This window comes from Terrabacter sp. NPDC000476, assembly GCF_040300125.1.
In the GTDB taxonomy this organism is placed as follows: Bacteria; Actinomycetota; Actinomycetes; order Actinomycetales; family Dermatophilaceae; genus Terrabacter.
Genome location: NZ_JBEPDF010000001.1, coordinates 1,851,270 through 1,906,988 on the forward strand (window position 1 = coordinate 1,851,270; position 55,719 = coordinate 1,906,988).

The 55,719-nt window shown below is 74.5% G+C and carries 57 protein-coding genes (2 of these 57 running past the window's edge); 29 read left to right on the forward strand and 28 right to left on the reverse strand.

Annotated elements, in window-relative coordinates; translation table 11 throughout:
• On the forward strand, positions 1–528 hold the final stretch of the coding sequence (locus ABT295_RS08610; protein WP_352393946.1) for a cation:proton antiporter domain-containing protein. Its footprint begins 885 nt before the window's first position; 528 of the gene's 1,413 nt are visible here — the last part of the coding sequence; the start codon falls outside the window, past its left edge; it ends in the stop codon at positions 526–528.
• Between the two features lie 10 nt (positions 529–538).
• On the opposite strand, the gene ABT295_RS08615 is transcribed toward ABT295_RS08610, so the two are convergent.
• Positions 539–1,036, reverse strand: coding sequence for a universal stress protein (locus ABT295_RS08615; RefSeq protein ID WP_352393947.1), 498 nt, complete (start codon positions 1,034–1,036; stop codon positions 539–541).
• Positions 1,037–1,216: 180 nt separating this feature from the next.
• On the opposite strand from ABT295_RS08615, the gene ABT295_RS08620 reads away from it, so the two are divergent.
• From ABT295_RS08620 to ABT295_RS08640, 5 genes are all read left to right on the forward strand, one after another.
• Positions 1,217–1,915: a hypothetical protein gene (locus tag ABT295_RS08620; protein ID WP_352393948.1), complete on the forward strand. Its 699-nt coding sequence runs from the start codon at positions 1,217–1,219 to the stop codon at positions 1,913–1,915.
• On the forward strand, positions 1,912–2,415 hold the full coding sequence (locus ABT295_RS08625) for a pyridoxamine 5'-phosphate oxidase family protein (protein ID WP_352393949.1): 504 nt from the start codon (positions 1,912–1,914) through the stop codon (positions 2,413–2,415). The genes ABT295_RS08620 and ABT295_RS08625 overlap by 4 nt, the downstream gene beginning before the upstream one ends.
• Positions 2,416–2,572: 157 nt before the next feature.
• Positions 2,573–4,462, forward strand: coding sequence for a sensor histidine kinase (locus tag ABT295_RS08630; RefSeq protein WP_352393950.1), 1,890 nt, complete (start codon positions 2,573–2,575; stop codon positions 4,460–4,462).
• Positions 4,438–5,181, forward strand: coding sequence for a response regulator (locus tag ABT295_RS08635; protein WP_352393951.1), 744 nt, complete (start codon positions 4,438–4,440; stop codon positions 5,179–5,181). Before ABT295_RS08630 ends, ABT295_RS08635 begins: the two co-directional genes overlap by 25 nt.
• Positions 5,182–5,347: 166 nt before the next feature.
• Positions 5,348–5,887, forward strand: a complete 540-nt coding sequence (locus ABT295_RS08640; RefSeq protein ID WP_352393952.1) for a copper chaperone PCu(A)C — start codon at positions 5,348–5,350, stop codon at positions 5,885–5,887.
• Positions 5,888–6,049: 162 nt separating this feature from the next.
• On the opposite strand, the gene ABT295_RS08645 is transcribed toward ABT295_RS08640, so the two are convergent.
• Entirely contained in the window at positions 6,050–7,567 is a 1,518-nt protein-coding gene (locus tag ABT295_RS08645; RefSeq protein WP_352393953.1) for a leucyl aminopeptidase family protein, read from the reverse strand.
• A 244-nt stretch (positions 7,568–7,811) separates the two neighbouring features.
• Here ABT295_RS08645 and ABT295_RS08650 point away from each other — a divergent pair, with 244 nt between their 5' ends.
• The gene (locus tag ABT295_RS08650; RefSeq protein ID WP_352393954.1) at positions 7,812–9,617 is read left to right on the forward strand and encodes an SLC13 family permease; all 1,806 of its coding nucleotides are present in this window, start codon (positions 7,812–7,814) and stop codon (positions 9,615–9,617) included.
• Here the strand turns inward: ABT295_RS08650 and ABT295_RS08655 are convergent.
• The 3 genes from ABT295_RS08655 to ABT295_RS08665 form a co-directional block, all read right to left on the reverse strand.
• The gene (locus ABT295_RS08655; protein ID WP_352393955.1) at positions 9,592–10,704 is read right to left on the reverse strand and encodes a hypothetical protein; all 1,113 of its coding nucleotides are present in this window, start codon (positions 10,702–10,704) and stop codon (positions 9,592–9,594) included. The genes ABT295_RS08650 and ABT295_RS08655 overlap by 26 nt on opposite strands.
• A 4-nt stretch (positions 10,705–10,708) precedes the next feature.
• Entirely contained in the window at positions 10,709–10,915 is a 207-nt protein-coding gene (locus ABT295_RS08660) for a DUF8691 family protein (protein WP_352393956.1), read from the reverse strand.
• Positions 10,916–11,020: 105 nt separating this feature from the next.
• The gene (locus ABT295_RS08665; RefSeq protein ID WP_352393957.1) at positions 11,021–13,888 is read right to left on the reverse strand and encodes a winged helix-turn-helix domain-containing protein; all 2,868 of its coding nucleotides are present in this window, start codon (positions 13,886–13,888) and stop codon (positions 11,021–11,023) included.
• Positions 13,889–14,470: 582 nt separating this feature from the next.
• Between ABT295_RS08665 and ABT295_RS08670 the strand changes: the two genes are divergently transcribed.
• The 4 genes from ABT295_RS08670 (at position 14,471) to ABT295_RS08685 (ending at position 16,486) form a co-directional block, all read left to right on the forward strand.
• The gene (locus ABT295_RS08670; protein WP_352393958.1) at positions 14,471–14,836 is read left to right on the forward strand and encodes a YidH family protein; all 366 of its coding nucleotides are present in this window, start codon (positions 14,471–14,473) and stop codon (positions 14,834–14,836) included.
• Positions 14,833–15,165 carry a DUF202 domain-containing protein gene (locus ABT295_RS08675; protein ID WP_352393959.1) on the forward strand — a complete coding sequence of 111 codons (333 nt, stop codon included), beginning with the start codon at positions 14,833–14,835 and terminating at the stop codon, positions 15,163–15,165. Before ABT295_RS08670 ends, ABT295_RS08675 begins: the two co-directional genes overlap by 4 nt.
• 138 nt (positions 15,166–15,303) lie before the next feature.
• A complete protein-coding gene (locus ABT295_RS08680) occupies positions 15,304–15,735 on the forward strand; it encodes a DUF6325 family protein (protein ID WP_352393960.1) in 432 nt (143 codons plus the stop codon).
• A 67-nt stretch (positions 15,736–15,802) separates the two neighbouring features.
• Positions 15,803–16,486: a GAP family protein gene (locus ABT295_RS08685; RefSeq protein ID WP_352393961.1), complete on the forward strand. Its 684-nt coding sequence runs from the start codon at positions 15,803–15,805 to the stop codon at positions 16,484–16,486.
• Positions 16,487–16,821: 335 nt separating this feature from the next.
• On the opposite strand, the gene ABT295_RS08690 is transcribed toward ABT295_RS08685, so the two are convergent.
• Positions 16,822–17,265 carry an Hsp20/alpha crystallin family protein gene (locus tag ABT295_RS08690; RefSeq protein WP_352393962.1) on the reverse strand — a complete coding sequence of 148 codons (444 nt, stop codon included), beginning with the start codon at positions 17,263–17,265 and terminating at the stop codon, positions 16,822–16,824.
• Positions 17,266–17,407: 142 nt separating this feature from the next.
• On the opposite strand from ABT295_RS08690, the gene ABT295_RS08695 reads away from it, so the two are divergent.
• Positions 17,408–17,722: a MerR family transcriptional regulator gene (locus ABT295_RS08695; protein WP_352393963.1), complete on the forward strand. Its 315-nt coding sequence runs from the start codon at positions 17,408–17,410 to the stop codon at positions 17,720–17,722.
• Positions 17,723–17,817: 95 nt separating this feature from the next.
• On the opposite strand, the gene ABT295_RS08700 is transcribed toward ABT295_RS08695, so the two are convergent.
• From ABT295_RS08700 to ABT295_RS08735, 8 genes are all read right to left on the reverse strand, one after another.
• Positions 17,818–18,600 carry a GAF and ANTAR domain-containing protein gene (locus ABT295_RS08700; protein ID WP_352393964.1) on the reverse strand — a complete coding sequence of 261 codons (783 nt, stop codon included), beginning with the start codon at positions 18,598–18,600 and terminating at the stop codon, positions 17,818–17,820.
• Positions 18,601–18,873: 273 nt separating this feature from the next.
• Entirely contained in the window at positions 18,874–19,761 is an 888-nt protein-coding gene (locus tag ABT295_RS08705) for an NAD(P)H-hydrate dehydratase (RefSeq protein WP_352393965.1), read from the reverse strand.
• Entirely contained in the window at positions 19,758–20,504 is a 747-nt protein-coding gene (locus ABT295_RS08710; protein WP_352393966.1) for a histidine phosphatase family protein, read from the reverse strand. Before ABT295_RS08710 ends, ABT295_RS08705 begins: the two co-directional genes overlap by 4 nt.
• A gap of 74 nt (positions 20,505–20,578) precedes the next feature.
• Complete coding sequence (locus ABT295_RS08715) at positions 20,579–21,076, reverse strand: DUF4383 domain-containing protein (protein ID WP_352393967.1); 498 nt, start codon at positions 21,074–21,076, stop codon at positions 20,579–20,581.
• A 41-nt stretch (positions 21,077–21,117) separates the two neighbouring features.
• Positions 21,118–21,762 carry a DUF3618 domain-containing protein gene (locus tag ABT295_RS08720; protein WP_352393968.1) on the reverse strand — a complete coding sequence of 215 codons (645 nt, stop codon included), beginning with the start codon at positions 21,760–21,762 and terminating at the stop codon, positions 21,118–21,120.
• A complete protein-coding gene (locus ABT295_RS08725) occupies positions 21,759–22,307 on the reverse strand; it encodes a phage holin family protein (RefSeq protein ID WP_352393969.1) in 549 nt (182 codons plus the stop codon). The genes ABT295_RS08720 and ABT295_RS08725 overlap by 4 nt, the downstream gene beginning before the upstream one ends.
• Positions 22,307–22,966: a hypothetical protein gene (locus ABT295_RS08730; RefSeq protein WP_345507259.1), complete on the reverse strand. Its 660-nt coding sequence runs from the start codon at positions 22,964–22,966 to the stop codon at positions 22,307–22,309. The genes ABT295_RS08725 and ABT295_RS08730 overlap by 1 nt, the downstream gene beginning before the upstream one ends.
• A 23-nt stretch (positions 22,967–22,989) precedes the next feature.
• On the reverse strand, positions 22,990–24,213 hold the full coding sequence (locus ABT295_RS08735; protein WP_352393970.1) for a glycosyltransferase family 2 protein: 1,224 nt from the start codon (positions 24,211–24,213) through the stop codon (positions 22,990–22,992).
• A gap of 73 nt (positions 24,214–24,286) precedes the next feature.
• On the opposite strand from ABT295_RS08735, the gene ABT295_RS08740 reads away from it, so the two are divergent.
• Together ABT295_RS08740 and ABT295_RS08745 are read left to right on the forward strand one after the other, a co-directional pair.
• Positions 24,287–24,844 (forward strand): DUF2231 domain-containing protein, encoded by a 558-nt coding sequence (locus tag ABT295_RS08740; RefSeq protein WP_352393971.1) that lies wholly within the window; start codon positions 24,287–24,289, stop codon positions 24,842–24,844.
• A gap of 49 nt (positions 24,845–24,893) precedes the next feature.
• Positions 24,894–27,110: a catalase gene (locus tag ABT295_RS08745; RefSeq protein ID WP_352393972.1), complete on the forward strand. Its 2,217-nt coding sequence runs from the start codon at positions 24,894–24,896 to the stop codon at positions 27,108–27,110.
• Between the two features lie 29 nt (positions 27,111–27,139).
• Here the strand turns inward: ABT295_RS08745 and ABT295_RS08750 are convergent, their stop codons facing one another.
• Entirely contained in the window at positions 27,140–27,802 is a 663-nt protein-coding gene (locus ABT295_RS08750) for an HAD family hydrolase (RefSeq protein ID WP_352393973.1), read from the reverse strand.
• Positions 27,803–27,987: 185 nt separating this feature from the next.
• Here ABT295_RS08750 and ABT295_RS08755 point away from each other — a divergent pair, with 185 nt between their 5' ends.
• Positions 27,988–28,728 (forward strand): GAF and ANTAR domain-containing protein, encoded by a 741-nt coding sequence (locus tag ABT295_RS08755; protein WP_352393974.1) that lies wholly within the window; start codon positions 27,988–27,990, stop codon positions 28,726–28,728.
• A 2-nt stretch (positions 28,729–28,730) separates the two neighbouring features.
• On the opposite strand, the gene ABT295_RS08760 is transcribed toward ABT295_RS08755, so the two are convergent.
• The 8 genes from ABT295_RS08760 to ABT295_RS08795 form a co-directional block, all read right to left on the reverse strand.
• The gene (locus ABT295_RS08760) at positions 28,731–29,438 is read right to left on the reverse strand and encodes a DUF6766 family protein (protein ID WP_352393975.1); all 708 of its coding nucleotides are present in this window, start codon (positions 29,436–29,438) and stop codon (positions 28,731–28,733) included.
• An 82-nt stretch (positions 29,439–29,520) separates the two neighbouring features.
• The gene (locus tag ABT295_RS08765) at positions 29,521–29,991 is read right to left on the reverse strand and encodes a hypothetical protein (protein ID WP_352393976.1); all 471 of its coding nucleotides are present in this window, start codon (positions 29,989–29,991) and stop codon (positions 29,521–29,523) included.
• A gap of 121 nt (positions 29,992–30,112) precedes the next feature.
• On the reverse strand, positions 30,113–32,521 hold the full coding sequence (gene ppsA / locus ABT295_RS08770; protein WP_352393977.1) for a phosphoenolpyruvate synthase: 2,409 nt from the start codon (positions 32,519–32,521) through the stop codon (positions 30,113–30,115).
• Between the two features lie 25 nt (positions 32,522–32,546).
• Positions 32,547–33,347: a pyruvate, water dikinase regulatory protein gene (locus tag ABT295_RS08775; RefSeq protein WP_352394706.1), complete on the reverse strand. Its 801-nt coding sequence runs from the start codon at positions 33,345–33,347 to the stop codon at positions 32,547–32,549.
• Positions 33,348–33,451: 104 nt separating this feature from the next.
• Positions 33,452–34,171, reverse strand: coding sequence for a LutC/YkgG family protein (locus ABT295_RS08780; protein WP_352393978.1), 720 nt, complete (start codon positions 34,169–34,171; stop codon positions 33,452–33,454).
• Positions 34,168–35,658 (reverse strand): LutB/LldF family L-lactate oxidation iron-sulfur protein, encoded by a 1,491-nt coding sequence (locus tag ABT295_RS08785; RefSeq protein ID WP_352393979.1) that lies wholly within the window; start codon positions 35,656–35,658, stop codon positions 34,168–34,170. The genes ABT295_RS08780 and ABT295_RS08785 overlap by 4 nt, the downstream gene beginning before the upstream one ends.
• Positions 35,655–36,425, reverse strand: a complete 771-nt coding sequence (locus ABT295_RS08790; RefSeq protein WP_352393980.1) for a (Fe-S)-binding protein — start codon at positions 36,423–36,425, stop codon at positions 35,655–35,657. The genes ABT295_RS08785 and ABT295_RS08790 overlap by 4 nt, the downstream gene beginning before the upstream one ends.
• Positions 36,422–38,239 (reverse strand): L-lactate permease, encoded by a 1,818-nt coding sequence (locus ABT295_RS08795; RefSeq protein WP_352393981.1) that lies wholly within the window; start codon positions 38,237–38,239, stop codon positions 36,422–36,424. The genes ABT295_RS08790 and ABT295_RS08795 overlap by 4 nt, the downstream gene beginning before the upstream one ends.
• 361 nt (positions 38,240–38,600) lie before the next feature.
• On the opposite strand from ABT295_RS08795, the gene ABT295_RS08800 reads away from it, so the two are divergent.
• Together ABT295_RS08800 and ABT295_RS08805 are read left to right on the forward strand one after the other, a co-directional pair.
• A complete protein-coding gene (locus ABT295_RS08800) occupies positions 38,601–39,323 on the forward strand; it encodes a FadR/GntR family transcriptional regulator (protein ID WP_352393982.1) in 723 nt (240 codons plus the stop codon).
• Positions 39,324–39,463: 140 nt separating this feature from the next.
• Entirely contained in the window at positions 39,464–39,748 is a 285-nt protein-coding gene (locus ABT295_RS08805) for a hypothetical protein (protein WP_352393983.1), read from the forward strand.
• A 24-nt stretch (positions 39,749–39,772) separates the two neighbouring features.
• On the opposite strand, the gene ABT295_RS08810 is transcribed toward ABT295_RS08805, so the two are convergent.
• A complete protein-coding gene (locus ABT295_RS08810; protein ID WP_502991134.1) occupies positions 39,773–42,592 on the reverse strand; it encodes an FAD-binding and (Fe-S)-binding domain-containing protein in 2,820 nt (939 codons plus the stop codon).
• A gap of 16 nt (positions 42,593–42,608) precedes the next feature.
• On the opposite strand from ABT295_RS08810, the gene ABT295_RS08815 reads away from it, so the two are divergent.
• A complete protein-coding gene (locus ABT295_RS08815) occupies positions 42,609–43,340 on the forward strand; it encodes a GntR family transcriptional regulator (protein ID WP_352393985.1) in 732 nt (243 codons plus the stop codon).
• Positions 43,341–43,386: 46 nt separating this feature from the next.
• A complete protein-coding gene (gene serA / locus ABT295_RS08820; protein WP_502991081.1) occupies positions 43,387–44,595 on the forward strand; it encodes a phosphoglycerate dehydrogenase in 1,209 nt (402 codons plus the stop codon).
• 9 nt (positions 44,596–44,604) lie between these two features.
• On the opposite strand, the gene ABT295_RS08825 is transcribed toward serA, so the two are convergent.
• Complete coding sequence (locus tag ABT295_RS08825; RefSeq protein WP_352393987.1) at positions 44,605–45,681, reverse strand: NAD-dependent epimerase/dehydratase family protein; 1,077 nt, start codon at positions 45,679–45,681, stop codon at positions 44,605–44,607.
• Between the two features lie 11 nt (positions 45,682–45,692).
• On the reverse strand, positions 45,693–47,114 hold the full coding sequence (locus tag ABT295_RS08830) for a glycosyltransferase 87 family protein (RefSeq protein WP_352393988.1): 1,422 nt from the start codon (positions 47,112–47,114) through the stop codon (positions 45,693–45,695).
• 113 nt (positions 47,115–47,227) lie between these two features.
• On the opposite strand from ABT295_RS08830, the gene ABT295_RS08835 reads away from it, so the two are divergent.
• Genes ABT295_RS08835 through ABT295_RS08875 form a run of 9 tightly spaced genes read left to right on the forward strand, consistent with a single transcriptional unit; the run spans position 47,228 to position 53,906 of the window.
• Entirely contained in the window at positions 47,228–47,785 is a 558-nt protein-coding gene (locus ABT295_RS08835) for a cytochrome b/b6 domain-containing protein (RefSeq protein ID WP_352393989.1), read from the forward strand.
• Complete coding sequence (locus ABT295_RS08840) at positions 47,785–48,447, forward strand: molybdopterin-dependent oxidoreductase (RefSeq protein ID WP_352393990.1); 663 nt, start codon at positions 47,785–47,787, stop codon at positions 48,445–48,447. Before ABT295_RS08835 ends, ABT295_RS08840 begins: the two co-directional genes overlap by 1 nt.
• Positions 48,448–48,876 carry a hypothetical protein gene (locus tag ABT295_RS08845; protein ID WP_352393991.1) on the forward strand — a complete coding sequence of 143 codons (429 nt, stop codon included), beginning with the start codon at positions 48,448–48,450 and terminating at the stop codon, positions 48,874–48,876.
• Entirely contained in the window at positions 48,860–49,603 is a 744-nt protein-coding gene (locus ABT295_RS08850) for a glycosyltransferase family 2 protein (protein WP_352393992.1), read from the forward strand. Before ABT295_RS08845 ends, ABT295_RS08850 begins: the two co-directional genes overlap by 17 nt.
• The gene (locus ABT295_RS08855; protein WP_352393993.1) at positions 49,600–50,229 is read left to right on the forward strand and encodes a TIGR04282 family arsenosugar biosynthesis glycosyltransferase; all 630 of its coding nucleotides are present in this window, start codon (positions 49,600–49,602) and stop codon (positions 50,227–50,229) included. Before ABT295_RS08850 ends, ABT295_RS08855 begins: the two co-directional genes overlap by 4 nt.
• Entirely contained in the window at positions 50,226–50,978 is a 753-nt protein-coding gene (locus ABT295_RS08860; RefSeq protein WP_352393994.1) for a methyltransferase domain-containing protein, read from the forward strand. The genes ABT295_RS08855 and ABT295_RS08860 overlap by 4 nt, the downstream gene beginning before the upstream one ends.
• Entirely contained in the window at positions 50,975–52,111 is a 1,137-nt protein-coding gene (locus ABT295_RS08865; RefSeq protein WP_352393995.1) for a glycosyltransferase 87 family protein, read from the forward strand. The genes ABT295_RS08860 and ABT295_RS08865 overlap by 4 nt, the downstream gene beginning before the upstream one ends.
• Positions 52,112–52,146: 35 nt before the next feature.
• A complete protein-coding gene (locus ABT295_RS08870; RefSeq protein ID WP_352393996.1) occupies positions 52,147–52,890 on the forward strand; it encodes a response regulator transcription factor in 744 nt (247 codons plus the stop codon).
• The gene (locus tag ABT295_RS08875) at positions 52,887–53,906 is read left to right on the forward strand and encodes a sensor histidine kinase (protein WP_352393997.1); all 1,020 of its coding nucleotides are present in this window, start codon (positions 52,887–52,889) and stop codon (positions 53,904–53,906) included. The genes ABT295_RS08870 and ABT295_RS08875 overlap by 4 nt, the downstream gene beginning before the upstream one ends.
• Before the next feature lie 99 nt (positions 53,907–54,005).
• Here ABT295_RS08875 and ABT295_RS08880 read toward each other — a convergent pair whose 3' ends face one another.
• Positions 54,006–54,686: a TetR/AcrR family transcriptional regulator gene (locus tag ABT295_RS08880; protein ID WP_352393998.1), complete on the reverse strand. Its 681-nt coding sequence runs from the start codon at positions 54,684–54,686 to the stop codon at positions 54,006–54,008.
• 109 nt (positions 54,687–54,795) lie between these two features.
• Between ABT295_RS08880 and ABT295_RS08885 the strand changes: the two genes are divergently transcribed.
• Positions 54,796–55,272: an ester cyclase gene (locus tag ABT295_RS08885; RefSeq protein WP_352393999.1), complete on the forward strand. Its 477-nt coding sequence runs from the start codon at positions 54,796–54,798 to the stop codon at positions 55,270–55,272.
• 23 nt (positions 55,273–55,295) lie between these two features.
• Here ABT295_RS08885 and ABT295_RS08890 read toward each other — a convergent pair whose 3' ends face one another.
• Positions 55,296–55,719, reverse strand: the 3' portion of a protein-coding gene (locus ABT295_RS08890; RefSeq protein ID WP_352394000.1) for an acetamidase/formamidase family protein. The gene runs 509 nt beyond the window's last position; only the last 424 of its 933 coding nucleotides appear in the window; the start codon falls outside the window, past its right edge — the gene reads right to left on this strand; the stop codon is at positions 55,296–55,298.

The following is a 55,719-nucleotide window of genomic DNA, read 5'->3' on the forward strand; positions in this document are numbered from 1 at the left end:
CAGCTCCTCGGGGGCTACGGCTTCCTCTCCGTCTTCGCCTGCGGCATGACCCTGCGGGCGGCCGAGCGCAACCACGACTACCACCGCTCGATGCACGAGGTGGTGCAGCGTCTGGAGCGGCTGCTGACCCTCGTCATCCTCCTGCTGCTCGGCATGGCCATGACGAAGGGCGTGCTCGGCGAGCTCGACTGGCGCGGCGTGCTCATCGCCCTCGCGCTCGTGCTCGTCGTGCGGCCGCTCTCGGGCTGGTTCAGCCTGCGCGTGGCCGCGCGCCGCGCCGACCTGCCGGGCGGCCTCGGACGCAAGGAGACGCTGGCCGCCGCCTTCTTCGGGGTGCGCGGCATCGGGTCGCTCTACTACCTGGCCTACGCGGCCGGTGAGCACGAGTTCGACGACGAGCGCTGGCTGTGGTCGACGGTCGCCTTCACGATCCTGCTCTCGGTCATGGTGCACGGCACCTTCGCCACCCCGGTGATGCGCTACCTCGAGGGTCGGCGCGAACGGGCCGCGGGCGTCGGCACGACCTGACCCGCCGGCCTCAGCGGGCGAGCACCACGGTGCAGTGCGCGTGCTCGACGACCGCGCCTCCGGTCGACCCGAGCAGCATGCCGGCGAAACCGCCGGTGCCGGTCGCCCCGACGACGAGCGTGTCGGCGGTCTCCGAGCGCCTGACCAGCTCCTCGGCCGCGTGCCCCGAGACGACCTCGCGCTCGATGGTGACGTCGGGGAAGTCGGGTGCGATCTCGCCGACCACCTCGTCGAGGAGGGCGCGCGTCGCCTCCTCCGGGTCGGTCGTGAACCACCACGGCGAGGCACCCACGCGGTCCGGCGGCGCGAGCGGGTAGAGGTGCCAGACCGAGAGCGCGACGACGTGCCCGCCGCGCGCGCGGGCCTCGGCGCACGCCCACCGCAGGGCGATCCGGCTCGCCTTGGAGCCGTCGACCCCGACGACGACCGTGCCGCCGCGCTCCCCCACCGGCCCCGGTCGCCCGCTGCCGGTGCTGCTGGTGCTGCTGGTGCTGCTCGTCTCGTCCATCTCGCTCACCTCTGGCTCCAGCCTCGCGCGCGGACCGCCGCGGCGGCAGGTGCCGAGGGCCCCTGGCACAAGGACCAAGGTCCCGAACCGGACCGACCTTCGGCCGTGTCGGCGCGCGCCCGGCGCCCGGAGCATCGGAGGAGAGCGCCGCACCCGCGGCGGAACGGCTGGGAGAAGACCATGGGCAGCGTCCTTGTCACCTACTCCACCCCTCCCGCGCCACCGGACGAGGTGCCGCACGAGGCGCCGTTCGACCGGACGGCCTCGAACGGGGCGACCTCGCCCCGGACGCACGGGTCGGGGCGGCCGGGCGACCGTCCGGACGCGCACGGGGGCGCGGCACCCGACGTCGCGGCGACCACGGCCGGCATCGACGAGGCCGTCGCCGCCGGCATCACGCGTGAGCTCGCGGTCGCCGGCCACCGGGTGACCTGCCGCCCCTTCGTCGCGGCGCCCCCGACCGACGTCTTCGACCTCGTGGTCGTCGTCGACGGCCTGCGGGTCAGCCACCGCGAGGCCGGCGCGCGACCGCTCGCAGCCCCTGCCCCGCCGCCCGCCTCCCCCGTCCCGCCGCCCGCCACCCCTCCCGGCCCGCCGTCGCCGTATGCCGTGCCGACCGGTCGCGCGGACGCGAGCATCCCGCTGACCTGGTGTGCCGACTGGCGCGCCGTCGAGGCCTGGTCGCGGACCGTGGGCGGGCAGCTCGCCGCCCTGCTCGAGGTGCGCGCCGAGCTGGCCCGCGTGCGGGCCGAGCTCGACCGCTGCCGCGAGCAGGCCCGGTCGGCGGCCCGCGACCGTCACTCGCCGACGGGGCTCGCGCCCGGGCACCACGGCCGCCGCCGCCGGCTCGGCGTCGGCGCGGCGGGAGGCCGGTCATGAGGGCCTCCGAGCACCCGGGCCCAGCCGCGGCGGCCCACGAGACGCACCCGACCCGACGCGCCGGTCGCCGCCTCGGCTACGCCGACCTCACGACGGCGCAGAGCCAGGCGCTGCTCGAGTCGCACGACATCGGTCGCGTCAGCTGGAACGCCGGGCACGGCCCGCAGATCTTCCCCGTCAGCTACGCCCTGGCGGCCGACCTCATCGTCTTCCGCACCTCCCCCTTCGGGGTGCTGTCCGAGCTCGTGCACCCGGCACACGTGGCCTTCGAGGTCGACGACCTCGACCGCACGCGTCACACCGGGTGGAGCGTCATCGCCCGCGGCCGCGCCCAGGCCGTCGCCTCCCCCGCCCTGCTGACGCACCTGTGGACCGTCGACGGCGCCGAGCCCTGGGCGGGCGGGGTGCGCAACGTCTTCATCGGCATCACCGTCGAGCGGCTCACCGGGCGAGTCTTCGGCTCCCAGGAGCTGCCCCTCCCGACCCGCGACGTCTCCTGAGGCCCGGGGTGCCTGCGAGTCCCGCGACACCGCTTCGGTCCGGCGATCCGCTCCCGTTCGGGCGACATGTCGCCGGACCCGAGCCCGGTGCGGGCGCCGAAGACGTATGCCGGCCGCTTCGGCCCCCGCGCCGCCCGGGCCGCCCTACGCTGGACGCATGAGGTCGTCGCGCGCGACCCGCCGGCCGGAACGGCCGCCCGAGCCGGCACCCGGGGCCGACCCGGCCGCCGGGGCGGACGACCGCCTGCGCACCGTGCTCGCGGCCAACCGGTCGGTCGTCTCCGAGCTCGCCCTCCCCGCGGTGCTCCGCCGCATCGTCGAGGCCGCCCGGGAGGTGGCCAGGGCCCGCTACGCGGCGCTCGGGGTGATCGGCGTCGACGGGCGGCTCGAGCAGTTCGTCCACTCGGGCCTCGACGCACGGGACGTCGAGCGCATCGGCCACCTGCCCACGGGTCGCGGCGTGCTCGGCGCCGTCGTCGAGGAGGCGGCCCCGATCCGCCTGCGCCGCATCGGCGACGACCCGCGCTCCGCCGGCTTCCCGGACGGTCACCCCCCGATGCAGAGCTTCCTCGGGGTGCCCGTGCGCTCCCGCGGCGAGGTCTTCGGCAACCTCTACCTGGCCGACCGGATCGACGGGACGGACTTCACCGAGGCCGACGAGGAGCTGGTCGTCGCACTCGCCGCCAGCGCCGGCGTCGCCGTCGAGAACGCCCGGCTCTACGAGGAGTCGAGGCTGCGCCAGGAGTGGCTGCGCGCGTCGGCCGAGATCACGAGCGACCTGCTGCGGCCCGGCCTCGGGTCCGACGTGCTCGTCCGCATCGCCGACGCCGTGCTGCGCCTCGCCGACGCGGACGTCGTGGCGATCGCCCTGCCCCGCACCACGCCGCCCCTGCCGGACGGTGACGGCCCGGACGGGGGTCCGGCCGACACCTCCACCGCGGACGACGACGAGCTGCTCGTCGAGGTGGCCCGCGGGCTCGGTGCCGACGAGCTCGTCGGCACCTCCTACCCGACCCCCGCGGTCGGCCAGCTGGCCGCGGCCGCGCTGCGCGAGCGCAGCGCCGTGCTGGCGGCCACCCCCGGGCCGACGGACCCCCGGCTGAGGCACCGGCTGCGCGGGAGCGCCGACGCGCCCGTCATGGCCTGCCCGCTGGTCGGCGAGGCCGGCGTGCGCGGCGCCGTCGTCGTGGCCCGGGGCCCGGGCAGCCGGCCGTTCGGGGTCGCCGAGGTCGAGATGGCCGAGCAGTTCGCCGCGCACGCGGCGGTCGCGCTCGAGCTGGCCGACGGTCGTGCCGACGAGGAGCGCCTCGTCGTGCTCGAGGACCGGCACCGCATCGCGCGCGACCTGCACGACCACGTGATCCAGCGCGTCTTCGCCACCGGCCTGCTCCTCGACACCGCCCGCACCCGCCGCGACCCGGATGCCGTGTCGGCCGCGGTCGGAAGGGCCGTGGAGGACCTCGACGAGACGATCCGCCAGATCCGCGCCACCATCTTCGAGCTCCAGGACGCCACCACCGCCGACGTCCGCTCGACGCTCTCCGCCGTCGTCGGCGCCGCGAGCTGCGGCCTGGGCCTCGAGCCGACCCTGCACCTCGAGGGCCCGGTCGCGACGGTCGTCGACCCCGACCTGCTGCACGACGTCACCGCCGTGCTGCGCGAGGCCCTCACCAACGTCGTCAAGCACGCCCGCGCCACCGCGGTCACCGTCACGGTCACGGCCTCGGCCGACGCCGTCACGGTCGAGGTCACCGACACCACCGACCTCCCCGACGCCGACCCGGACGACGACCCGGACGACGACCCGGACGACGACCCGGACGACGACCCGAGCGACGACCCGAGCGACGACCCGAGCGACGACGCGACCGACGACCGACCCGAGGGTGCGCGCGACGGGCGGTCGCCGGCATACGACCCCCGCGACCGGGGCGGTCACGGCCTGCGCAACCTGCGCGTGCGGGCCCGGGCCCGCGGCGGCGAGTGCACGCTGCGCGCGCACGCACGAGGAAGGACGCTGAGGTGGACCGTGCCCCTGACGAGCTGACCGGCCCCGTCAGCGTCTTCCTGCTCGACGACCACGAGATCGTGCGGCGCGGGCTCGTCGACCTGCTCGAGTCGCACGGCGGCTTCACCGTGGTGGGCGAGGCCGCCACGGTGGCCGAGGCCCGGCGGCGCATCCCCGTCCTCGCGCCCCGCGTGGCGCTGCTCGACGCGCGGCTGCCCGACGGGAACGGCATCGACGTGTGCCGTGATATCGCGGTCACGAGCCCGGGCACGCGCTCGCTCGTGCTCACCTCCTACGACGACGACGACGCGCTCTTCGCCGCCGTCATGGCGGGCGCCTCCGGCTACCTGCTCAAGCAGATCCGCGGCCCGTCGCTCACCGAGGCCGTGGCCCACGTGGCGCGCGGCCACTCCCTCATCGACCCCGCGCTCGTCGAGCGGCTGCTCGCGCGCCTGCGCTCCCCCGACGCCACCGCGGGTGGCGGGGGCGACGGTCACGGCACGCCGCCGCACGGCGGGCGACGGCACGGCGTCGTGGTCGACGGCCGCCCCACCCCGCCCCTCACCGACCGCGAGGACCAGATCCTGGCCCTCATCGCCGACGGCCTGACGAACCGTCAGATCGGCGAGCGGCTGCACCTCGCCGAGAAGACGGTCAAGAACTACGTGTCGGGGCTGCTCGCCAAGCTCGGCTTCGAGCGCCGTACGCAGGCGGCCGTGTGGGGCGCCCAGCACCCGCACCACGACGGCGGGTGCTGAGTCGGCGAGCGGTGTAACGCCGCGCGGGCCCGCGGCGATGAGGGGGTGAGGCGGCACCCGATCCCCCGAGCGGGTGCCGCCTCACCTGTGCCCGAGCCCGGTCCGGCGCCCCGATCACCCGCCGCGGGGGAGTCGCCGGCGCCCGTCCCCGCCCTAGCGTGACGGGATGAGGACCCGCCGGATCGCGTCGGCCGCACTCGTGCTCGGGTGCGTCGTCAGCCTCACCGCGTGCACGTCGCAGCCCGACCCCACCCAGGCCCGGATCACCAACCCGGCCCGCGGCACGAGCGTCAACGCCGAGGCCGGCGCGATCCGGCTCCTCGCCACCCGCATCGACGCCCCCACCGACCGCACGCTGCTCGGCGGCACCAACACAGGGCTGTTCACGACGCTGTCGAACGACGGCGACGCCGCCGACCGCCTGCTCGCCGTGAGCACGGTCTACGCCACCCGCGTCGTGATGCGACAGGGCACCGACGGGCCGGAGACCCCGGTCGGCATCGACCTGCCCGGCAACGGGGTCGTCTCCCTGCAGTACCCCGGCGGCCTGCACCTCGAGATGGTCGAGCTGAAGCTCGACGTTCGAGCGGGGCGCCTGCTGCCCGTCACCTTCCGCTTCGAGAAGGCCGGCAGCGTCACCGTCAACGTCTTCGTCGACGGCTTCGGCCTGCCGACGGTCTCGCCGGTGACGACCGCCACGGGCTGACCCCGGGTCGCACGCCGCCCGGGCGCGGCCGTGGCTGTCCGGGCGCTGGGCGATGCAGCGCGTGCGCAGGTTCGTCGCCGACCCGCGCGTGCACGTCGCCCGCGGCATCCGGGCGAGCGACGCGTCGTCGGGCAGGCGGGCGTCACGGTGCTCGTGGCGACCTCATGGCGACGGACGGGCCGGCTTCTCGAAGGCGCAGGCGAGCTCGACGAGCAGACGGCTGCCGAAGCCGGTCGCGCCCTTGTTGCGCCAGTGCCGCGCCTCGGGCAGCTGGGCCGTGCCGGCGATGTCGATGTGCGCCCACGGCACGTCCCCGACGAACTCCGCGAGGAAGAGCGCCGCGGTGATCTGGCCAGCGTTCGGGCCGCCCATGTTCGTCAGGTCCGCGATCGGCGAGTCCAGCTGCGACCGGTAGCGCCGGTGGAGCGGCAACGGCCACACGGGCTCGTCGACGAGCTCGCCGGCGGCCCGCACCTGGTCGACGAGGCCCTCGGAGGTGCCCATGACCCCGGCGAGGTCGACCCCGAGCGCCCGGAGGCAGGCCCCGGTCAGGGTCGCGATGTCGACGATCGCGTCGACGCCGAGCTCGACGGCCAGCGCTAGGGCGTCGGCCATGACGAGCCGGCCCTCCGCGTCGGTGTTGAGCACCTCGACGGTCTTGCCGTTCCGCATCTGCAGGATGTCGCCGAGCTTGAGCGCCGAGCCGGACGGCATGTTGTCGGTGCACATGAGGTAGCCCGTGACCTCCGCGCGGCACCCGGCGTCGCGCAGCGCCGTCATCGCGGCGAGCACCGTCGCCGCACCGGTCATGTCGTTCTTCATCTGCGCGTGGGACTCGTCGCTCGGCTTGAGGCTGATGCCGCCGGAGTCGTACATGATGCCCTTGCCGACGAGGGCGAGGTGGCCGCTCGGCGGGCCGTCGGGGACGTAGTGCAGGCGCACCATGCGCGGCTCCTCGACGCTGCCGAGGTTGACGCCGAGCAGCCCGCCGCAGCCCATCTCGACGAGCTGCTCACGCCCCACGACGTCGACCTCGAGGCCCGCCGCCGGGCCGAGCTCCTGGGCGACCTCGCCGATGCGGGTCGCGGTGAGCACGGCAGCCGGACAGTTCGCGAGGTCGCGACCGAGGGCCGCCGCGCGTGCGCGCACCAGGCCCCGGCGCACCCCTTCGCGGGCGGCGTCGGCGTCGGCCTCCGGCGTGACGAGGACCAGCCGCTCGAGGGCCGTCGTGTCCGAGACGCCGACGTGGAAGGACCATCGGGCGAGGACGACCCCCTCGGTCACGGCGAGCGCGAAGTCGTGGGGGCTCACCCCCGTGCCGCCGACCGGGAGGGTGATGGCCAGTCCGCGGTGGCCCGGGACGGCGCGGGCGAAGGCGCCCGCGAGGTCGCGCACCGTGGCGCTGTCGACCTCGGACGCGACCCCGGTGCCGACGGCGACGTGCACCCGTCCGCCGGAGGCCGGCAGCACGAGGGTCTCGCCCGCCCTGCCGGTGAACCCGGCCGCCGCCAGGGCGGCGGCGTCGTGCCCGAGCTCCGCAGGCGGATCCGCCTGGTGCGCAACGGGAATCGCGATCGCCGTGATGACCCCGTCTGCAGGGACCGCGCTCACCACGTCGACGGTCGCGGTCGTCCGCGTCGACGGGATGGGGTCGAGGGAACGCATGGCGGGAGTGCTCACGGTGGCTCCTTGCGGCTCGGGCGGTCTTACCGAGCATGGCTGTCGCGCCGCGGCGGCGACTCACCCCTCCGGGGTGACCCGACGGTCACCTGCCACGGGTGAGGTGGGAGGGGCCCGCGCTGGCTAGGTTCGGCCCGACGGCCGGGTCCGGGCAGCGGGCGTCGACCCCGACACGAGGAGGCGTCATGAGAGCTCGGCAACGCGTGCGGTCGGCCGACGGCGGCGCCTCCCGCGCGGGACGCCGATGAGTCCCGCCGCGACGAGCCTCGTCGTGCTCGGGTGCACCGTGGCGCTCTTCGTCTGGAACCGCCTGCCCGTGGGGGCGGTCGCCGTGCTCACCTGCCTCTCCCTCTTCGCGACCGGGCTCGTCGACGCCGACACGGCCCTCTCCGGCTTCGGCGACCCCGTCGTCGTCTTCATCGCCTCCCTCTTCGTCGTGAGCGAGGCCATCGACTCCGCGGGCGTCACGACGTGGGCCGGGTCGCGGCTCGTCGACGTCGTGGGCGACGGGGCGACGCGGCTGCTCGTGGCCGTGCTCGGGCTCTGCGCCCTGCTCACCGCCGTCATCACGCTGAACGGCTCGGTCGCCGCGCTCCTGCCGATGGTCGTCGTGCTCGCCACGCGGATCGGCCGCTCCCCCTCGCTCATGCTGATGCCGATGGCCTTCGCCGGCAGCGCCGGCTCGCTCCTCGCCCTCACCGGCAGCCCCGTCAACGTCATCGTCTCGGACGCCGCCGTCGACGCCGGCAGCCCGGCCTTCCGCTTCTTCGACTTCGCCGTCGTCGGAGTGCCGCTCGTGGTCGGCACCGTCGTGCTCGGCATCGCGCTCGGGCCGCGCGTGCTGCCCGACCGGCCGTCGTCGCACCCGGTGCGCGACCTGGGCCGCCACGCGAGCCGGCTCGCCGCCTACTACGAGCTGCACGACGGCTTCTACCGCCTGCGGGTGCGACCGGGGTCCCCCGTCACAGGGGTGCCGGCCGCCCGGCTCGACCTCGGTGCCTACCCGGGCGTGACGCTGGTCGGCGTGCAGGGCGCCGGGGGCCACGCGGTGACCGGCACCGAGCCGGTCGGCGACGACGACGTCCTCGTCGTCAGCGGTGACAGCGACGCCGTGAGCCGCCTCGTGCCCGAGCTGCGCCTCGCCGTCGCCATGCGGCCCATCACGACGGCGACCGAGGGGATCATGACGCGGGAGGTGGGGGTCGCGGAGGCCGTCGTGCCGCCCCGCTCGCCGCTCGTGGGTGAGACCGCCTTCCCCGGCCAGCTGCGCGAGACCGACCTCGTCGTCCTCGGCATCCGGCGCATGGGCAAGGACGTGGGCGCCGATCGCGTCGAGCTCGCGCCGGGCGACAGCCTGCTGCTACACGGCACGTGGACGGCCATCGAGGAGCTCGCGCACGACCGGGACGTCCTCCTCGTCGACTCGCCCGACCTCGTCCGACGGCAGGCGGTGCCGCTCGGCCCCCGGTCGGGCCGGGCCGTCGCCGTGCTGCTCGCGATGGTCGTGGCGCTCGCCCTCGGGATCGTGCCGCCGGCGATCGCGGGCCTCGCCGCCGCCACCGCGATGGTGCTGACGCGCGTCGTCACCACCAACCAGGCCTACCGCGCGGTGTCGTGGCAGACGGTCGTGCTCATCGGCGGCCTCATCCCGCTCTCGACCGCGATCCGGACGAGCGGCGCCGCGGACCTCGTGGCGGGCGGCCTCATCGACGTCGTCGGCGCCGGACGGCCCTACCTGCTGCTCGCGGCGGTGTTCCTGCTCACCGCCGTGGTCGGCCAGGTCGTCAGCAACACCGCGACCGTGCTCATCGTCGTGCCGATCGCCGTCGCGGCCGCGCACGAGACGGGGGTGTCGGCGGCGCCCGTGCTGATGCTCGTCGCGGTGGCCGGTGCCGCCTCGCTGCTCACCCCCATCGCGACCCCGGGCAACATGATGATCATGGGCCCGGGTGGCTACCGGTTCGGCGACTACTGGCGCCTCGGCCTGCCGGTGATGCTGCTCTGGATGGCGGTGTCGATCGTGCTCATCCCTGCGGTGTGGCACCTCTGAGGTGGTCGGCCGGCTGCGCCCGACGCCACAGCGCCACGGTGGCACCCCCGGCCACGAGCGGCACGATCTGCCAGCAGACCCGGAACACGACGAGGCCGGCCACGGCCGACACGGCGAGCGGCCCCGTGTCGAGGCCGAGCACCGTGAGCACCGCGGCGTCGAGGACGCCGAGACCGGCGAGCGGGAGCGCCGTGAGGGGGTAGCTGACGAGCAGGGCGACGACGACGAGCGACCCCGGGGCGGCCTCGGGCGGCACCCCGGCGAAGCGCAGGGCGAGGAGCAGCATCGCGGCCTCGCTCAGCACGAGTCCGACCTGACAGGCCATGGCGGCCGGCGCGCCGCGCCGGAGGGCCTCCCCCGCGCCCCGGACGAAGGTCGCCGCCCGCGTCGCCCAGGCCTCCGGGTCGACGCGCGTCACGACGGCACGCAGGCGCGCCCCGACCCAACCGGCCACCCGCGCAGCCGGTCGCTCGCCCCGCGCGGCCACGGCCAGCCCGGCCACGACGGCGAGGCTGATCGCCCCGCTCGTGAGTGCCGTCCACGCGAACGCCGGCTCGGACCGGCCCGTGACGACCGCGATCACGAGGCCGAGCACGGGCGCACCGAACCGGGCCACGTAGTAGGTCAACGTGTTGAGGGTGATGCCGGCGATGCCCGCGGCCGCGTCGACCTGCCACGAGCGGAGCATGGCGAGGCGCAGCACGACGTCGCTCGGTGGTGGTGCGACGGTCGCCACGAGGTTGGCGGAGAGGTCGTTGGCCACCGCCCGGCGCAGGCCCAGTCCCGGCGCGAAGACGGCGAGCGGCCCCGCGTTGAGGCACTGACGGACGACGACGACGAGCAGGAGCGCCACCACCTGCGCGAACGTCAGCCCCGAGACCGCGGCCCAGACGGCCGCCCAGTCGACCTGGCGGACCACCCGCAGGAACCACCAGCCGCCGACGACCACCACGACCACCTTGACGAGCAGGCCGAGCAGGGCCCGGCTCCGGGAGACCGGCCGCGGCGCGCGCGGCGTCCCCTCCGGCCCCGGTGGTCGCGGCGCTCGCGGGGGTGTCGGCTCGTCGGTCGGGGGGCCGTCGCTCATGCGCTCAGTCCGGCAGGCGGCGCAGCTCGAGGAGCGTGAAGCCGAGGTCCTGGAACCGGGCCAGGATGCCGTGCAGGTGGGGGGCGTCGACGACGTCGCCGAACATGATCGAGCCCGTCGCCCCGAGCTCCACCGTCGACTCCTCCAGCTCGGGGAAGGCCGCGTGGGCGACGTCGGGCACGTGCTCGGCCAGGATGAACTCGTAGCGCACACCGCCCCCTTCGTGGGTCGACCGAGGCCGCCGGCGAACCGGCTGCACCCGATGCTGCCGCGCCGACCACCCGCTCGGCGTCACCCCGGCCGGGTGACCCTTCGGTCAGAGCAGGCCGAGCCGTCGGGCCGCCGCCACCGCGTCGCGCCGCGAGCCCACGCCGAGCTTCTGGAAGAGCGAGCGCAGCTGGGTCTTGACGGTGTTCGGGCTGACGGCCCGGGCCGCGGCGATCTCGGCGATGGTGAGCAGCGACGGCAGCTCACGCAGCAGGGTGAGCTCCCGGGCGCTCAGCGTGACGTCGCCGCGGGCCTCCCGCAGGTCGATCGCGCCGGCGCGGGCCTGCTCGAGCAGCGTGCCGGCGAAGGGCTCGAGCGAGCCGAAGCGCCCGGCGCCCACGGCCAGCACGTCGACGACCTCGGGGCTGACGTCGAGCACCATCCGCGGGGCACGCTGCGGCGCCGCCAGCCGGAGGGCCGCCACGAGCTCCTCCTGCGCCACGGTCGGCTGCGCGTTGCGGTGCGCGAGGACGGCGGCGACGACGTGGGCGGTGACCGCGACGTGCAGCGTCGGGGGCGTGGCGCCTCGGCCCCACACGCGTGCGACCGAGGCCCGAGCGGCAGCGTCGTCACCGCAGCGCAGCTCCCGCACGGATGCCATCGCGGCGAGCTGCTCCGGTGCGACGGGGGTGCCGGCGCAGAGCACCTCCAGCTCGTTGGCCAGACGCGGGAAGCCGGCCACGAGGACGAGCCGGTGCGCGGCGAACAGCTCGGCCATCGCCATCGCGTCGGTCATCGACGCCCCGACCACCTGCTGCGCCGACGCGGCCACGCGCGCCGCCACCTCGTGGCGCCCACCGGGTTCGTCGCCGACCGACTCGAGGTCGAGGTGGGCCTCGAGCAGACGGACCAGGCGCGCGAGCTGCTCGATGCCGCGCCGGGCCGGGGAGTCCGGACCGGTCCCCCCGAAGGCCGCCGGACCGAGGTCCGCCGGGTCGCCGAGCACGTGGTCCGCCCGACCGGCGACCGCGTCGGCGGGAAGGGCCTCCGGGACGACGGGACCCCGGGCGAGGGTCGCGAGCAGCTCGAGCGCCACGGCGTTGCGTGCGCGTGCCGACGGGGCGTCGAGCAGGTGGTACGCGCCCCAGGCACCGAGCACGTGCGCCGGCAGCAGCCGCGGCGATCCGGCCCACGGCGTGCCGGCGGCGGCGGCGAGCGCCCGGTCCGACCACGCGCGCATGCCCTCGAGGTCCTGCTGGCCCGCGGCCGTGCTCGCGAGGCCCACCATCGCCTGCAGCGCCGGCAGGGCGTGGCCCGACGCCCGCGCCGTCGTCAGCGCCGAGCCGTATGCGGTGCGCGCCTCCTCGAAGCGCGCCGCACCGAGCAGAGCGTCACCGCTCGTCAGCTGCTCGAGCAGCACCAGGTCGTGCTGCGCGTGGCCGGCCGGACCACGCGCCGCCGGGGCCGCGGCCAGGGGCTCGGCCGACCACGTCGAGATCGTGGCCGATAGCTCCTCCGCGATCCCGTCGCGCAGCGGGTTGACCCACCCGACGCCCGGCGGGGTCTTCCCGGACGACGGGCGCGGGAGACCACCGACGAAGCCGAGCCAGCGCAGGCCCACGGCGAGCAGCCGGTCGACCGGGATGCCCGGGCCGGCCGGCGTGGCCGCGCCGGCGGCGGACCCCGGGGCCGTCGGGCCGGAGGTCAGCGAGACGAGCTGCGCGGCGGCGGCCGCGGGGTCGGACAGCGCCAGGCTGGTCAGGGCCGCCACCGCCGTCAGGGTGGGGTCGGCGTCATGGTCGGCGACGGCCCGCACCGCCGCGTCGAGGTCGGCGGCCCGGTCGTCGAGCAGGAGGTGGAGCGCGTGGTGCTGCAGCACGTCCTCGACCGTGCCCAGGTCACCGGCGGCCTCCGCGTGGGCCAGCGCACGTCCCGGCATGTCGTGGGCGGCGTACCACCGGGCGGCGCGGCCGTGCACGTCACGGCTGCGCTCGAGGCTGCTCGCCTCGAGCATCGCACCGAGGTAGCTGCGGAGCAGCACGTGGTAGCGGTACGTCGGGGGGACGTCGGGGTCGGAGCCGACCATGGCGTTGTCCGACGCCAGCGAGGCGAGCAGGAGGCCCGCGTCGTCGCGCCCCGTGACGGCTGCGGCGAGGTCGGCGGTCACCTCGTCGAGCACGGAGGTCGCGACGAGGAAGTCACGCGTCGACGCTTCGAGCCCGGCGAGCACCTCCTCGACGAGGTAGCCCGACATCGCGTGGTCGCTCCGGGCGAACTCGTGCAGGAACCGCTCGGGGTCACGGCCGCGTGCGAGCGAGACGGCGGCCATCGTGATGCCGGCCGCCCACCCCTCCGTCAGCTCCTGCAGACGCTGCACGTGTCGCTGCTCGAGGTCGAGCCCGTGCAGCACGAGCAGCTCCCGCGTCTCGTCGAGGCCGAAGCGCAGCTGCCGCTCGCGCACCTCGACGAGCCGCTCGTCGAGGCGCAGGCGCGCCAGGTGGAGGCCGGGGTCGGCGCGCGTGGCGACGACGACGTGCAGGCCCGACGGCGCGTGGCGCACGAGGAGGTCGAGCAGTGCGAGCCCCCGTGGGTCGCGCACGAGGTGCACGTCGTCGAGGAACAGCCACACGTCCCGGCCGGCGCGCGCCGCCCGGGTCGACAGGTGCTCCACGAGAGCCCGACCCGCGACGGGTCCGCCGATGCCCGCGGCGAGCACGCCGCCGTCCGCCGCGTCGTCGTCGGGCTCGAGACCCGCCAGGGCCGAGCGCAGGGCTCCGAGCAGGTCGCCGGCGAGCACGAGGGGGTCGTTGTCCTCGCGGTCCACCGCGAGCCATCCGACGCAGTCACCGCGCACGGCGAGGTCGCGCGCCCAACCGGCGAGGAGCGTCGTCTTGCCGGTGCCCACCGAGCCGGCGAGGAGCACGACGGTGCCGACACCACGCTCGGTGGCGTGCTCGAGCGGCAGGGGCGCGGGCACGCGCCGACGCCACACCGTGCGAGGCGTGAGGGCCGGGGGCCGGTGCCGCGGCCACGGACCCGGTGGGCGGACCCCCCGCGACCGCGCGGCGAACGACCGGGCCGGCGCTCTCGCCGGTGCCTCCACGGGCCCGGGCTCCCATGCGGCCACCACGTCAGCCCCGGGCTCTCCTTCCGACGTCCGGCCACGGCGGCGGGCAGCCATGACCGGTGCGGGAGGAGGGGCAGGGCGTGGACGCGCGGAGGGGAGGGGTCATCACGCTGCGCTTTCTGGAGGGGTCACGCGGGCGACTGCAGCGGTCGGGCCGGCAGCCGACGCCGTACGCCGACGCGCCGACCCGTTTTCACGGTACCTCCGCCTCCGGCCCCCGTCAGGCAGTCGTCGATTCCGACCGGGAGGGCTGCGCGCAGGCCGCCCGCCACCGCACGGCGGACGCGGTGGATGATGGTGGCGTCCCGACGGGCGAGACGCGGGCGAGCCGCTCCACCAACCCGTCGCACCGCCCAGTCGCACCGCACTCGCACCACCCAGTCGCACCACCCAGCCGCACCACCCAGTCGCACCACCGATGAGGAGCACGCCGTGACCCCGGAGCGCAGCCGGTTCCCGAGGTCGGTCTACGAGGCCGGCGACGACCCCGACCCGCGCTTCAGCCTCGCGAACGAGCGCACCTTCCTAGCCTGGATCCGCACGGCCCTCGCCTTCGTCGCGGCCGGGCTCGCCGTCGAGGCGCTGCAGGTGCCGGTCGCGGCGTGGCTGCGCGTCACGATCTCGGTCCTGCTCGTGCTCGCCGGGGTGGCGGCCACCGCCCAGGCCTGGATCGCCTGGGTGCGCACGGAGCGGGCGATGCGCCACCTCGCGCCGCTGCCGTCCTCCGGCCTCAAGCTGCCGATCGCCGTGATCCTCGGCATCGTCGCGATCGCCGTGCTCGTCGGGGTCCTCGGGTGACCTCCCCCGCCGACCCGGGCCTGCAGGCCGAGCGCACGTCGCTCGCGTGGCGGCGCACCGCGCTGTCGGTGGCGGTCGGCTCGCTCGTGGGCCTCCGGGTGCTCCCGGGCGAGCTGGGGGCGTACGGGTATGCCGTGTGCCTCCTCGGTCTCGGCTGGAGCATCGACCTCGCCGTCGTCGCGCGGCGTCGGCACCGGGACGCGGACCTCGTGCTGCGACGGCTCGGGCACCGCGGCCCCGAGGGCGCCGTCGTGGCCCGGGTGGCGCTGGCCACGGCCGTCACGGCGGTCGCCGCCCTCGTCGGCGTTCTCGTCATCGCCGGGCACTGAGCCACCCACCCCTGACTCCCTCCCACCGACTCCCTCCCCGACTCCCTCCACCGACCCACCCTCCGGCTCACCCGGTGCGGGTGACGTGGCCGCCACCCGACCCGCGCGAGCATGGAGCCCCGTCGAGGAGGTGTGCGCATGAGCAGAGCCGTGCGACCGGTCGGTCCGGTCGACATCGCCGTCATCGGTTTCGCCGGTGACCTGGGTGGCACCGGTGTCGCGGCCGCCGTGGCGCGCGCCGTGGCCGACGGCGCCGTGCGGGTGCTCGACGTGCTCGTCGTGCGCAAGGACGACACCGGCGCCGTGACGATGGTCGACGCCGAGACGACCGAGGGCGCCGAGGAGCTGCTGGGATTCCCGGCCGACCTGCCCGACATGGTGGGAGAGGACGACGCCCTCGCCATCGCCGCCGAGATGGCGCCCGGCTCGTCGGTGGTCGTCGTCGTCTGGGAGAACGTCTGGGCGGCCCACATCGCGGCCGCCGTGCAGGCGTCCGGCGGCCAGCTGCTCACGCTCGAGCGCATCCCAGCCGAGGACGTGCGAGAGGCGCTCGAGTCGATCAGCGGGTGAGCACCCCACCGCCCCCGCACGGAACCGATCAGCCGGAGGTGCCGGTGAGCCATCGTCGAGTGGCGCCGTGAACGGCGTCTGGGGCGCGCTGCTGCCGCTCGTCGTGGGCAGCGCCGTCGTCCCGATCCAGGTCGTCGTCGTGCTACTGCTGCTGCAGGGCGGAGGACGGGTGCCCGCCCTCGCCTGGGTGGCCGGCGTCTCGACCGTCCGGCTGTTGCAGGGGCTCGTCTTCGGCGTGGTGCTGCGCCCCGAGACCCCGACGACGAGCGCGCCCGGACCCGACGCCGCGTCGCCGTTCACGGCCTCGCTCCTGCTCGTGCTGGGCGTCCTGCTCCTCGTCATGGCCGGGCGCAGGGCGCTCGACCAGCCCGACGAGGACGCCCCACCCCCACGGTGGCTCGAGGCCACCGCCTCGATGGGTCCGGGCAGGGCCTACGTGTTCGGCGCGCTGAGCATGGTCGTCGGGGCGAAGTTCTGGGTCTTCACGCTGGGAGCCGTCGCGGCCATCCACGACGCCGCGCTGCCCACCGCGACGGGAGTGCTGGCGTTCGTGCTCTTCGTGGTGCTGGCCCAGGCGCTGCAGGTGGCCGCCCTCGTCGTGGCCTTCGCCGCGCCACGCCGGGCCGACGACGTCCTCGGGCCGGCGGCGGGCTGGCTGACGCGGCACAACCGGCCGCTCGTGATCGGGGTCGGGATCGTCTTCGGGGTGTGGTTCGCGGTCAAGGGGCTGACGGGCCTCGGACTGGTCTGACCCGGCGGTCGGCGGTCCGCGGCTCGGGGTCGGCGGGCGCGTGCCCGCGGCTCGACGGAGGCGACCGCTCCCGACGCGGCGCCCGGGAGTCCCCCTCCCGGCGGGTCCCGCCGGGCGCCGCCCCGCTCCCGCGCCCGGCGCCGGGAGTCCGTCGTCGTCCGGGAGGCCCCGGCGTCGGACTCGGTGTGGCGCGCGGCCCGTCCGCACCGACGATCTCCGCGAACTGCGCGTCGAGCAGGTCGGGGTCACCCAGGACGATCTCGAGGAACGCCTCGTCCACGTCGGTCTGCCGGGTCGACCCGGCATACGTCATCGGCTCGGTCATCGCACTCGCCTCAGGCGGTGATGGTCGCCCGGCCCTCGCCCGGCTGGGCGATCTCGATGCGCCTCGGCTTGGCCCGTTCGGCCACGGGGATCGCGAGGCTCAGCACGCCGGCGTCGTAGCTCGCCTCGATGCGCTCGGTGTCGAGGCTGTCGCCGAGCACGAGCTGGCGACTGAAGACGCCGCGCGGGCGTTCGGCGGCGATGAGCTCGGCGTCGCTCGCGCGTGGGCGGCGTTCGGCCTTGACCGTGACGACGTTGCGCTCCACGTCGAGGTCGATCGACCCCGGGTCGACGCCCGGCAGGTCGAGCTCGACGTGGAAGGTGTCGCCGTCGCGCCACGCGTCCATCGGCATGGCCGAGGGGCGGGCGAGGGTGCCGTTGCCGCCGATGGCCAGCTGGGCCAGGCGGTCGAGGTCACGGAAGGACTCTCGGATCGGGTCGGTGCGCATCAGCATCGTTGTCACCTCCATCGCGTCCAGATGCTCCGGTGTGGCCACGATCGCGTCTGTCGATCTGTGGCATGCGCTGTAGATTTTGTGTAGCACGACTGGCACACTGTGCGCAAGAGCCCGGTACCGCCGGGCGGAGGAGGCACGGATGGCGGGCGACGACCACGCGACGGCGCCCGACCCCGCGCGCGGCGTCTACGGCATCACGGTCGCCGCGGAGCTGGTCGGCATGGAGGTGCAGAGCCTCCGGCTCTACGAGGCCCGGGGCCTGCTGACGCCGCACCGCACCCCCGGCGGCACGCGCCGCTACAGTGCCGACGACCTCACCCGGCTGCGCCGCATCGGCGCCCTGCTCGCCGACGGCGTCAACCTGGCCGGCATCCGGATGCTGCTCGAGCTCCAGGAGGAGAACCGGGCGCTGCAGGCCCGCGTCGCCGCCCTGCGCGTCGGGGGACGCCACTGACCGAGCTGCGCGGCTGAACCCGGCCAGCGGCTCACTGCGCCAGTACCCACCTCGGGCAGTCACATTCACCATCGCTCGAGGCAGCCCGTCGTGGGCTACTCCTCCGGAACGCCGATCCCGTGATCGCCACTCCGTACTGCCTGCGCCACCGCGTGCAGCTTGACGTTGCCGTCCTGCGACAGGCGCCGGAGGTAGGCGAACGCCGCGTCCGCCGTGAGGGCGTGACGTTCCATGAGGATGCCGACGGCCTGCCCGATCTCCTGGCGGGTCACCAGAGCCTGCTCGAGCTGCTCGGCCCGCTGCGCCGTCGCGACCGTGACCGCGAGGTGGTCCGCCATCGCGGCGACGAGCTCCACGACGGCCTCCGGGACATCGTCCGACGCGGACGACGCGAGGGTCAGCACACCGACCACCCGTCCGCGCCAGGCGAGCCTGACGGCGACGAGGGTCCGCACCCCCAGGGCCTCCGCGCACGCGGCCACGCCCGGCCACCGCGCCTCGTCGTCCGCGCACCCCAACCGCAGCACCGCCCGCCGTCGGTCACCACGCAGCACGGCTGCGGCCGGGCCCCGACCGGTCGTGAACTGCTCGTCGAACGCGGGCGGGACCTCGCTCGTGGCCGAGAGCAGCCGCACGCCCCCGCCGCGTTGGACGACGTGGACGCAGAGGTGCGAGGCGTCGCGGACCGCCCGCGTCGTCGCGGCGAGCACCCCCCCGACGACGGAGGCGACGTCGTCGACGGCGCTCTGCGGGCGGGAGGCAGGTGTCTCGGCGAACGAACGGGAGCCGTCGAGCCCGATGGGCTCGCGCAGTGCCGGGGACGGCGCCCGCACGGAGAGCGGCGCGACAGGGTAGATGACATCGACGTCCGGCGACACTGCGAGAGCAGGGATCGGTGGACGGGGAGAGGTGCAGGACAAGGGAACCCCTTGCGGGCGCGGCTTCCCTCGTCGGTTGAAGGTGCCTGCGCGCCGCGCGACCCGTTCGGGGCCCCGCGGCCCGTGCCCGCGATCAAGGGATCCAACGTACACCGGTGCTGCGACAGTCGGCCCGGACAGGCTCGTCCGGCGACACGCCACCGCGTCCGGATCCGGCTGCTCGCGCTCAACGGGCTCGCGCTCAACGGGCTCGCGCGCAACGGCTGCTCGGGGTCAACGGCTGCTCGGGGTCAGGCGCTGCAGCACCTCCGCCGCCGCGAGGACGACGTCGCGGGCGAGGTAGCCGCCACCGCGCTGCTCGAGCAGGGCGCCGGCCCGCGCGTGCAGCCACGCGCCCCAGGCGCCCGCCTGCTCCGGGGATGCACCGCGCGCCACCAGCCCGGTCACGACTCCTGCCTTGACGTCGCCCGACCCCGCCGTGGCCAGAGCCGACGGCCCCGAGTCGCAGCACCACGCCCTCCCGTCCGGGGCGGCCACGTGCAGCTCGCCCGTCCCGCTGAGCACGCTGGCACCGGTCCTGTCCGCGGCGTCCCGGCAGGCGGCGAGCGGATCCTGCTCGACCTCGTCCTCGCCGCGCCCCAGCATGACGGCGAGCTCGGTGGTGTTCGGGGTGAGCACCGCGCGACCGGCCAGGTGGGAGAGACCGCGCAGGTTGTCGGTGAGGAAGGCCGTCCCGAGCGCGTCGACGACCACGGAGGTGTCGAGCCCGGGGACGACCTGCGACACGAAGAGGTTCGCCGTCGACGGGTTGCCGAGGCCCGGCCCGATGAGCACGACGTCGGCGCCGTCGGCGAGCTCGAGCACCCGCTCGGCGCCGGTCACCGAGAGCTCGCCGCCGGGCGTCACGGGCAGGCCTTCGACGTAGGCCTCCGGCAGGGCGACCGCCACCGCGCCGGCGGTGTCTCGGGCGGTCGCGACCTGGACCTTGCCCGCTCCCACGCGCAGGGCCGCCTCCGCCGCCAGCAGCACCGCCCCCGGGGTCTGCCTGGCGCCGCCGACGACGAGCACGGTGCCCTTCTGCGACTTGTCGCCGTCGGCCGCGGGCAACGGCCAGGAACCGAGCAGCTCCGGGTCGATCCGGGTCGTGGGGTGGGCCGTCATCGCGCGCCCTCGCGCCGCCCCGGCTCGGAGTCCGGCTCCTCGCGGGTCGCCTCGGCCTCGGAGTCCTCGAGGTGGCCGACGTCGGCGAAGGAGACGAGGGCCAGCCCGCCGTCGCCCCGGCGCCGGTAGCGCGTCAGCGAGCAGTTGGGCAGCGGCTCGTCCCGGTCGAGCGCGAGGACGGTCTGCTCGTCGAGGCCCTCGAGGGCGAGCCGGAAGCTCATGATGACCGCCTGGTGCGTGAAGACCCACACCCGACGACCCGCGTGCCGCTGGGCCAGGTCTGCGAGCACGTGACGCACCCGGAGCGCCACGTCCGTCCAGCTCTCACCTCCGGGCGGGCGATAGTAGAACTTGCCGAGGCGCTCGCGCCGTTCCGCCTCCTCCGGGTGGCTCTCACGGATGCCCAGGCCGGTCAGGCCGTCGAAGACGCCGAGGTCGCGCTCCCGCAGCCGCTCGTCGGTGACCGGGTCCAGGCCGATCGCCTCCCCGACCGTGCGGGCCGTCATCGCGGCCCGCACGTAGGGGGAGCTGAACACGACGTCGGGGTGGGCGCCGGGACCCTTCAGGACGTGCCGGGCGAGGGCTGCCGCCTGCTCACGACCCCGCGGCGAGAGCGGCGTGTCGGGGTCGCGCGTGTCGAGCCGCAGCCGGCGCGACTCACGCCGGTGCGCCTCCGTGTCGGCCAGGTTGCCCACACTCTCGCCGTGGCGCACGAGCACGAGCTCGCTCACCTGGTCGACCATCGCGCTCTCCTCCACCGCCGCCACCCCGTTCGCTCCGTTCGTCGTTCGACCGTCACCTCGGCCCGGCGAGTGCCCTAGCGCGTGCTGCCGGGACGCCCGCCGACGATCGCGTCGTGGCCCGAGGCGCGCTCGACGTGCTGACGACCGAGCACCAGGCCGAGCGCGATCATGCCCAGCCCGAGGAGCAGGTGCAGCCAGTCGTCGGCCGGGTTGACCGGCACGAAGTTGGCCGACGAGTCCTTGTCGATGACCAGGCCGTAGACCCAGAGCACGAGGTAGACCACACCTCCGCCGACGAGGTAGCCGCGAGATGCCTTCCACGACCTGGCGGCGGCGATGCCGACCACGCCGAAGAGGAGGTGGACGACGTTGTGCAGGATCGACACCTGGAAGATGCCGAGCAGCTTCGCCTCCGAGTGGTGCCCGGCGAAGGTGAGGTCGCCGAAGTTCGACGTCACACCCGGGATGAAGCCGGCCACGCCGACGAGCAGGAACACGGCGCCGACGAGCATGGCGGCCTTCTGGAGGGCGGTGCGTCGGTTCGGATGGGTTCCGGTGGTGCTGTGGTCCATGGGAACACCTTTCGTTGCTGGGGTGGTGGGAGCAGCGGGACTCAGGAGGTCGACGTGCCCGACACCGACTGCGCCGAGTCGGCGGCACTCTCCTGCACGTCGGAGGCAGCCTGCCGGGCGTCCGACTTGACGTCCTCGACCGCCGACGTGGCCGTCTCCTTGACGGACAGGACGGCCTCCTGCGCCGGCTCCTTGAGGTGCTGGGCCGATTCGCTCGCGGCATCCTTGACGACCGACTGCGCCTCGGAGAGAACGGGTTCCGCCTTCTCCTTGACCGCCTGCGACATGGAGCGCTCCTTCTCGGAGGCGGGCAGGAGCGACCCGACGAGCCAGCCGGCACCGAGTGCGATCAGCCCGGCCGCCAAGGGGTTGCCCGCGGCCTTGCGCTGCACGGCGTGGCCGGCCTGCGACGCCGTGGAGCCCACGTCCTGCATCACGCCGGACGCGGTGTCGCCGGTGTCCGAGGCGCTGCCCATGACGCGGTCACGCACCGAGGCGGCGCGGCCCTTGATCCGGTCGGCCTGGCGGGCCGCCACGTGGCTCGGGCTCACGGACTCGCCGAGAGCGTTGACGTCCCGGCTCAGCTCGGCCCGCGTGCGCTCGATGTCGGCGCGGATCGCCTCCGGGTCGTCGGACGCCGGTCGGTCGATGGTGGAGTGGTCGGTGCTGGAGTAGTCGGTGGTCATCGTGTCTCCTCGTTTCCCTTGAGTGCGTTGGGAACTCGCGCGGCGGTCTCTGCCGTGCGCGGTAGTCCCTGGATCTGTTGCGTGGTGCGGCGTCCAACGGCGGCGAGCACGCCGGCCACGACGCCCCAGACGGCCATGACGATCACCGCGGCCCATGCACGGCTGTCGAGCGCGCTCGCGAGCCATTCCCACACGGCGAGCGAGAGGAAGAGCAGCGCCATCCAGCCGGCGACGGCCGCCCCGCCGAACATGCCGGCGGCCTTGCCCGCTCGAGACGTCGTCTGCTTGAGCTCTGCCTTGGCGAGCTCGACCTCCTGCCTGAGGAGAGTGCTGAGTCCCTGGCTGATGTCGCCCACGAGGTCGCCGATCGAGGCGTGCTCGGCCTTCTCGTGGGAGCTCTCGCGGTCAGGGCGCGCCGCCGTCACGTAGTCCTCGTCGCCCCCCTCGGTGGGGACGGCTGCCGACACCGGTGGCACGGTCGTGACGGCCGGGTCGGCGGCGGCGTACGGACCGGCGGCGCCAGGGGCGTCGGGCCTGGTGCTCATCAGACCGCCGCCCCGCGCGTGCCGTCGGCAGCGTCGTCGTCCGAACCGCCCGCGAGGCTACGGGTCATCCGCCCCCCGACCACGCCGACGACGGCGGCGCCGATCAGGAACGCGCCGGGACGCCGACGCGCGAACGAGCGCAGCTCGTCGAGCATGTCTCCCGGCTCACGGTTCTCGATCCAGTCGGCCGCCGACCCGGCCCGCTCGGCGATCTGCCCCGCGGCCTCGCCGGCCAGCCCCTGCTGTTCTGACCGCGAGGCCATCTGGCGCAGCTCGTCGGCGAGACCGCGCAGGCCCTCGGCCGCTCGCTGACCCTGCGACGACGCCTGGTCGTCGAGCTCGCCGCGCAGCTGCCCGAAGAGCGACTGCAGCTGCGAGGTCGCCTCGGACACGACGTCGCGCGCTCCCGAGGTCGCCGTCCCGGCGACGGCGCGCCCGCTCTCCGCCGCATCGGCCGCGACGGAGCCGGCCTCGTTCTTGACCGTCTCCGCCGTGCCGCTGGAGCCGCTGTCGGCCTGCCCGTTCCCCGACTGCACGTTGCCGGTCATGCCGTCGGTGCCGTGCGACAACGACCCCTCGACGCCCGCGGTCGCGTTCTCGATCCGGTCGCGCGAGACGTCGGAGGTGTGCGTCGGCGTGGCGCCGAGGTCATCCGACACCGTTGTGTCATATGGACGTTCAGTCATCGTCGTTCCTTCCGTGGCCGGAGCACGGGGCGAGCCACCTGCTCGAGCCGCCCGTGCGTCCTGTGTGGTCGTGGTCCCTCGGTACCCACCGGCCGCAGGTCCATGCAGGGATTCGGACATGGGTCGGATTCGCCGGGAGCGGGTATGTGGGTCGTCCGTGCGTGGCCGTCCTGGCGCGCACGCCGGTACGGGCCGTTCTTGTGGCGCTGACCGTCCGGGTCCAGTCGGCGCGTGAGCCAGCCGGCGGAGTGTGCCGCAACCCGGAAGCGACGCCCGCCGTAGCGCATGCCGCCCGTCAGGCGGCTTCCCAGCGCGATCCACACGCACACCCCACGCTCGAGCACCCACACGGGGGCCCACAGGGGCACGCTCGGGGGCACTCGGTCGGTGCCGACCCGGCACCGCCCGCGGTGCGCGACGGCCACGGCGGCGCCCAGGACCAGCGCGAGCGCACGAGGACGGGCGCGTGCGACGGCGCCCAGTGCGGGGAGGATCGCGAGCTCCACGACGAGGCGCTGCGGCTGCGCCAGGTCGTCGTACGCCTGCCGGACCCGTTGCGACCAGAACCTGGAGGGCGTGGGGGCGCGCCTCGACACCGTGACCCCGTCGAGTGCCACGGCGCGGCCCCCGAGGGCCTGCACCGTCCGCCACAGCTCGAGGTTCTCGAAGAGCACCTCCGCGCTCCATCCGCCGCAGGCGAGGACCGTCGAACGACGGACCGCGAAGGTGCCCGGCCAGTCGGTGGCGATCGCGACGTTGACGAGGCTGCGGGCACCGTCCCACCTCGCCTGCCAGGGCCAGGCGTCGTAGACGTTCACGGGTCGCACCAGGTCCGCGTCCGCGAGCGCCCGAATCATCGTCGCGAGGGAGTCCGGCGTGTGGCGCACGTCGTCGTCCGCGAGCACCACCAGCTCGTGCCGGGCCGCGCGGATGCCGGTCACGGCGCCGACGACCTTGCCGTTCGTGGCCCGTGCCGCCGCCGCGGGCCACGCCTCCGGCGCGAGGATCCGCGCGTACGCCCCCCACGCCTCCTCGTGCCGTCGCCGCTCCCCGGCGGGGCTCCCGTCGACGACGGTGACGTGGCGCACGGCATGTCGGAGGGCCGCGAGATAGCGTCCCATCTCGTCGATGCGGTAGGCCTCCCCCGGACCTCCGCACCACTTCACCGGGATCACCACCTCGGCGTCCAACCGAGCCTGTCGCAGTCCTGCCGTGCTCACGTCGCGGACGTTCCCCGCGCAACCTGCGCCGAAACGGCTGTGTGACAGATGGATCCGCGGGTACTGCTCCCGCATGACCTCCACTCACGACACGTCGGCCGTGCGACCACCGGCGGCGGTCCGCCTCGTCGAACGACTGGTCGAGGGCCGGCCGACCTGGGACCGGCTCGCCGACCGGCTCGACCCGACTGCTCGGGCTGCGCGCGGCGAGGGTGCCTGGCGGCGGCTCGTGACCGGGGAGGTGCTCGGTCACGCCGCGCATCCCTTCCTCACCGACCTGCCGATCGGCTTCTTCACCTCCGCGGCCGTGCTCGACCTCGCCGGCGGGACGTCGGCTCGCGCCGCCGCACGTCGACTGGTCGGAGCGGGGCTGGCAACGGCACCCGCCGCCGCTCTCACCGGTCTTGCCGAGTACGCGGCGCTGGACAGGCGTCCGCGTCGGGTCGGCGCCGCGCATGCGCTGCTGAACGGTGCGTCGGTGGGCCTCTACGCCGCGTCCTGGGTCGTCCGGCCGCGGAACCACCGACTCGGCGTCGGTCTCGGGATGACCGGGCTGGCCGTGAGCGGCCTGTCGGCCTACCTCGGTGGACACCTCGCCATCGGCGAGAAGGTGGGCACGACGACCGGCTGAACGCCGAGGGTTCGGGTACTGGGACCGCACCAACGACAAGGAGATCGCTGTGGAAGAACCACGGACACCCCCGACCGTCGCCGAGCCGGAGGTGGCGCACGAGCCGTTCCCGCCGCAGCCCGACCAGGCCGCTCCCGAGGTCGTCACTGCGACAGGCAAGCCCACGGGTGCCCCCGGCACGGCGCGCGCCCAGTCAGGCGCCTTCCTCACGACGAGCACGGGCGCTCGGCTGCGCGACACGGACCACTCGCTCAAGGCCGGCGACCGAGGGCCGACCCTCCTGCAGGACCACCACCTGCGCGAGAAGATCACGCACTTCGACCACGAGCGCATCCCGGAGCGCGTGGTGCACGCCCGGGGCACCGGAGCGCACGGCGTCTTCCGCTCCTACGGCACCGCCGCCGGCGTGACGGCCGCGGGGTTCCTCGCCGACGGGGTCGAGACCCCGGTCTTCGTGCGGTTCTCCACGGTGCTCGGCTCGCGGGGCTCGGCCGACACCGTGCGCGACACCCGTGGCTTCGCCGTGAAGTTCTACACCGACGAGGGCACCTTCGACCTCGTCGGCAACAACATCCCGGTGTTCTTCATCCAGGACGGCATCAAGTTCCCCGACGTGGTGCACGCGGCCAAGCCGCACCCCGATCGCGAGATCCCCCAGGCCCAGTCGGCGCACGACACGTTCTGGGACTTCGTCTCGCTCCACACGGAGGCCCAGCACCACACGATGTGGAACATGTCCGACCGGGGCATCCAGGCCTCCTACCGGACCATGGAGGGCTTCGGCGTCCACACGTTCCGCCTCGTCGACGACGATGGCGGCACCACCCTGGTGAAGTTCCACTGGAAGCCGAAGGCGGGCGTGCACTCGCTCGTGTGGGAGGAGGCGCAGCTCGCGGCGGGCGGCGACCCGGACTTCCACCGGCGCGACCTCGCCGACGCCATCGAGGCGGGGCACCTGCCCGAGTGGGAGCTCGGCATCCAGACGTTCCCCGACACCCCCGAGCAGACCTTCGAGGGCATCGACCTGCTCGACCCGACCAAGCTGGTGCCCGAGGAGCTCGCACCCGTCCAGGCGATCGGGCTGCTGACGCTCACGGCCAACCCGACGAACTTCTTCGCGGAGACCGAGCAGGTGGCCTTCCACGTCGGCAACCTCGTGCGCGGCATCGACGTCACCAACGACCCGCTGCTGCAGGCTCGGCTGTTCTCCTACGTCGACACCCAGCTGACCCGACTCGGCGGGCCCAACTTCAACCAGATCCCCGTCAACCGGGCGCAGGCCCCGGTCAACGACATGCTGCGCGACGGCTACCACCAGCACGCCGTGCACAGCGGGGTCGCCCCCTACCGCCCGAACTCGCTCGACGGCGGCTGCCCCTTCCACGCCGGGGCGCAGGACCGGCCCTTCGTCGAGGTGCCGGCCGTCGTCGAGGAGAGCACGAAGGTACGGGCCCAGGCCCGGTCGTTCGACGACCACTACACGCAGACGCGGCTCTTCTACCGGTCGATGAGCGCGGTCGAGATGGACCACATCAAGGGTGCGTACGCCTTCGAGCTGGCCAAGTGCTACGAGCAGGCCGTCAAGGAGCGCCAGCTGCAGTGCCTCGCGAACATCGACGAGGACCTGTGCGCCGCGGTGTCCGACGCGTTGGGACTGCCCGCCCCGGATCCGACGATCGCGCTCGAGGACGTCGAGCCGAGCGCCGCGCTGTCACAGGTCGGACGCCCCTTCCCCGCCGAGGGACGCAAGGTCGGCGTCGTCGTCGACAGCCGGACCGACCCCGGCGCCGCGGCCGCGGTCGTCGCGGGCATCGAGGCGTTCTCGATGGTGCCGTTCCTCATCGCCCCGCGCGGTGGCACGGTCGGCGAGCTGCCGGTCGACCGCACGTATGCCACCTGCCGGTCGTTCGAGTACGACGCCCTCGTCGTGCTCGGCGCCGCCGTCGGGGACGACGCCGTCGCCGGGCTCGACGCCCGTGCCGGGCAGCCCACGACGGCCGACGCCACGGATCGGGCCGGCGCGGCGGGCGCGTCGACGGACCCCCGGATCGTCGTGGTCGCCGCCGAGATGTGGCGCCACAGCAAGACCCTGGCCGCCTTCGGGGACCTCGGCGCGGCCGCGCTCGGTGCCGCCGGCATCCCGACCGACGGAGCGGGGGTCGTGACCGGGGCCGAGGCCGCCGACCCGGCAGACGTGCTCGGCGACGTCACCGAGCTGCTGACGCTCCACCGGGTCTGGGAGCGCTTCGCCCCGGCGAGCGCCTGACCGGTTCGGGCCGGGGGCGCGCCGAAGGGTCAGCGCGACAGCCCGTCCAGGCGCCCTGTGGCCACCTCACGGCCCAGGGCGCCCGGCCCGTCCACGACCATCACGGCCCCGGCATCCCGCAGCTCGGCCTCGCTGAAGCCGCCGGTGCGCAGGCCGACGCAGGGCATGCCGGCGGCCTCCGCGGCTCTCGCGTCCCAGATCGAGTCGCCGACCATGACCCCGGCGGAACCGCCGACCCGCGACAGTGCGACCTGGAGGAGGTCGGCAGCAGGCTTGCTCTCGTCCGCGTCGTCGGCGCTCGTCCACGCGTCCGCGATCGAGCGGCCGTCGAAGAGGTCGAGGAAGGTCTCGACGTGCTGCTGCTGGCCCGAGCTGGCGAGCACGAGGTGGTGGCCGCGCTCCTTGACCGACTCGAGCAGCGCACGCGTGCCCTCGAACGGCCGCACCTCACCGATGAGCCGGTCGAACTCGCGGGTCCACTCCTCGCGCAGTGCCTCGCCCAGACGCGCCTCCACGTCGTCGTCCGCGACGTGGGCCACGAGCTTGTCGCCGCCCATGCCGATCGCGCGGTGGATGCGCCATCCCGGCGGCGTGAGGTCGTGCGCCGCGAACGCCCGCATCCACGCGATGGTGTGGTGGTAGTTGCTGTCGACGAGCGTGCCGTCGACGTCGAGGATCACGGTGTCGGTCATGCGGCAGACGTACCCAGCCGACGGAGTGCGGCTCGGCGCGGGTCAGGTCGCGCGCCGTGGAGCGCGGGCGGGGCGAGTTCGGGTACGGGGCTAGGGTTGACCCGAGTGAACATCCTCGGCGCAGGTGCTGCGGCCCGCGCCGACGCCACCCACCGGCAGGTGGCGCAACCGACCGGAGGCCCCTCATGACGACGTCGACCAGCGAGCAGGCACCTGACCTGTTGCTCCGCGTGGCACAGGACTTCGCCCGCCTCGGCGAGGCGCTGTCCGGTTCGCCGCTCCAGAGCCCCTTCGAGGCCGTGACGCGCCTGGCCGCCGAGCGCGTCTCCAGCGCCACGACCGCCAGCATCACGACCCTCTCGCGCGGCACCTTCGCCACGGCCGCGGCCAACGACGACACCGCGCGCCGCGCGGACGCCATCCAGTACGACCTCGGGTCGGGGCCGTGCATCGACGCCATCGTCGACGACACCATCTACCAGCCCAAGGACCTGCGCCACGACGACCGCTGGCCGGAGTACGGGCGCCGGGTCGCCGACGAGCTCGGCCTGCACAGCATGCTCTCCTTCCGCATGAACCTCGAGGGCAGCGGCCTCATCGCGGGCCTCAACCTCTACGCCACCGAGCCGGACGCCTTCACCGACCGCGACGTGGCCGAGGGCCTGCTCCTCACCACCCACGCGGCCCAGGCCGTCGCGGCCGCCCACCTGCGCGAGCGCACGAAGAACCTCGAGAAGGCGCTGAGCTCGAACCGCGACATCGGCACCGCCGTGGGGGTGCTCGTGGCCCAGCACAAGGTCACCCGCGACCAGGCCTTCGACCTGCTGCGGATCGCGAGCCAGAACACGAACCGCAAGCTGCACGACGTCGCCCTCGACGTCATCGACACCGGCACCGTCGACGTCACCCCGCACAGTCGCGACTGACCTCAACCCTCCACGCCGGTCGACGTGTGGGGCTGCCCCACCGGTTTCGACTCCGGTGAACCCCGTTCGCGCAGGTAGATGCTGAAGGCCACCATGCTCGCCACGGCGAGGAACTCCGACTGCCAGTTCTGGAACGTCCGGTTCCAGAAGTCGGGGGCCACGAGGTACTCGCCCCACGTCAGGGGTGCCTCCAGCTGCTGCAGCTGGTCCGCGTTGTAGGCGGAGCGCCCGGCGACGAGCTGGGCCGTCCACGACAGGACGAAGACGGCACCCATGGTCAGGCCGGGCGACCGGGAGTAGAGCCGCAGCCTCCACCCGCGCACCCCGGCCCAACGCGGCGAGTCCGCTCGGGCGTGGGGGCCCACCAGCTGGGCCTCGTCCGACTCCCTACCGACGCGGTCGAGGGGCTTGGACTCGGGAGATCCCTTCTGGACGAGCCACACCGTGAGGAGGATGAAGAGGAGGAACTGGAGGTACTCCGACTGCCAGTTCTCCGCGACGTCGACCGCGAACTGCGACGAGGTGACGTACTGCGCCAACGTCATCGCCGGCAGCTGCGCCTCCCTGGCCTGTGCGTCGTAGACGGCGACACCGGTCAGCGCCTGGCCGACCAGGCCGGCGACCAGGAGCGCCACGAAGGCGAGCGTCAGCCCCTGCTCCCTGATCCAGCGCCGCGTCGGACCTGCCGTGGTGCGCCCCGACCGTCTCATCGCTGCCACAGTCCCGCCGCCAGACAGGCCGCCAGACCCAAGCCGACGAACAGGAGCAGTCCCGCGAAGACGGTCCGCATCGTCAGCCCCTCTCGATCTCGCACGAGTACGGCTCCCCGGGACCCTGAGGCACGCACCCGGCTGCGGTGACGCGCCATCCGCCGTCGAAGCGGGCGAGGAAGACGGTGTCGTGCTCGAGTCGCACCCAGGCGTCCAACCCGTAGACCTCGACGTCGCGGACACCTCCGGGGTCGCTGAGCCCCACGCGCGGCAGCGCCGTGACGCACGGCCCCGCGTCCTGCTCCAGCGTCTCGCGCGTGCCCGGAGCGAGCAGCGCGCAGGCAGATCGCACGTCTGCTCCCACGGCCCGGGCGAACGCACGTGCGGCCTCGGCAGCGCTGCCCGCCTGCACGCTCCCCTGTCCCGAGCACCCTCCGAGGACGACGACCAGCACGGATGCCGTCACCCCGGGCGCCACGGCACGAACCGTTCCGGACGGGCCGGCGCCGACAGCGCGCCGCTCGGCCCAGCGGCCGAGGCAGGGAGGTCTCATGCCCCTCCCCTACCCCTGCCGCACCGTCGTCAGCGCGTCGTCGAAGCTCAGCCTTCCCCGGGCACCACGCGACGACGCCGCGGCCGGGCGACGGGCGCCCGGCCGCGGCGGTGGAGCCGGCTCAGCGACCGTGCGCCGCCAGGGCGAGCCACGTGTCGACGACGGTGTCGGGGTTGAGCGACATCGACTCGATGCCCTGGTCGAGCAGCCACTCGGCGAGGTCGGCGTGGTCGGAGGGCCCCTGGCCGCAGATGCCGACGTACTTGCCGCGCGCCCGGCACGCCTCGATGGCGAGGGCGAGCATCTTCTTGACCGCGGGGTCGCGCTCGTCGAAGCTGCCGGCCACGAGCGAGGAGTCGCGGTCGACGCCCAGCGTCAGCTGCGTCATGTCGTTCGAGCCGATGGAGAAGCCGTCGAAGTGGTCGAGGAAGGCGTCGGCGTTGACCGCGTTGCTCGGGATCTCGCACATCATGACGACCTGCAGGTCGTTCTCCCCGCGCCGCAGCCCGTGCGACGCGAGCAGGTCGATGACGCCCTCGGCCTCGGCGACGGTGCGCACGAACGGAATCATGATCTTGACGTTCGTCAGCCCCATGTCGTCGCGCACGAGCCGCAGGGCCTCGCACTCCATGGCGAAGCACTCGGCGAAGTCGGCCGACAGGTAGCGCGCCGCGCCCCGGTAGCCGATCATCGGGTTCTCCTCATGGGGCTCGTAGCGCTCCCCACCGAGCAGGCCGGCGTACTCGTTGCTCTTGAAGTCCGACATGCGCACGATGACCGGCTCGGGGGCGAACGCCGCGGCGAGCATCGAGACGCCCTCGGCCACGCGCTTGACGAAGAAGTCGCGCGGGCTGTCGTACGCCGCGATGTGGGCCTCGATCTCGGCCTTGGTGCCCGGCTCCTGGTCGTCGAGCTCGAGCAGCGCGCGCGGGTGGATCCCGATCTGCCGGTTGATGATGAACTCGAGGCGGGCGAGCCCGACGCCCTTGTTGGGCAGGCGCGAGAACTCGAAGGCCTGCTCGGGCGTGCCGACGTTCATCATGATCTTGACGGGCAGCTCCGGCATGTCGTCGAGCTCGGTCTCGCTGACGGAGAAGTCCCGCAGGCCGTCGTAGACGAACCCGGTGTCGCCCTCGGCGCACGAGACGGTCACCTCCTGCCCGGCCACGAGGTCGCGGGTCGCGTGACCGGTGCCGACGACGGCGGGGATGCCGAGCTCGCGCGCGATGATGGCGGCGTGGCAGGTGCGCCCGCCGCGGTTGGTCACGATCGCGCTGGCGCGCTTCATGATCGGCTCCCAGTCGGGGTCGGTCATGTCGGCCACGAGCACCTCGCCGGCCTGGAAGTCGTGCATCGCCTCAGGCGTGTCGAGCACGCGCACGGCGCCCGCCCCGACCTTCTGCCCGATCGCCCGGCCCTCGACGAGCACCGGCCCCCGCTCGTCCATCCGGAAGCGCCGCAGGGTGTTGCCGGCCTGGCGCGACTTGACCGTCTCCGGTCGCGCCTGCAGGACGTAGAGCAGCCCGTCGACGCCGTCCTTGCCCCACTCGATGTCCATCGGGCGCCCGTAGTGCTCCTCGATGCGCAGGGCGTGCTGCGCGAGCTCGGTCACCTCGGCGTCGTTCAGGCTCAGGCGAACCCGGTCCTGGGGTGCGACGTCGACGAAGTCGATCGAGCGGCCCACCTCGGAGTCGTCGGTGTAGACCATCTTCGTCGCCTTGCCGCCGACGCCGCGCTTGAGGATGGCCGGGCGGCCGGCACGCAGCGCCGGCTTGTAGACGTAGAACTCGTCCGGGTTGACGGCGCCCTGCACGACCGCCTCGCCGAGCCCGTAGCTGCTCGTGACGAACACGGCGTCGGAGAAGCCGGACTCCGTGTCGATGGTGAACATGACGCCGGACGAGCCGATGTCGGAGCGGACCATCCGCTGGACGCCCGCCGAGAGCGCGACGACGTCGTGCTCGAAGTTGCTGTGCACCCGGTAGGAGATGGCGCGGTCGTTGTAGAGCGAGGCGTAGACCCGCTTGATCGCGAGCAGGATGTTGTCGATGCCGCGGACGTTGAGGAACGTCTCCTGCTGCCCGGCGAAGCTCGCGTCCGGCAGGTCCTCGGCCGTCGCGCTCGAGCGCACCGCCCAGCTCACCTCCTCGCCGCTCTCGCCGACGAGCCGGTCGTATGCCGTGCGGATGTCGGTCTCGAGGTCGGCGGGGAAGGGCTGCTCCTCGACGGCCCGGCGGATGTCGGCCCCGGCCGCCGCGAGCGCTCGGGTGTCCTCGACGTCGAGCTCGGCCAGCGTGGCGCTGATCCGCCCGGCGAGGCCCTCGTGTGCGAGGAACCGGCGGTAGGCGTCCGCGGTCGTGGCGAAGCCGTCCGGCACCCGGACCCCGGCCTTCGAGAGGTGCTGGACCATCTCGCCGAGCGAGGCGTTCTTGCCGCCGACGCGCTCGACGTCGTGCAGGCCGAGCTCTGCGAACCAGGCGACGTTGGTGTCCTGGTCTCCGGCGACGCTGCCGGGGTGGGTGCCGTTCACGGCGGTCCTTTCGTCTGTTCGGCGCTCAGCCGAGGTTGGGCAGGCGGCTGCTCTGCATGATGACGGCGGCCATCTCCTCGACGGACATGGACGCGGAGTTGATCGAGGGGATGCGGTGCGCCCGGTAGAGCGCTTCGGCGCGCCGCAGCTCGAAGCTGCACTGGGCAAGGCTGGCATAGACCGATCCGGGCCGGCGCTCGCCCCTCACCTGGCTGAGACGGGCGGCCGTCGACAGCAGCCCGAAGCACTTGTCGCCGAGCGTGCGCAACGGGCGCGGGAGGTCGCCCGTGTCGAAGTCCTCCTCGACGAGCGGGTAGTTGGCGACCTTGAGGCCGTGCTGGAGGGCGAGGTACATCGAGGTGGGCGTCTTGCCGCAGCGCGAGGGCGCGACGAGCACGAGGTCGGCCTGCTCGAGGTTGCGCAGGCTCGCACCGTCGTCGTGCTCCATCGCGAACTCGATGGCCTTCATCCGCCGGTCGTAGCGCCGCGCGTCGCCGACGCCGTGCAGCGCGGGCGCCGTGTGCGTCGCGTTCGTGTGCAGCACCCGCTCGACCGTGTCGAGGTGCGAGCCGAAGAGGTCGATGAAGGCGCACTGGGTGCGCTGCAGCTCCTGCCGGATCGCCTCGTCCGACACGGTCGAGAAGACGAGCGCCGTCACCGAGTCGGTCATGGCCGCGTCGAGCTGCGCCACGACGTCGCGGGCCTGCTCGACCGTCGTGATGAAGGGGATCTTGCGCCGCCGGAACTGCAGGCTCGGGAACTGGGCGAGCATGAGGTTGCCCAGCGTCTCGGCCGAGATGCCGGTGCCGCCCGCGAGGAAGAACACCGGGGTGACGCCGTCACCGGAGACGTCGCCGGAGACGTCGCCGGAGACGGCACCGGAGACGGCAGCGATCTCCTCGACCCCGCCGCTCGGGCTCGCCGGGGAGGTCACGCGGCACCCCCCGCGGGCGCCGGCACGTCCACGTCCGTCGCCGAGACAAGCACGACGACGAGCGTCCGGGGCCCGTGCACGCCCTCGACCCGCTGCAGCTCGATGTCGCTCGTCGCGCTCGGCCCGCTGATCCACGTCAAGGGCCTGGCGCCCGCGGGGTCGGGGCGCAGCCGGGCGACGGCGTCCGGCACGTCGTGCACGACGTCGTCGTCGTGCACGACGCAGACGTGGGTGTCGGGCACGAGCGTCAGCTCGCGCCGCCCCTGCCCCGGGGAGTGGTCGAGCACGATCGTGCCGGTGAGGGCGACGCCGACCTTGGCCCCCGTGACCACGGCGTCGACGCCGTCGAGCTCGACGTGGCTCGGGGCCTGCGCCTCGCCGAGGACCGACACGTCGCCCGCGAGCCCCTCCAGCCAGGTGTCGTCGAGGCCGGTCGGCACGACGACCGACCGGCAGCCGGCGTCGCGCAGGGCTGCCGCGACCACCGCGCCCACCTCACCCGGGCGCGCGTGCAGCACGGTGGCGCGGTAGTCGGCGACGCGCTCGACGAAGAGCGGGAGCCGACCGGAGCCGGAGCCCGAGCCGGAGCCACCCGCGTCGACGGCCGGGAGCGTCCCTGCGCCGAGGCCTCCCGGAGGCGCCGGCGTCGCGGGCTCGGTCGTCACGTCGGCCACGGCGGAGCGCACCCGGGCCAGGATCTCGTCGCGGGCGCTCACGGCGCGTCCCCCTCGGTCTCGTGCGTGCGGACCCACCACTGGCGGAAGGTCTCCTTGGGCGGGGTGGGCAGGTCGCGGGCGTTGGTCCACGCACCGAGGCCCGGCACCGAGCGCACCGTGCGGTTGCCGAGCAGCCGTCCCGCGGTCGTCGCGGCCTTCTGCGCCCCGGCGAGGCGCTTGGGGTCGGAGAGCACCCACGCCGCGGCCTTCATCGCCGCCGACTCGGCGGTGGGGCCCGACGCGTCGACGACCTTGCCACGCAGCTCGACGAGCAGCTCGGGGATGTCGATGCGCACCGGGCACGCGTCGAAGCACGCGCCGCAGAGGCTCGAGGCGTAGGGCAGCGACGTGTCGACGTCACTCGCCGTGCCGCGCAGCTGCGGGTTGAGCACCGCGCCGATGGGACCGGGATAGACCGAGCCGTACGCGTGCCCACCCGTGCGCTCGTAGACCGGGCACACGTTGAGGCACGCCGAGCAGCGGATGCAGCGCAGCGCCTGGCGCCCGAGCCGGTCGGCGAGGACGTGGCTGCGACCGTTGTCGACGAGCACGACGTGCACCTCCTGCGGTCCGTCCCCAGCATGCACCCCCGACCACATCGTCGTGTAGGGGTTCATCCGCTCCCCCGTGCTCGACCGGGGCAGCAGCTGGAGCATCGGGGCGAGGTCGTCCCACGTCGGCAGCACCTTCTCGATGCCGACGACGGAGATGAGCGTCTCGGGCAGGGTGAGGCACATCCGCCCGTTGCCCTCCGACTCGACGACGACGAGGGTGCCCGTCTCGGCCACGGCGAAGTTCGCGCCGGAGATGCCCACCCGGGCCCGCAGGAACTTCTCGCGCAGGTGCAGCCGCGCTGCCTCGGCGAGCCGGGCCGGGTCGTCGGTGAGGTCGTCCGGTGCCGGACGGCCGACGATGCCCATCTCGCGGCTGAAGATCTCGCGGATCTCGCTGCGGTTCCGATGGATCGCCGGCACGAGGATGTGGCTCGGCCGGTCGTGGCCGAGCTGCACGATGAGCTCGGCGAGGTCGGTCTCCCAGGCGCTGATGCCCGCGGCCTCCAGCGCCTCGTTCAGCTCGATCTCCTGCGTCGCCATCGACTTGACCTTGACGACCTCGTCGACCTCCTTGGCGCGCACGAGGTCGACGATGATGCGGTTCGCCTCCTCGGCGTCGCGCGCCCAGTGCACCGTGGCGCCGGCGCGTGTCAGGCTCTCCTCGAGCTGCTCGAGGTAGTGCGCGAGGTGCGTCAGCGCCTCGTCCTTGGCGGCGGCACCCGCCACGCGCAGCGCCTCCCACTCGGGCAGCTCGGCGACGACCTCGGCGCGCTTGGCGCGGATGGTGCGCGTGGCGTGCGCCAGGTTGCGCCGCTGCTGGGTGTTCGCGAGCGCGTCCCGGGCCGCTGTGGGGAACTTCGGCATGCCGACGAAGGTCGCGGAGGTGCGCTGCAGCGGCTGGGCGGGCCCTGCGGCGTCGGTGCCGGCGCTCATGCCGGGTCCTCCTCGGTCGAGGCCAGGATCTCGGCGAGGTGCAGCTGGCGCACGCCCGAGCGCTGCCGGCCGAGGATCCCGCCGATGTGCGCGAGGCACGAGTTGTCCCCGGCGACGAGCACCTCGGCCCCCGTGTCGACGACGTGGCGGGCCTTGTCGGAGCCCATGGCGATCGACACGTCGGCGTTCTTCATGGCGAAGGTGCCGCCGAAGCCGCAGCACTCCTCCGCTCCGGGGAGCTCCACCAGGTCGATGCCGCGCACGTTGCGGAGCAGCTGCAGCGGGCGGTCACCGACGCGCAGCAGGCGGAGCGAGTGACAGGTGGGGTGGTAGGTGACGCGGTGCGGGAAGTACGCGCCGACGTCGGTCACGCCGAGCACGTCGACGAGGAACTCCGACAGCTCGTGCACGCGAGGGCCGACCTCGGCGACCCGGCCGACGAGGGCGGCGTCGCCGGTCGGCTCGGCGATCATCGGGTGCTGGGTGCGCACCGACCCGACGCACGAGCCCGAGGGCGCCACGACGGCGTCGTAGCCGCCGAACACGTCGACGAACCGGCGCACGAGCGGCACGGCCTCGCCGGCATACCCGGTGTTGGTGAGCATCTGCCCGCAGCACGTCTGCGCCATCGGGAACTCCACGCGCACCCCGAGCCGCTCGAGGAGGCGCACGGTGGCGCGGGGCGTGCCGGGCCACATCGTGTCGTTGAAGCACGTCGCGAAGAGCGCGACCCGGAGGTCCGCCCGGGGGCGGGACGACGTCGTCATGGCACCATCCAACCAAGAACGGTGGACTGCAGCCCGACGAGCACGCAGACGGCGACGATGAGCCCGATGCTCCAGGGCAGCACCCGGCGCAGGATGTCGGACTCCCGACCGAGCAGGCCGACCGCGGTGGCCGCGATGGTGAGGTTCTGCGGGCTGATCATCTTGCCGACGACGCCACCGGAGGTGTTCGCGGCGACGAGGAGCGTCGGGTCGATCCCCGCGCCCGTCGCGGCCGTCTGCTGCAGCGTCGCGAAGAGGGCGTTGGCGCTCGTGTCGGATCCCGTGACGGCGGTGCCGAGCCACCCGAGCAGCGGCGAGAAGAAGGCGAAGGCCGCACCCGCCCCGGCGATCCACGTCCCGATGCTGATCGTCTGGCCCGAGAGGTTCATGACGTAGGCGAGGGCGAGCACCGAGGCGACCGTGAGGAAGGCGAAGCGCATCTTGTGTGCCGTCGCGGCCATCTCGCGGCCCAGTCCCCTGACCCCGATGCCGTAGACGAGGGCCACGACGAGGGCGCAGACGATGAGCATCGTGCCGGGGCCGCTCAGCCAGGGCAGCGTGTAGGTGGCCGACTTGTTCGGCGCCCCGCTCGCGGTGAGCACCTCGCCCGCGAGACCGGGCCACGGGATCTTGACGTCGGTCGTGGCGAGCCAGTCCTTGACGACCGGGACGAGCTTGGCCACCGAGAAGACGGCGACGACGAGGACGTAGGGGAAGAGCGCCATCGCGATGCGGCGTGGGGTGAGCGAGCGGGCGCGGGCGTCGAGCTCGGCGACGGAGGTCGCGTGCTCGCCGACGAGCCGCGCCGCCCGCGAGGCGGGCCCGGAGGGGGCGTCGGACGAGCCGTCGGACGAGGTCCCGACCGCGGCGCCGCCCGGCGTTCCGACAAGGGCGAGGTCGCGCTCCCGCTCGACGCCGAGCGTGTCGAGGGCGAGCTGGCGACCCTGCGGCTTCCAGACGCGCAGGAAGAGGACCGCGGCGGCGAGGCCGCCGAGCGAGGCGATGATGTCGGTCAGCTCCACCGAGACGTAGGTGGCCGAGAACCACTGGAGCACGGCGAAGGTGACGCCGACGACGACCGCGATCGGCCAGGTCTGGCGCACGCCGCGGCGGCCGTCGGCCATGAGCACGAGCAGCAGCGGCACGAAGACGGCGACGAGCGGGGTCTGGTGGCCGACGTAGGCGCCGATGTCGGCATACGGGATCTTCGTCAGCGCGCCCGCGGTGATGATCGGCGTGCCGATGGCCCCGAAGGCGACCGGCGCCGTGTTGGCGAGCAGCACGACGGCAGCGGCGCGCAGCGGTGAGAAGCCGACCGCCATGAGCATCACGCCGGTGATGGCGACCGGGGCACCGAACCCGGCGAGCGCCTCGAGCAACCCGCCGAAGCAGAAGGCGATGATGATCGCCTGCACGCGCGGGTCGTCGGAGATGAGGTGGAAGGTCGCGCGCAGGTCCTCGAAGTGTCCCGAGGCGACCGTGACCTGGTAGAGCACGATGGCCGTGAAGACGATCCACATGATCGGGAAGAGACCGAAGGCGGCGCCCTCCGTCGCGGCGAGGCCGGCGAGGGCCGGCGGCATGCCGAAGCCGACCACCGCGACGACGAGCGCCACGGCGACGGCGCTGAGGCCGGCCCAGTGCGCCTTCCAGCGCAGCAGTCCCAGGGTGACGAAGACGGTGGCGAGCGGCAGGGCCGCCACGAGGGCGGAGAGCCCGAGGCTGCCGGCGACGGGGTCGAGCTCGGGGCGGAACTCCCCCGGCGCGAGCCCGGGCAGCGCCCGGAGCGCGGTGAGCGTGGAGAGGGCGGTCATGGGGGCCTCCTGGGCGGGGACACGGCGGTGGGTCTGCCTCGGACCTTCAATGGTCAGACCATTGAGGGGAAGCCGACCGTACGGGCTCGCAGAGTGCCCCGTCAAGAGGTCTGACCATTTTGCTTCCCACGCCGTGGCGCAGTTGGCGCGCCGCCGCGCCAACTTCGCCGTGGCGCAGTTGGCGCTGCCGCCGCACGTGCCGCCGTCGGGTCGAGGTATGCCGTCGCGCCCGGGAGCGACGCCGCACCTCGACCCGCTGACGCCGCCGCCGGGTCGAGGTGCGCCGTCGCGCCGGGGAGCGGGGCCGCACCTCGACCCGTGGCGGTCCGTCGCGGGGACGGGGCAGTGGCATGCTTGCGTCGTGCCCGCCGACACCCCGCTCCCCCACCCCTCGGGCCGCAAGGCCTTCGAGGTCGTGCTCGACTGGGTCGAGACGCGCATCCTCGCCGGCGAGCTGTCGGTCGGCGACGTGCTGCCTGCCGAGCGCGACCTCGCACAGTCGCTCGAGGTGAGCCGCTCGGCCGTCCGCGAGGCCGTACGCACCCTCCAGGCGATGGGCGTCGTGCGCTCGTCCGTGGGAGCCGGCAGCGCCGGCGGCACGACGATCACGGCCGTGCCCTCGCGGGCGCTGACGGAGCTGCTGCAGCTGCACGTCGCGCTCGCGAACTTCCCACTGCCTGACGTCATCGAGGTGCGAATCGCCTTGGAGCGGTTGAGCGTTCGGCTCCTCACCTCGAACGCGCCGCGCGAGGGGCTCAAGGGGTTGCGCGACATCCTCGACGTCATGGCCGACCCCGGGATCGACCGCCTCAGCTTCAACGACGCCGACACCGCCTTCCACGTGGCGCTGGCGACCGCGGCCGGCAACCGGCTCGCGGCGGACATGACCGTCGCGATCCGCGAGTCGATGCGCCTGCCGATCCTCGACCGCTTCCGGCACCTCGACGAGTGGGACGAGGTCGTCGAGCGCCTCCGGGCCGACCACGAGGCGATCTACGCAGCGGTCGAGCGCGGCGACGCCGACGAGGCCGAGCGGCTCGTCGAGAGCCACATCCGCACGGCCTGGCGCGACCTCAACCGCTGATCGGGACCAAGGTCCCTGTCGGCCGGGACCAGCGTCGTCGTAGCGTCGCAGCGACGTCCCCGACACCGGCCGGCCAGGTCCCGGTCGGCGCCGGCCCTCCACGGACGTCCCAGACGTCCCACCCGACCCCGGAGTGCCGCATGACCCCTGTGCCGAACCTGCCGGACCTGCCGGACCTGCCGGCCCCCGCCACCGACCACGCCGTCGCACCTGGCGCGACCCTCGCCACGAGGAGCATCCGCGAGCTCATCGCCGACCTCGCGGCGACCGAGGACGGCCTGCGCCACCTCCCGGCCCTCGTCCCGTTCGGCGGCCACCTCGTGAGCAACCCCGAGCGGCGCCTGCTGCTACGCCACCAACGGCTCGTCGTGGGCGCCCTGCGCAGCCGCCGTGCCGCGCTCCGGGCGCCGGCCGCCACCGCCTGACCGGGCGCACCCGGCCTCCTGCCGTCAGGCGCGACCGGCGGTCCGCCCGGGGTCGAGCAGCTGCGCGAGGTGCACGGCCGGTCGGGAGCGCAGGTCGTCGACCTGGGTGCGGCACGAGAACCCGTCGGCGAGCACCACGGCGTCGGGGGCCGCATCGAGCGCCGGCAGCAGGTTCTGCCCGGCCACCGCGACCGACACCTCGTAGTGGCCCCGCTCGACGCCGAAGTTGCCGGCGAGGCCGCAGCACCCGGCCAGCGTGCGCACGGTGGCACCGGTCCCGCGCAGCAGGTCGGCGTCGGTCTTCCAGCCGAGCACGGCGTGGTGGTGGCAGTGCGGCTGGGCCACCACCTCGGTGCCCGTGAGGTCGGGGGCGCGCCACCCCGGCGTCTCCGCGAGCAGCTCGGCCAGGGTGCGCACCCCGGCGGCCACGAGGGCTGCGTCGGGGTCACCCGGCAGCAGCTCGTGCACGTCCGACCGGAGCACGGCCGTGCACGACGGCTCGATGCCGACGATCGGCACCCCCGCGCGCGCGTCGGCGGCGAGGGTGGCCACGGTCCGCCGCAGGATCGAGCGCGCGGAGTCGAGCTGACCGGTCGTGATCCACGTCAGGCCGCAGCACACCGAGCCGCTCGGGAGCCGCGGCTCGTAGCCCGCGGCGCGCAGCACCCGGACCATCGACTCGGCCACCTCGGGCGAGAAGGAGTCGGTGAACGAGTCGGCGAAGAGCACGACCGGCGTCCGCTCGGACCGCTGGGCCGCGAAGGTGCGCCGGAAGGGGCGCGCGGCGAAGGCGGGGATCGAGCGCCGCGCGTCCACCCCGGCCAGCCACAGGGCCACCGGCTTCAGCAGCGGCAGGGTCAACGACCGGTTCGCGAGACCGGGCACGCGGCCGGCGAGGCGCGCCCACATCGGTAGGCGCCCGAGCGTGTAGTGCGAGCGCGGGCGGAGCCGGCGTCGGTAGGTCTGGTGCAGCGCCTCGGACTTGTACGTCGCCATGTCGATGCCCGTCGGGCAGTCCGAGGCGCAGCCCTTGCACGAGAGGCAGAGGTCGAGGGCGTCGTGCACCGCGGGATCCGACCACGGCAGCTCCCCGCGGACGACGTCCTGCAGCACGCGCGCGCGCCCACGCGTCGAGTCCTTCTCCTCCCGGGTGGCGAGGTAGGAGGGGCACATGACGCCGCCCGCGGCGGAGTTGTCGGCGCGGCACTTGCCGACGCCCGTGCAGCGGTGCACGGCCTGGGCGAGGTCCCCGCCGTCGTGCGGGTAGGCGAGGGCCAGCCCCGGCACGGTGAACTTCCCTGCGGGGCGGACGTTCTCGTCGATCGGGTCCGGGTCGACGAGCACCCCCGGGTTGAGCAGGTTGCCAGGGTCGAAGGCGTGCTTGATGCCGGCGAACATCGAGATCGCGTCGGACGAGTACATGTGCGGCAGCAGCTCCGACCGTGCGCGCCCGTCACCGTGCTCGCCCGACAGGGAGCCGCCGAACCGGCCCACGAGCCGGGCGGACTCGGTGAGGAACTCGCGCATGACGGCGGTGCCCCCCGGCTGGTCGAGCGGGAGGTCGAGGCGCACGTGCATGCAGCCGTCGCCGAAGTGGCCGAAGGGCGCCGAGGTCATGCCGTAGGCGCCGACGAGGGCGTCGAACTCGGCGAGGTAGTCACCGAGCCGGTCGGGCGGCACGGCGGCGTCCTCCCACCCGGGCCACGCGGGCTTGTCGGACGGAGCCCGCCCGGCGAGACCGGCGCCGTCCTCGCGGATGCGCCAGAGGCGGGCCTGCACGACCGGGTCGTCGACGACGACCGAGCCGGCCGCGTCGGTCTCGGCGGCGAGTCGCTGCGCACGGGCGAGCACCTCGTCGCGGTCCTCGCCCGCGAACTCGACGAAGAGCCAGGCCCGCCCGCTCGGCAGCGGTGGGATCGCCTCCGGGCCGCGACGGGCCCGGAGCACGTCGATGAGCCGGGAGTCGAGGCCCTCGCACGACGTGGGGCCGTGCGCGACGACCCCCGGCGCGGCTCGCCCGGCGTCGACGATGTCGGGGAAGCCGAGCACGACGACGACGCGCACGGTCGCGTCGACGACGAGACGCACCGTGGCCTGCGTGATGACGCCGAGCGTGCCCTCGGAGCCGACGAGCGCCTGGGTGAGATCGAACCGCTCGGGCAGCAGGTGGTGCGCTGCGTAGCCCGACACCTGGCGGCCGAAGCGGTCGAACTCGGTGCGCGTCGTCCCGAGGTGTCGCCCCATGACCGCGCGCACGCCCGAGACGACGTCGTCGGCGCCCCGCGCGAACGGCACCCGTTCCGCGTCGTAGCCCGTCGTCAGGCGGTCGCCGGCGGCCGTGAGCAGCTCGAGCCCCGCGACGTTGTCGGACGTGCGGCCGTAGGCGAGCGAGCGCGACCCGCAGGCGTTGTTGCCGATCATGCCGCCGATGGTGCAGCGCGGGTGGGTCGAGGGGTCGGGGCCGAAGCGCACGCCGTGGGGGGCGGCCGCGCGCTGGAGCACGGCGTGCACCGTCCCGGGCTCGACGACCGCCGTGCGGCTCTCGGGGTCCAGCGACAGCACCCGGTTCAGGTGCCGCGAGAAGTCGAGCACGACGCCACGGCCGACGGCGTTGCCGGCGACCGACGTGCCGGCGCCGCGGGAGGTGACGGGGACCCCCGTCGCACGGGCCACGGCCAGCGTCGCCGCCACGTCGTCGACGTCGCGCGGCCGCACGACCGCGAGCGGGGGGATGCGGTAGAGCGAGGCGTCCGAGGCGTACATGCTGCGGGTGCCCGCGTCGGCGCGCACCTCGAGCCCGGCGGCCTCGAGCGACCGCACCACCTCCGACGACTCCTCGACCATGGGTAACATGTTACTCATGGTCGAGCTGTCCCTCCCCCGCGGAGCCACGTCCCTCGCGGACGGGGTGGTCGACGCGGTGCGCGCGGGGATCACGGCCGGGCAGCTGCGGACCGACGAGACGTACTCCGTCTACCAGCTCGCCGACCTGCTCGGCGTCTCGCGCAGCCCGGTCCGCGAGGCCCTGCTCCGCCTGGCCGAGGCCGGCCTCGTGGAGATCACGCGCAACCGGGGTTTCCGCGTGGTGCTCCCCCGGGCGCGCGACATCGAGGAGATCTTCGACCTGCGCCTCGCCCTCGAGCCCCGCGCCGCACGCCGCGCCGCCGAGTCGGCCGACGTGACCGAGCGCGGCGGCATCCGAGACGCCTTCGGGTCCATGGTGGCCGCGGTCGACCGGGCGTCGGAGGAGGACTTCTGGGTGGCCGACCACCGCCTCCACGACCGGCTGATGCAGGCCGGGGGCAATCGCCGCGCGGCCGCAGTCATCGAGCGCCTGCGCGCCACGACCGCCCTGCTCGGACCCCCGACGACCACGTCGGGCCGGTCGCTGGGCGAGATCCGCGACGAGCACGCCCCCATCGTCGACGCCATCCTCGCCGGGCGCGGCGCCGACGCCGAGACGGCGATGCGGCTGCACCTCGAGCGCACCGGCGTGCTGCTCGCACGGACCGTCGGCGGGGGCACGGCGCCGGGCGGGCCGTCTCACGGAGCGCCCCTCCCGGCGGGACGACCGCCGGTTGGGGCAGCCTGATGACCGAGACCACCGCACCACACGGGCACGTAGGGAGAAGACACGCGTGAAGGTACTGCTGCTGGAGAACGTCCACGCCGTCGCACGGGAGACGTTCGCGCGTCACGGCTTCGACGTCGAGGTGCGCGCGGGCTCGCTCGCCGAGCCCGAGCTGATCGAGGCCCTCCAGGGTGTCGACATCGTCGGCATCCGCTCCAACACGAAGATCACGCAGGCCGTGCTCGACGCGGCCCCCGACCTGCGCGCCATCGGCTGCTTCTGCATCGGCACCAACCAGGTCGACCTCGCGCACGCCACGCTCCGCGGCGTCGGCGTCTTCAACGCACCGTTCTCCAACACCCGCAGCGTCGTCGAGCTCGTCCTCGGCGAGATCCTCGCGCTGGCGCGCCGGCTGCCGGAGAAGACGCAGCGGATGCACGACGGCGTCTGGGACAAGTCGGCCAAGGGCGCCTACGAGACGCGCGGGCGCACACTCGGCATCGTCGGCTACGGCAACATCGGCACGCAGCTGTCCAACGTCGCCGAGGCCATCGGCATGCGGGTCGCCTTCTTCGACACGGCCGACCGCCTGGCCCACGGCAACGCCCGGCGCATGGGCTCGCTCGAGGAGCTGCTCGAGGAGTCCGACGTCGTCAGCCTCCACGTCGACGGCCGGCCCGGCAACGCCGGCCTTTTCGGCGCGGAGCAGTTCGCCCGGATGCGGCCCGGCTCGGTCTTCATCAACGCCTCGCGCGGCATGGTCGTCGACGACCTCGCCCTGCGCGAGCACATCCTCAGCGGGCACCTCTCCGGCGCGGCCATCGACGTCTTCCCCGTCGAGCCCAAGGCGCAGGGCGACCTCTTCGAGTCGCCCCTGCGGGGCCTCGACAACGTCATCCTCACCCCGCACGTCGGCGGGTCGACCGAGGAGGCCCAGGAGGAGATCGGCACGTTCGTCTCGACGAAGCTGACGGCATACGTCCTCACGGGGGCCACCTCGCTCTCGGTGAACTTCCCCGACGTCGCCCCGGCCCCGCGCGAGGGGGCCTTCCGGATGGCGCTGCTGCACCGCAACGTCCCCGGCGTGCTCGCGGCGATCAACAACACGCTCGCGGCGGCCGGCGTCAACATCGTCGGGCAGTCGCTCGCGACGCGCGGCGAGCACGGCTACGTCGTCACCGACACCGACAAGCCCGTCTCCGACGAGACGCTCGCGTCGCTGCGCCACGTCGCCGACGCCGTGCACCTCGAGGCGTGGTCGGACGACGCGGAGTGAGCCGCGCCCTCATGGCCTGACGGCCCGACGCAGCGGCGCGGCGGCCAGCTCCTCGATGCCGTCGTCGAAGGCGATGCGGGCCCGCCACCCGAGCTCGGCCCCGATGCGGGCCGAGCTCGCGGTCACGTGCCGCACGTCACCGAGCCGGAACGCGCCGGTGACCTCCGGCGCCGGGCCACCCAGGGCGTCGCTCAGCTCGGCGGCCAGCTCGCCCACCGTGCGCACGACCCCGCTGCCGACGTTGAACGCCCGCGCGCTGCCCGCCTCCGCGGTCGTCGTCCACCCGGCCGCGCGGACGACGGCGTCGGCGACGTCGCGCACGTGCACGAGGTCGCGCCGCTGCCGCCCGTCCTCGAAGACCCGGGGCGCCTCGCCCCGCTCGAGGGCCGAGCGGAAGATCGACGCCACCCCCGCGTAGGGAGTGTCCACCGGCATCCGGGGGCCGTAGACGTTGTGGAACCGGAGCAGGGCCGCGCGTCCCGTCGTCGACCGCGCCCACGCCCGGGCCAGGTGCTCCTGGTGGAGCTTGGTCGCGGCATACACGTTCTGCGGGGCCAGCACCGACTCCTCGCCGACGAGCGTCGGGACGAGCGCCTCACCCCCCGGGCCCACGGGGTCGAACCGGCCGGCCCGCAGGTCGGCGGGGCGGCGCGGCAGGGGGCGCACGACCCGACCCTGCGCGTCGAGGTAGTCGCCGTCACCGTAGACGACCATCGAGGAGGCGAGGACGAGACGACGCACCGCGCCGCGGGCCGTCGCGGCGAGCAGCACCGCGGTGCCCATGACGTTGGAGCGCGCGTAGTCCTCGGTGTCGTCGAAGTCGACGCCGAGCCCCACCTTCGCGGCGAGGTGCACGACGACGTCACACCCGTCGAGGGCCGCCTCGACGTCGTGCCGCTCGGTGACGTCGCCGACGTGGAGGTCGACGGCGTCGCCGAGCGCCTCGAGCACGGCGAGGTCGGGATCGGTCCCGTGCACGTCGGCGCGGAGGGAGTCGAGCACGCGCACGTGCCGGCCGTCCGCGACGAGGGCCTCGACGACGTGCGACCCGATGAAGCCGGCGCCGCCGGTGACGAGGACCGTCATGCCGCCGCCCGTCATGCCACCGTCTCCCGCGCCGCGGCGACCGCTCGCCGGCCAGGGGTGCCGGGACCGCGGCGCCGGCGCCCCCAGGTGACCGCGAGCACGACGAGCGCGCTGGCCGGGACGACTGCCGCCATCGGCGCGGCATCGGGCACGAGAAGGTGCGCCGTCATGAGCAGCGGCACGACGAACCACTCCCAGCGCGCGGTGAGGGCGATCCAGGGGACGAGGACGAGGGCGTACCACGGGTAGGGGCTGCTGACGACGAGGAGCATCGCACCGGCGCCGAGCAGCTGGGCGGTCCACGGCTGCCCCGTGCCGACGTGCCGCCACTGGAGGACGACGACGGCGACGATCGCCACGAGCGAGAGGGCCACGGCCCATCGCCCCGGCACGACCAGCGAGGCGAGCGTGAGGCCCGCACCGCTGTCGTAGCCCTGCTCGTCGAGGTAGCCCGGCAGGTAGCCGATGACGTCGCGGCCGCTCACGGCGAGGGCGGGCACGAGGACCAGGGCCAGGGCCAGGACCGCGCCCGTGAGCGTGGGCACCGGCCGGCGTCGCACAAGCGGCACCGCGACGATCGCCGGCACGACCTTGACGGCGGCCGCCAGCCCGATGAGCGCGCCCACGAGCACGGCTCGCGAGCGGGACGGCGGTGTGCGCTCGGCGACCGACCGGGCGAGCAGGCAGGTGGCCCCGACGACGAGCGCGACCCCCAGGACGTCGACGTGCGAGTTCGTCACCGCCTCCGAGGCGACGAAGGGGCACCACCCCCACCACGCGGCCCGGCGAGGGTCTCCCCCGCCGGCCGCCAGCAGCCACATGAGCAGGACCGCGACGCCGACCACGACTGCGGCACCGGCGAGCTGGAGGGGCCACCACGTCGCCGTCGGCGGGACGAGCGCGCGCACCGCGGCGAACCAGCCCTGGGCGACGGGCGGGTAGATGGTCGGGACCGCCGGGCGGTTGAGGGTGGTGCAGAGCAGGGCGCCCGAGGGCATCGACCGCACGGCGGTCGTGCGGGGACCGACGCAGCGCTCCACGCCGCCGGCGTCCACGGTGGGCGCAGAAAAGAGCCACGGCTCACGGACCGGGTCGAGGGCGTCGTCGGCCGGGGCGTGCGCCCACGGCGACACGCCGGAGCCAGCGACGATCCCGTCCCACGCGTACCGCGCCGAGTCGGTGCTCGTGTTGGGCGGCCCCGCGAGTGCCGCCCCGGAGACGGCGAGCGTGCCGAGCAGGACGAGCATCAGGGCGGGTCGCCGCGGCAGGCCACGCAGCCCCCACCACGCGGCGCCGAACAACACCCACGCCAGGCCCGTCCACACCAGCAGCGGCACGCCGCTCGCCCCGTCGAAGATCGTCGGGCCTGACGCGGCGCGGGCCGTCACCAGGGCGAGCGCGACGAGTGCAGCCGTCGTCCAGAGAGTCCTCACGTGCCGAGCATGACGACGAAGGAGCCGTGGCGACACCTGCGCCACAACGACGTTCGTGCTTCGTAAGGTCCTCGTCATGGTTCTCGGACGAGCCGCGCCAGAGGCTTGTCGACGTGACCAGACTGACCGCACGCATCGACGCGATCGTCGTGCCCCGACTCGACGCCGTCCAGACGGCCCTGCAGTCGCCGACGCGCAACCCGCGCGGGGCGGTGGTCGTCGGACGCCTCCTCGGCGCCGACGTCCTCGCGGTGCTCCTCACCGGCCTGTGGAGCCACGTGGTCCAGGACCCGCCGGAGTGGCTCACGCTGCCGACGCGCCCTGCGTCGCTCTACCAGTGGACGCAGGGAGCCCACGTCGTGCTCGGCACCGCACTGCTGCCCCTCGTGCTCGCCAAGCTCTGGGTCGTCTACCCCCGCCTGTTCACCTGGCCGCCGGTGACGTCCGTCGCGAACGGGCTCGAGCGCGCCTCCGTCGCGGTGCTCGTCGCGACGAGCCTGCTGCAGCCGGTGACCGGGCTGCTCAACACGTACCAGTGGTACCCCTGGCCGTTCCCCTTCCGCGAGACGCACTACGCCCTCGCCTGGGTCATGGCGGGTGCCGTGCTCGTCCACCTCGGGGTCAAGCTGCCGGTGATCCGTCAGCACTGGCGCGACGGAGGCGAGTCCTGATGTCGCGCAACGAGGTCGGGAGCTCGCCCGACCGCGGCCCGCGCCAGGAGCCACGGGCGGCGTCACCGTCGGTGTCCCGCCGCACGCTGCTCCTCTCCGTCGGCCTCGGGGTCGGTGCCGTGACTCTGACGACCGCCGGCCAGGCGGTGCCGTGGCTCGCTCCCCTCGACCTCTTCGCACCGCGATCCCGCAGCGTCGGACCGCAGGGGCTGCCCGTCAACCGCACGAGCCGGCAGGCCGGCGTGACGGCCAGCGCGCTCGACCCCGGGTGGCGCCTCGAGCTGAGGCACGGCACGACGGCGCGCACGCTGACGAGGGACGCGCTGCTCGCCCTCCCCCAGTCGCGCTCCGACCTCCCCATCGCCTGCGTCGAGGGGTGGAGCGTCGGGGTGGCCTGGGACGGCGTCGTGCTGCGCCGGCTGCTCGCCGAGGTCGGCGCCCCACCGCTCAGCCGAGTGCGCGTGACCAGTCTCGAGCGCAGCGGCGCCTACCGGGTCACGGAGCTGCCGGCCGAGTACGCCGACGACCCCCTCACGCTCGTCGCCCTCGGCATCGACGGCGAGCCGCTCCACCTCGAGCACGGCTATCCGGCCCGCCTCGTCGCCCCGGGCCGGCCTGGGGTGCTCCAGACCAAGTGGCTCCGATCCATCGAGGTGATCTGAGTGCGAGCCGCACGGATCACCCTGTCGTCGTTGGGGATCCACCTCGTCGCGGTCGGAGCGTGGACTGCGCTCACATCCCTCGGAGCCGCCCAGCTCGTCGGCGTGGCCGTGTGGCTCGCTGCCGCCGTGGTCGCGCACGACGGGGTGGTCGGCCCCGCCACCGCGGTCATCTCCGGGCTGGTCGACCGTGGCGGCCGGCGCCTGCGGGCCGGCGCCCGCGCCGTGGTGCGTGTGGGCCTCACCGTCGCCGCCCTGCTCTGCCTCGTCGCCGTGCCGGCGATCGTCGCGCAGTGGCTCGGCAACCCGAACCCGACGGTCCTTCCGGGTCCGTATGCCGCCCGGCTGGGCCGGGTGCTCGCCCTCGTCGCCCTCGCGACCGTCGCGGGCGTCGTCATCGCACAGAGGAGATCCCGTGACCGCACCGCCTAGGACCCACGAGTCCCCCGCCCCTCTCGACGGGCCCGGTCTCCTCGCCGGCCCGGCGTCGCCCGGTTCGCCGGACGCGTGGGTGGACGTCGTGCTGCCGTGCCTCGACGAGGCCGGTGCGTTGGCGGCGGTCATCGCGGGACTGCCGAGCCGCTGCCGCGCCGTCGTCGTCGACAACGGGTCGAGCGACGGCAGCGCCGAGCTGGCGGCCGGGCTCGGCGCCACGGTCGTGCGGGAGCCCCGCCGCGGCTACGGCGCCGCCGTGCACGCCGGCCTGCTCGCGGCCACCGCCGAGCTCGTCGCGGTCTGCGACGCGGACGGCTCGGTCGACCTCGCCGACGTGGCGCGGCTCGCCCGCCCGGTCGTGGACGGTGTGTGGGACCTCACCGTGGCCCGGCGGCGGCCGGCCCCGCGGGCGTGGCCCGCCCACGCCCGGCTCGCCAACCGGGCCCTGGCCCTGAGCCTGCGCGCCCGCACCGGTCTCACGCTGGCCGACCTGGGGCCGCTGCGGGTCGCGCGTCGCGAGGGCCTGCTCGCGCTGCGCCTCGCCGACCGGCGCAGCGGCTACCCGCTCGAGACGGTGCTGCGGGCGCATGCCGCCGGCTGGCGGATCGGCCAGCTCGACGTCGCCTACGCCCCGCGCGTCGGGCGCTCGAAGGTGACCGGAACGCTGCGCGGCACCGTCCAGGCCGCCCGGGACATGTCCCGACTGCTCGCGGAGACCCGATGACCACCGTCGCCGTCGTGGCCAAACAGTGCCTCCCGGGGCGGGTCAAGACGCGGCTGTGCCCACCCCTGACGCCCGAGCTGGCGGCGCGCGTGGCCCAGGCCGCGCTCGACGACACGCTCACCACCGTGCGCGGTGTCGCTGACGACGTCGTGCTCTACCTCGACGGTGACGAGGCCCCCGCGAGCGCCGGGGGTGCGCGCGTGATGGCCCAGTGCGCCGGTCCGCTCGACGCGCGACTCGCGCACCTGCTCGACGCGTGCTCCGGGCCGCTGCTCCTCGTCGGGATGGACACGCCACACCTCGACCCGGCGCTGCTCGCCACGGTGGTGCACGCGTGGCCGGACGAGGTGGACGCGTGGTTCGGCCCCGCCACGGACGGCGGCTTCTGGGCCCTCGGCCTGCGCGAGCCCTGCGGCTCGTTCGTCCGCGGCGTGCCGATGTCGCGCGACACGACCGGGCAGCAGGTGCGGGCCCGGCTCGTGGCCGGCGGCCTCGTCGTGGCCGAGCTGCCGCCCATGGACGACGTCGACACGGTCGACGACGCCCTGCGCGTGGCCGCCCTCGCCCCGGCGACGCGGTTCGCCCGGGCGCTGGAGCTCGCCCTCGGGACCGGGGTGCCGGCATGACGCTGCCCCTGGACCGGGAGGTCGTCCCCGTCGACGGCGCCCCGCACTTCGGCCACGGCGGCGGGAGGCCCTACGAGGCGGCGCTCGTCACCGACCGCCCGACGGTGCTGCGGTTGAGGCCCGCGACGCCGTCGGGCACGTCGCCGGCCGGGGGCGGGTCGGGCGCGCACGCGACGGGGCACGCCGGCGACCGGGTCGAGGTGGCACGCTTCCTCGCCGCGCCGGACGCCGCCGACCGGCTCGTGCTCCGGAGGACGGCAGGGCCGGTGCTCGACGTGGGCTGCGGCCCCGGCCGCATGGTGGCCGAGTCGCGCCGTCGGGGTCGCGTCGCCCTCGGGATCGACGTCTCGGCCGCCGCGGTCGGCATCGCCCGTGCGGCCGGGATCCCGGTGCTCCTGAGGTCGGTCTTCGATCCGCTCCCGGGCGAGGGCATCTGGGGCACCACGCTGCTGCTCGACGGCAACATCGGGATCGGCGGCGACCCGCCGGCCCTGCTCGCGCGCTGCGCGTCCCTGACGGCGCCCGGAGGGACCGTCGTCGTAGAGGCGCACCCCGAGACCGGCCGACACGCCCGGTTCCACGCGGAGCTCGTCGACGAGCAGGGCACGACGAGCGCCGCCTTCCCGTGGGCCCAGGTCGGCAGCCGCGCCCTGGTCGAGCTCGCTGCCGGCGCGGGGCTCGGGCCCGCGAGGACCGTCGTGCGCGGGCACCGACGGTTCGTGCTGCTCGACCGGGGTGGCCTCCCGTGACCGGGCGCGACCGCCTGGCGCGGCGGACGGCATACGTCGTCGGCACGGTCGTGGTGTGCGGGCTCGCCGTCTGGACCGGGCTCGGCGACCACGTCGATCTGGACGTCTACCGCCGGGCCGGTGAGCGGTGGCTGCGGGGAGCCGACCCGTATGCGACGAGCGGCGAGCTGCCCTTCACCTACCCGCCCCTCGCCGCCGTCCTGGCGGCCGGCATCGCCGCCGTGCCCTTGGTGGGGCTCGCGCTGCTGGGGGCCGCCACCCTCGTCGCCGCGGCGGCCGGGGCGATCGCCGCCCTCGGTCGCGAGACGCGGCGTGCTCGGTCGGTGCCGTTCACGACCGTGGTCGTCACTCCTGCCGTCGGGTCGGTCGTCGGCCTGGCCGTCGTCAGCGAGCCGGTGCTGCGTGGACTGCAGCTGGGACAGGTGAACGGGGTCGTCGTCGGACTCGTGCTGCTCGACCTGCTCGTCGTGCCCCCGAACCGGCGCGGGTGGCTGACCGGTCTGGCGGCCGGGATCAAGCTCGTCCCGCTCGTCTTCGTGGTGCACCTGCTGGTGCGACGCGAGTTCCGTTCGGCAGCAAGGCTTGTATGCGCCTTCGGGGGCACGGCCGTGCTGGGCTGGCTGGTCCTGCCCGACGCGAGCGCGCGCTACTGGGGGGCGCTCCTGCTCGACACCCACCGGGTCGGGGACCCCGGCTTCGTCGACAACCAGAGCCTGCTGGGCCTGGCGACCCGCGTGGCGCCGTCGGCCTCCGTCCCGGTCTGGGCGGCCGGTGTCGCCGTCGTCACCGTGCTGGGTGTGGTCGCGCTCGGCCGCGCACGCGAGCGTGCGGCCGTCGAGGGTGTCGTCGTGTGCGCGCTCGTCGGGCTCCTCGTGTCGCCGATCTCGTGGTCGCACCACTGGATCCTGCTGCCGGCCGCCGCGGCGCTCAGCTGGCGCCTCGGTCGGCGGGCGGTGGGAGCGTCCGCGATGGTCGTCGCGGTCGTCGGGCCGCTGTCGTCGTCGGCCCTGACCGCTGCCGGCCTCGCGTGCCTCGTCGCGCTCGCGGTCGGTCCACCGTCGGCCCGTTCCGGCGCACCTTCCGACGCACCCTCCGCCCGCCGGGTGCGCGCCGACCGGGTGGCCGTGCCGTGACGACGCCACCACCGCCCGCGACCTACGCTGGCCACGTGCCCACGATCCTCGTCGTCGACGACGACCCGATCCTGCGCGAGGTGGTGACCGGCTACCTCGCGCGGGCCGGCCTCGGCGTCGTGGAGGCCGCCGACGGCCCGAGCGGGGTGGCCCGGGCACGGGAGTCCGCGCCCGACCTCGTCGTGCTCGACCTGACGCTGCCCGGGCTCGACGGGCTCGAGGTGTTCCGGCGCATGCGGGCGACGCGCGGCGACCTCCCCGTCGTCATGCTCACGGCGCGCGGTGACGAGTCGGATCGCGTGCTCGGCCTCGAGATCGGCGCCGACGACTACGTGACCAAGCCGTTCAGCACCCGAGAGCTCGTGCTGCGCATCCAGTCGATCCTGCGCCGCGCCGCCACGCCCTCCCCGGTTGCCGACGTCGCGGGTGCGGGCGGCGGGGCCGAGGGGGCCGAGGCGAGCTCCGACGGCGTGCTCGTCGACGGCGACCTGCGCCTCGACCGACGGCGCCACGAGGCGTGGAGGGGCGGCGCGCCCCTCGCCCTGACCGGCCGCGAGTTCGACCTGCTCGCGCACCTGCTGGCCCATCCGGGCACGGCCTTCTCCCGCCGCGAGCTGATGGCATCCGTGTGGGGCTGGGAGTTCGGCGACGAGTCGACGGTGACGGTGCACGTGCGGCGCCTGCGCGAGAAGGTCGAGGTGGACCCGGGCACCCCGGTGCGGCTCAGCACCGTGTGGGGCGTGGGCTACCGGTGGGACGACGCACGGGTGCGGCCGTGATCGGCGAGGCGATGCTCCTCGCCGCCGGGGCCGCGGTCGTCGTGGGGCTCCTCGGCGCGCTCGCCGTGCGTGCCCTCGCGAGCCGGCGCCTGGCGGCTGCCGCCGTCGTCGCGCCGGTCGTCGTCGTGGTGAGCGTCGCCGTCGGCATCGTCGTGACCGCGCGGGCCATGTTCATCAACGAGCACGACCAGAGCGTCGTGCTCGTCGTCACCGCCACGTCGCTGCCCATCGCCGGCGTCTTCGGCTGGCTCATCGCCCGCCGCGTCCAGCAGCTCGTGCGCACGACCGCGGCCGAGGCCGCCGAGCGCGACCGCGACCGCCGGGTCGAGGCGAGCCGGCGCGAGCTCGTCGCCTGGATGTCGCACGACCTGCGCACGCCGCTGGCCGGCATCCGGGCGATGGCGGAGGCGCTCGAGGACGGCCACGCGCCCCCCGAGGGCCGCTACCCGGCGGCGATCCGGGCCGAGGCGGACCGGATGGCCGACATGGTGGGCGGTCTCCTCGCGCTGTCGCGCCTGCAGTCCGACTCCTTCACCCTCCAGGTGTCGCTCGTCGACCTGCGCGACGTCCTCTCGGACGCCATCGCCTCCGCCCGCGCGCTCGCCCGTCCGCGCGGAATCGATGTCGTCGGCTCGCCCGGGCCGAGCGTCGTGGCCGAGGTCGACGTGCGCGAGCTGTCGCGCGCCGTCGCGAACCTGCTGACGAACGCCGTGACCCACACGAGCGCCCCGCACCACGTCGGGGTGTCCCTGAGCGCCGGCGACGGGACCGCCCGCATCGCCGTCGCCGACGGCTGCGGCGGCCTGCCGGAGGAGCACCTCGACCGGCTCTTCGAGCCCGGCTGGCGCGCGAGCTCCGGCCGCACGCCGGCGACCGGGGTCGGCGCGGGCCTGGGTCTCGCCGTGGCCCGCGGCATCGCCCGCGCCCACGGCGGGGACGTCGAGGTCACGCCCCACGACGGCGACGGCTGCCGCTTCGAGATCGTGCTCCCGCTCGCGTCGACGCCCGCTCGCTGACGGCACCGCGCGACGTCGCGGTGGCCGGTCGGGGTGGCGCCACCCGAGAGCCGGGCCCTGGGTCCGACACGTCCTCCGGGCCGCGTCCGGCGGCCTCGGTCACCGGACCAGCAGGTGCGCGTGCAGCACGTCGGCCAGCCAGTCCGCCAGCCGGTCCGGGGACCATCCCCCGACGACGACGAGCTCGCGGTAGAGGGGCGGAGCCGCCAGCCCACGGAACATCGCCTGCGCCTCGGCGAGCGGCACCGTGAGGTCGGGGGCGATCGAGGCGATCATCTCGTCCATCACGTGGTCCCTCCCGGCGAGCTTGGCCCGCAACAGTTCCCGAGTCTCGGGACTGTCGTCGGTCGCACTCTCGAGGATCTCGACGACGTCGAACCCCGCCGAGTACAAGTGGGTGAGCCAGCGCGCCGCCCGGTGCAGCCGCTGCGCCGTGTCAGGCTCGGCGAGCACGTCGCGAGCCGCCTCGCGCGCCCCGGCCCGGTCGAGCCAGGCGCCGCAGATGTGCGAGAGGATCTCACGCTTGTTGCCGAAGGTGGCATACACCGTGCGGACCGCGACACCCGCCTCGGCTGCGATCGAGTCGATGCTGGTGGAACCGTAGCCGCGGGAGGCGAAGAGCCCTCGGGCGGCGTCGGCGATGCGGTCCCGCGTGACGGATGCCTGCTGCGCTCGCCACGTCGACCGGGGGTGACCTGTCGCCGCCCCGCGGCCGGCCCCGCCGGCGGCGTCATCGCCGTCCGGGCTCCGGTCGGGAGGAGTCTTGACGCGCGGTGGCATGCGGGAACATTATCAATGCACTGGATGCAGTAACACTGCACTGAATGCAGTGGCAGTGCCGTCACCCGGACGACGCTGCTCGCGCTGCCCGATTCCGGAGGAGCCGACGATGACCGACCACACCCACACGACCCCGGTGATGGCGACGCGTGACGGGCTGCCGGCAGCCGTCGCGGCGCTCGACCGGATCATGCGCGAAGGCTTCATGACCGGCGACGTCTCGGTCGTGGACGACCTGTGCGCGCCGGACCTCGTCGAGCACCAGTTCGGGCTGGCCGGCTCCGCGAGCCAGGCGATCGAGCACGTCAAGGACGCCATCCGCGACGTGCACGCGATGATGCCCGACAGCAGCGTCGAGCTGGCGGACTGGGCCGTGCGCGACGACACCGCCTGGTGCCGCTTCGTCGTCTCGGGCACCCAGACCGGCCCGTTCTTCGGCCCTCCCTCGGGTTGTCCCGTCACGCTCACCGTCATCGACGTCGCGCGTGTCGTCGAGGGCCGGATCGTCGAGCACTGGGGAGTGCCCGACCGCTTCGCGATCCTGGCCCAGGCCGGGCTGCTGCAGCGCCTCGCCCCCACGACCTGACGGACCGCGGGGCGAGGCACGCTTCACCGGGACGCGAGCAGGTGCTTGGCGATGCGCGCGACGGTGACCTGACCGACGGCGCGGAACGGGTGCAGCGGGTCGGGGGCGACCGACCCCGTCGGGCCGCCGAGCTCGCTGTGCGCGAGAGCGCTCATCACCGTGTAGGCGTCGTGCTTGCTGTAGCCGTGCTCGTCGGTCAGCACCGCGAAGAGGTCCTCGTACGCCCGGTCGATCGAGACCTGGACCGGGTCGCCCAACCCCACGCAGACGAGCTCGTCGCCCGTGTCGATCCTCGGCGCCCGCAGGCCCTTGCCCTTGACGAGGTCGACGCTGACGGTGGCCCGCCCGGCGATCTCGATGGCGACGAACGAGCTCTCCCCGCGGCTCATGACGGCGTGGAGGTCGCCGATGGACAGCAGTGCGCCCTCGACCTCGACGGGGAGCAGC

Bases quoted from the DNA above. Each gene is read 5' to 3' on its own strand.
- ABT295_RS08720 (WP_352393968.1), bottom strand. From the start codon at position 21,762: ATGACCACCGACTACTCCAGCACCGACCACTCCACCATCGACCGACCG.
- ABT295_RS08725 (WP_352393969.1), bottom strand. From the start codon at position 22,307: ATGAGCACCAGGCCCGACGCCCCTGGCGCCGCCGGTCCGTACGCCGCC.
- ABT295_RS08785 (WP_352393979.1), bottom strand. From the start codon at position 35,658: ATGAGCGCCGGCACCGACGCCGCAGGGCCCGCCCAGCCGCTGCAGCGC.
- ABT295_RS08655 (WP_352393955.1), bottom strand. From the start codon at position 10,704: ATGAGCGACGGCCCCCCGACCGACGAGCCGACACCCCCGCGAGCGCCG.
- ABT295_RS08750 (WP_352393973.1), bottom strand. From the start codon at position 27,802: ATGACCGACACCGTGATCCTCGACGTCGACGGCACGCTCGTCGACAGC.
- ABT295_RS08740 (WP_352393971.1), top strand. From the start codon at position 24,287: ATGACCTCCACTCACGACACGTCGGCCGTGCGACCACCGGCGGCGGTC.
- ABT295_RS08615 (WP_352393947.1), bottom strand. From the start codon at position 1,036: ATGGACGAGACGAGCAGCACCAGCAGCACCAGCAGCACCGGCAGCGGG.
- ABT295_RS08815 (WP_352393985.1), top strand. From the start codon at position 42,609: ATGGTCGAGCTGTCCCTCCCCCGCGGAGCCACGTCCCTCGCGGACGGG.
- ABT295_RS08640 (WP_352393952.1), top strand. From the start codon at position 5,348: ATGAGGACCCGCCGGATCGCGTCGGCCGCACTCGTGCTCGGGTGCGTC.
- ABT295_RS08650 (WP_352393954.1), top strand. From the start codon at position 7,812: ATGAGTCCCGCCGCGACGAGCCTCGTCGTGCTCGGGTGCACCGTGGCG.
- ABT295_RS08705 (WP_352393965.1), bottom strand. From the start codon at position 19,761: ATGACGGCCCACCCCACGACCCGGATCGACCCGGAGCTGCTCGGTTCC.
- ABT295_RS08790 (WP_352393980.1), bottom strand. From the start codon at position 36,425: ATGACGACGTCGTCCCGCCCCCGGGCGGACCTCCGGGTCGCGCTCTTC.
- ABT295_RS08825 (WP_352393987.1), bottom strand. From the start codon at position 45,681: ATGACGGTCCTCGTCACCGGCGGCGCCGGCTTCATCGGGTCGCACGTC.
- ABT295_RS08715 (WP_352393967.1), bottom strand. From the start codon at position 21,076: ATGGACCACAGCACCACCGGAACCCATCCGAACCGACGCACCGCCCTC.
- ABT295_RS08840 (WP_352393990.1), top strand. From the start codon at position 47,785: ATGTCGCGCAACGAGGTCGGGAGCTCGCCCGACCGCGGCCCGCGCCAG.
- ABT295_RS08805 (WP_352393983.1), top strand. From the start codon at position 39,464: ATGACCCCTGTGCCGAACCTGCCGGACCTGCCGGACCTGCCGGCCCCC.
- ABT295_RS08625 (WP_352393949.1), top strand. From the start codon at position 1,912: ATGAGGGCCTCCGAGCACCCGGGCCCAGCCGCGGCGGCCCACGAGACG.
- ABT295_RS08880 (WP_352393998.1), bottom strand. From the start codon at position 54,686: ATGCCACCGCGCGTCAAGACTCCTCCCGACCGGAGCCCGGACGGCGAT.
- ABT295_RS08755 (WP_352393974.1), top strand. From the start codon at position 27,988: ATGACGACGTCGACCAGCGAGCAGGCACCTGACCTGTTGCTCCGCGTG.
- ABT295_RS08810 (WP_502991134.1), bottom strand. From the start codon at position 42,592: ATGGTCGAGGAGTCGTCGGAGGTGGTGCGGTCGCTCGAGGCCGCCGGG.
- ABT295_RS08765 (WP_352393976.1), bottom strand. From the start codon at position 29,991: ATGAGACCTCCCTGCCTCGGCCGCTGGGCCGAGCGGCGCGCTGTCGGC.
- ABT295_RS08760 (WP_352393975.1), bottom strand. From the start codon at position 29,438: ATGAGACGGTCGGGGCGCACCACGGCAGGTCCGACGCGGCGCTGGATC.
- ABT295_RS08795 (WP_352393981.1), bottom strand. From the start codon at position 38,239: ATGACCGCCCTCTCCACGCTCACCGCGCTCCGGGCGCTGCCCGGGCTC.
- ABT295_RS08680 (WP_352393960.1), top strand. From the start codon at position 15,304: ATGAGCAGAGCCGTGCGACCGGTCGGTCCGGTCGACATCGCCGTCATC.
- ABT295_RS08690 (WP_352393962.1), bottom strand. From the start codon at position 17,265: ATGCTGATGCGCACCGACCCGATCCGAGAGTCCTTCCGTGACCTCGAC.
- ABT295_RS08710 (WP_352393966.1), bottom strand. From the start codon at position 20,504: ATGGTCGACCAGGTGAGCGAGCTCGTGCTCGTGCGCCACGGCGAGAGT.
- ABT295_RS08630 (WP_352393950.1), top strand. From the start codon at position 2,573: ATGAGGTCGTCGCGCGCGACCCGCCGGCCGGAACGGCCGCCCGAGCCG.
- ABT295_RS08885 (WP_352393999.1), top strand. From the start codon at position 54,796: ATGACCGACCACACCCACACGACCCCGGTGATGGCGACGCGTGACGGG.
- ABT295_RS08855 (WP_352393993.1), top strand. From the start codon at position 49,600: ATGACCACCGTCGCCGTCGTGGCCAAACAGTGCCTCCCGGGGCGGGTC.
- ABT295_RS08620 (WP_352393948.1), top strand. From the start codon at position 1,217: ATGGGCAGCGTCCTTGTCACCTACTCCACCCCTCCCGCGCCACCGGAC.
- ABT295_RS08860 (WP_352393994.1), top strand. From the start codon at position 50,226: ATGACGCTGCCCCTGGACCGGGAGGTCGTCCCCGTCGACGGCGCCCCG.
- ABT295_RS08695 (WP_352393963.1), top strand. From the start codon at position 17,408: ATGGCGGGCGACGACCACGCGACGGCGCCCGACCCCGCGCGCGGCGTC.